This window comes from Sphingomonas trueperi, from assembly GCF_011927635.1.
GTDB lineage: Bacteria > Pseudomonadota > Alphaproteobacteria > Sphingomonadales > Sphingomonadaceae > Sphingomonas > Sphingomonas trueperi.
In genome coordinates this window covers 54,351-108,522 of record NZ_JAATJB010000006.1, presented here as the reverse complement: position 1 = coordinate 108,522, position 54,172 = coordinate 54,351, and the positions used below count along the sequence as shown (strand labels likewise).

Here is a 54,172-nt window from a genome sequence, read left to right as displayed (position 1 = left end):
CTATTTCGCCAAGCCGGGGATCAGCGTGATCAGCCCTGAATTGGTCGGTCGCGCCGGTGCAGGACTGGGCTTGGCAATGGCCGCCACCCCGATCGCTGGTGTCCTCGCCTTCGTCGACTTCGGCGATGCCAAGGCCGCCGATTGCGGGCCAGTCCTGTCCGGAGCCACCGCCGCCAGCCAGCGCGACGCGAAGGGCCGCCCGCGCGACGATGTCGGCCGCGGCACCACCGCCAAGTCGGAAAGCGGCAAGGCGAACGTCGGCGAAGAGAAGCGGCAGCGCAAGAAGTTCCTCGGCATCTTCTGATCCGCTTGCACGAGATGGCTGGGCGGGCGCAGGATCGGTGCGCGATGCTGCGCTTGCTGATCCTCTCCGCTGCGCTCGCCATGGCGGGCGACGTTCGACCGCCGCAGCGGGTGAGGATCGCGCCTCCTGCATCGGAGGCACTGGAAGACTTGCCCATTCACGTCGGCGGTAGAGTCGAGGCGACCGCCACCGGCTATCGCCATCAATGGCCGGGCGTCTATTTCGAAGCGGCCTTTCGCGGACGGCGCGTGGTGCTGCGGTTTGACGATGCGATCAACGAATGGCGCGCGAGCATCGACGGCGGGCCGCCGGTGACGATCGATCGCCCGGGCAAGACCGATGCGACGATCGACGGTCTCTCACCCGGCGCGCACCACATCCGGCTCGACAAGGTCACCGAAAGCGCCGCGCCCGCGCGCTTCGGCGGCTTCTTGGTTGGCCCGGGTAGCAGCCTGCCCGCTCCCCAGCCGCGCCGGCGGCAGATCGAGTTCATCGGCGATTCGTCGATGGCGGGCTATGCCGCGCGGGCCGATCGGATCGACTGCACCGAGGCGCAGGTCCGCGCCACCACTGATACGCCCGATGCCTTTGCCGCGCTTGCCGCGCAGCATTTCGGCGCCGACTATCAGGTGAATGCTATCTCCGGCCGCGGGCTGATCCGCAACTTCGGCGGCACCGCACCGCAGGGGACGATGGAGCAGCTATGGCCGCGCCGCCTGCCGGCCGAGCCCGCCCTTTACCGTGATCCGCACTGGCAGCCGCAGATCGTGATGCTCAAGCTGCAGGCCGATTTCGCCGGCTTCCGCCCCGATGCGCGCTGGCCGACGCTCGACGCGCTCGTCGCCGACTATGCCAAGCACTACGGCCAGTTTCTCGCGCGGCTGCAAGGCCGCTATCCACGCGCAGTCTTCCTCCTCTGGTGGTTCGACACCAGCGGTGCACCGCCCGAGCAGCTCGCGATGCTGCGTGCGGCGGAGACGCAGATCGGCACCGCGGCCCGCACGGCCGGAGCCCGAGACATACTGTTCCTGCCCTTCCCCACCGCGGAGTTTCGCGCCACCGCCTGCCATGGCCATTACGGGCTGGCGGAACAGCGCCGGATCGCCGACTGGCTGGTCCGCACGATCGACGCCCATCCCGCTTTCTGGGACGGGCGCTGACCCCAATCAGTGCCCTCGGCAGTCCATCGCCTCGAGAATGTCGTCGATCCGCGCCGGGTCGCCCGCCGCGATCACCTCGCCGTTGCTGCCGGCGTGGAGCGGATCGCCCTGCCAGTCGCACATCCGCCCGCCCGCGCCTTCGATCACCGGCACCAGCGCGGCGAAGTCGTGGAGCTTGAGGCCGGCCTCGACGACGATGTCGAGCCAGCCGCTCGCGACGCAGCCATAATTGTAGCAGTCGCCGCCAAGCACCGTGCTCATCACCTTGGCGTCGAGATGCTCAAAGGCGTGCAACTGGCCGTCGTCGAACAGCGCGGGCGAGGTGGTGGCGAGAATCGCCTGGTTCAGCTCGCGGCAGATGCGGGTGGTGGCGGGCTTGCCGTTGAACAGCGTCTGGCGGCCGGTGACGCCCAGCCAGCGCTCGCCGATGATCGGCTGGTCGATCACCCCCAGCACCGGCCAGCCATTGTCGACCAATGCGATCAGCGTGCCGAACACCGGGCGCCCGGCGATGAAGGCGCGGGTGCCGTCGATCGGGTCGAGCACCCATTGCCGGCCGCTGGTGCCTTCGCGGACGCCGAATTCCTCGCCGATGATGCCGTCCATCGGGCGCTCGGCGATCAGCAGCTTGCGCATCGCCTCCTCGCCGGCGCGATCGGCGAGGGTGACCGGCGACTGGTCCTCCTTCGCCTCCACGCCGTGCTCGGCGCGGAAATAGGGGCGGATCGCGGCGCCGGCGGCGTCGGCGAGGCGGGCGGCAAGCGCGATGTCGGTTTGGGAAACGGCCATGCCCCAGCCCTACCGGGCCGAATTTGACTCGCCAAGGTCACAAACGCCTGCCACTTCCCGGAATATGCGTGGTATCGCCGTCCTTCCCCTGCTCGGCCTCTGCTTTGTCGCCCTGCCTGCGCTGGCGCAGGTCCGCGCGGTGCCGGCCCAGCCCGCCTCCGAACAGGCGGCGCTGCGCGGCGTCGAGGTGTTCCTAGTCAACGAGGGCGAGGCGCCGATCGCCGATGCCGGCCCGCGCCAGCTCGAGATCACCGCCGCCGACGGCACCCGGCTGATGCTGGAGCGCACCCCCGGGCCGACGCCCACCATCGCCCCGCACGGCTTCGCCAAGGCGCGCTACGTGCCGGTGGGGGTCGCCGGGTTCGCGGTGCCGCCGGCTGCACAGCACAAGCCGGCCGAGATGCCCGAGCAGGAAACCGTGGTGCAGAGCTCGACCGGCAGCTCGAGCGCGCTGCTCGCCCGGTTCGAGCCGCACGAGCCGATCTACGGCGCCTTCGGCACCGACGATGCGGGGGGCAAGGTGCAGGTCAGCTTCGCGGTGCGGCCCTTCGCCGAGGATGCGCCGCTCCAGCTCGGCAATTTCCGCTTCGCCTATACCCAGACAATGTTCTGGGCGGTGAACGAACCCTCAGGTCCCTTCCGCTCGACCAACTACAGCCCCGAGCTCTATGCCGATGTGCCGGTCGACGAGACGGCGCGGGTCGCGCTCGGCTGGCGGCACGATTCGAACGGGCGCGGTGTCACCGATTCGGTCGACATCAATCGCATCTTCGTGCGGGGCGAAAAGACCTTCGATCTGGGCGGCGACTGGCGGATCGACATCGCCCCGCAGGCCTGGGTCTATGTCGGCAGTAGCGGCACCTTCCACGACATGAAGGACTATTACGGCTATACCGCGCTCGCCACCTCGATCCAGCAGAAGGACGGCATCAAGCTCGCGCTCACAGCGCGCGGCAATGTGAAGACCGGCCACGGTGCAGCCGAAGCCTTTGTCTCCTATCCGCTGCGGCGGCTGGGCGGCGGCCTGGGCATCTACCTCTTCGGACAGGCATTCACCGGCTATGGCGAAGCGCTAGACCGCTACAACGTCAACGACACGCACGCGCGGATCGGCATCGCCTTCACCCGCTAGCCGCCGCGTTCGGGGTGGCGTAGACACGGCCAATTATCCTGGGAGACCGATATGCGCCTGAAGCTCGCCCTTGCCGCCCTTGCCCTGCCCTTCGCCGTGATGCCGGCGAATGCGTCGCTCACCACCGGCGCCAAGGCCCCCGTGTTCATCGCCAAGGGCGCGGTGGCCGGCAAGCCGATCACCGTCGACTTGAAGGCCGCGCTCAAGAGGGGCCCGGTCGTGCTCTACTTCTTCCCGGCCGCCTTCACCTCGGGCTGCAACGCCGAGGCGCATGCCTTTGCCGAGGCGCTGCCCGATTTCACCAAGGCAGGCGCGACCGTGATCGGCATGACCGCCGGCAATGTCGACCAGCTCGAACAGTTCAGCAGCCAATATTGCGCGGGCAAGTTCGCCGTCGCCGCCGCGACGCCCGAGGTGGCTACGGGCTATGACGTGGCGGCCAAGAAGCCCGACGGCACCGTCGCCAAGTTCACCAGCCGGACCAGCTATGTGATCGCGCCCGACGGCAAGGTGCTGTTCGTCCACTCGGATCCGAACCCCGCCGACCATATCCGACTCACCCTCGCCGCGGTGGAAAAATACCGCGCGACTCACCGGAACTGACGCGCCAGGGTCCCAGCGCCGCGCTTTTCGTCGTACCGATCCAGAGGGCATTAAACCTTCGGATCGGTACCAGTTCACCGTGAAAACTCGCCAAACCTCTGGTTTACGGCCATAATGCGCCGACTGGTGCCCTGCCTCGAAGGTGCGCGCGTTCAGGATGAACGTACCGGCAACTCAATATTAGCACTCTCTGCTTATTCGTTGTGCGCAACATAGCGGCCGTCATGCCGTGATTTGCACGGGGGTTAGGAGCGTATGCGCATCGCGCGTGCCATTCGTCCAGAGATGGAAGGAGACGAGGGCCGAGCGCTTTTCGAGCGGATCGGCGCGTTCCTGCTCGACCAGCGGCTGGCACCGACGCCGACCAACTACGCCTTCGTCCACCGGCTGTTTACCGAACCCGAAGACGCACTCGCCCGCGCCGTGGAGTTGATCACCGAACGCGGCGTGCGGATCACCCCGCGCGACATCCAGACGCTCAGCGCAGACCACAGCCCCGAAGATCCGTCCGACGGCCATGCCGATCTCAAGGCACGCACCGAAGGCTTGGTCGCGCGCACCCAGATGCAGGTCGAGGGCTTTGCCGACATGGTGACGGCGATGCGCGCCGAAACTGCCGATTTCGGCCGCGACCTGGCGGCGAGCGCCGAGGCGATGACGACCGGCGGCGACGTGCCGCAGGCAAATGACGACGTCGTCCGGATCACCGCGGCGATGCTCGACCGCATCCGCGTCGCCGAGGAAAAGCTGGAAAGCACCACGCGCGAGGCGAACGACCTGCGCGAAAAGCTGGAAGAAGCGCGCGACAATGCGCGCCGCGATCCGCTGACCCAGTTGCCCAATCGTCGCGCCTTCGAGGAAGCCTTCGCCGCGCAGGAGGCCGCCGGGGGCAGCATGTGCATCGCGGTGTGCGACATCGATCACTTCAAGTCGGTCAACGATCGCTTCGGCCATGCGGTGGGTGACCGCGTGCTGCGGGTGATCGCCGACGCGCTGAGCCTGTGCTGCCGCGGGCACCTCGTGACGCGCTATGGCGGCGAGGAGTTCGCCATCCTCTTCACCAACGTGCCGCTCGACCAGGCGCGCGCGGTGCTCGAGCATGCCCGCGGCACCGTCCAGGCCAAGCGCTACAAGCTTCGCGACAACGACGCGCCGCTGGGCGAGATCACCTTCTCGGCCGGGCTGACGCCGGTGGAGCCGGGCGAGATGCACCAGACCGCATTCCACCGCGCCGACCGGCTGCTGTACCTGGCGAAGCACGAAGGCCGCAATCAGGTGAAAATCGGCAGCGCCAGCTATAGCGAATTTCGCCGCTGAATGGCGAAATTTACCAACGTTCGTCGCGCAATTCGCCCTACTTGTGTTCGGAATTGCAGCTCATCATAGGAATTACAGCTACTTAGCAGAGTTGGCACGCTCCCTGCAAAACTGCTGGCATCGGCCGTCGGATGGCCCGTCCGCCGAACCACAGGGAGTAAGTACCATGACCGCTCGTCTCGCTTCGCTGCACCAGACCATCGCCGTCAGCGCCGCCGTCCTGCTCACCGCCGCGCTCGTCCTGTTCTCCACCCCCGTGATCCCGGTCGCATGATCGCGCTCGCACAGACGGAGAAGATCAGCATGTTCCGCAGCTTTCTCATCGGCGTCGCATCGTTCGGCATCACCAGCGTGATGATCCTCGGCAGCGGCCTGCAGGGCTCCAGCTTCCTCGGCTGACCCTGCCGGCCGCCCCGGCGGCCCCTTTTATCTGGAACTTGGGGCCCATGCGCCCGGTTCTTTCGGCACCCCCCCAAGATCCAAGGAGCCGTGCCGATGTCCGAAGACCATGTAATCGACCGAGTCCGCGAGGATGCGCTCCCCGGCGAGGAGCGCACGCTTGATCCCAAGCCCGAGTGGCAGCCGCGCTATCGCGGATCGGATCGGCTGAAGGACAAGGTGGCCATCGTCACCGGCGCCGACAGCGGGATCGGCCGGGCGGTCGCCGCGCTCTACGCCCGCGAAGGCGCCGATGTCGCCATCGTCTATCTCAACGAACACCGGGATGCCGAGGACACCGCAGAAGCGGTCCGCGCCGAAGGCCGCCGCGCGATCACCATTGCGGGTGACGTGGGCGACAAGGCGTTCTGCGAGGACGCCGTGCAGAAGGTGATCGCCGAGTTCGGCCGCCTCGACATTCTCGTCAACAATGCCGGGGAGCAGCATCCCGACAAGGACATCGTCGACATCACCGAGCAGCAGCTCCGGCGGACTTTCCAGACCAACATCTTCGGGATGTTCTTCCTGGTCCAGGCCGCCTCGCCGCACCTCAAACGGGGCGCCGCGATCGTCAACTGCACCTCGGTGACGATGTATCAGGGCGAGCCCGAGCTGCTCGACTATAGCGCCACCAAGGGCGCGATCACTGCCTTCACCCGCAGCCTGTCGATGAACCTGATCGAGAAGGGCATCCGCGTGAACGCCGTCGCCCCGGGCCCGATCTGGACCCCGCTCAACCCGAGCGGCGGCGCGTCGCCCGAGAAGCTCGAACATTTCGGCGAGAGCGTGCCGATGGGCCGGCCGGGCCAGCCCAACGAAGTCGCCCCGGCCTTCCTGTTCCTCGCCTGCGAGGATTCGAGCTACATGTCCGGCCAGGTACTCCACCCGAACGGCGGCACGGCCGTCAACGGCTGAACGGCGCCGCGCCGGTCTCAGACCGGCGCGGTTTCGCCGACCAGCCCGGTGGGCGCCTCCTCTCCGCGCGAATAGACGCCGGTGAGCAGCCCGGCGGCAAGCACATGCCCCGCCATCGCCTTTACCAGCGCGCTGCGGCCGGGATTTTCGCCGATCTCGCAGCCACCGCCGAGCGCGAACAGCTGGAAGGCATAATGGTGCGGACCATGGCCGGTCGGCGGATCGGGCGGGAGCCAGCCCTCGCCGAGGAAGCTGTTGCGGCCGACATCCTTGCCCTCCGCATCGCCAGCCCCATCGGCGCGGATCGCGCCTTCCTTCAGGTCGCCCTCGACCGGCAGGCCCCAGATCACCGCATGGACCAGCGGCTGCGGCGCCGGCGCATCGGGATCCTCGACGATCAGCGCCAGGCACTCGGTGCCCTCGGGCACGCCGGTCCAGAACAGGGGCGGCGACACCCCCTCGCCGTCCGCGGTGAAGCGCTCGGGCAGGCGGCCGCCGTTCGCAAAGGCCGGGCTGGCAAGGTGGAGCACCTCGAAGCTGCCGAGTTCGGGCTGGACGATCGCCAGCTTGTTGGCGCCGGCGCGCAGCCCCTTCAGCGCGCTTCCCAGCCAGTGCGGTATATGTTCGAGCATCGCGGACTCTCTCCCGTTTGGCAGCCAAACGCGCCGGGCCCCGCGATTATCCCGCGTTACAGGTCCAGCTTCTCGTAATCGGCCGGCGGCGTGATTCCCTCCATCCGCTCGGCGAGCAGCTGGCGGAAGCTCGGGCGGCTCTTCATCCCGATATACCAGCGCTTGGCGAGCTCATGACTCTTCCAGTCGATTCCGCCCAGATAATCGGCGACCGAAATCTGCGCCGCCGCGGTAATGTCGGCAAGGCTCATCGTCGCACCGGCCAGCCAGGTGCGGTGATCGAGCAGGTAATCGATATAGTCGAGATGCCCGACCGCCGCCTTCATCGCGTCGCGCAGCACCTTGGCGTCGGGCGGCTGGCGATAGACGATCCGCTTGATCATCCGCTCGTGGAGCAGCGGCGCGGTGATGTCGCTGTAGAAATTGTTATCGAACCACACCACCAGCCGGCGGATCTCGGCGCGATCGACCGCCGAGCCGTTGAGCAGCGCGTTCTTGGTCACCGTCTCCTCGAAGAATTCGCAGATCACGGTCGAGTCGATCAGGGTCACGTGGCGCTCGGCATCGATCATCACCGGGGTCTGGCCGGTGGGATTGAGGTCGAGGAATTCGTCGCGCCGCTGCCACGGTGATTCGCGCACCGGCTCATAGGCGATGCCCTTCTCGCCCAGCAGGAGCCGGACCTTGCGCGAGAAGGGACAGAGCGGGAATTGAAGGAGCTGCCACATGGGGAAAGCCATAAGCAGCGGAAATGGGCCGGGGAAGACTCGTTGTAGCGCGGGCCGCATTTCTATATTTTGAGAAGCATTCTAGAACGGAGCCGCACCATGGCGCTCAGCATCAAGGACGAAGAGACCGACCGGCTGGTGCGCCGCTACGCGCGCGCCAAGGGGGTGAGCTATACGACGGCGATCCGCATGGCCGTGCGCGAGGCAATGGATCGCGACCGGACCAGCAAGGACAGCTTCACCGATCGGCTGAAGCGGGCCCAGGCAGTTGCAGCCGGTCAGCCGCGCAATGATCACAGCGCCGACGACATACTGGGATATGACGAGCACGGCCTGCCGCGGTGATCGCGATCGACACCTCGGCACTCGTCGCCCTGCTCTTCGGCGAGCCCGAAGCGGATCGCATCACGGCGCTGCTGGACGAGACCGACACCGTGCTGATCGGCGCACCGACGGCACTGGAGTTTCGCATGGTGGTGCTCGGGCAATCGACCCGCGCGGCCGCAGACGCCGGCTCGGCGTTGATCGCCAAGCCGCCCTTCGTGATCGTGCCGTTCGGCGAGGATCACCTGCAGGTCGCCGCCGACGCGTTCGACCGTTTCGGCAAGGGACGTCATCCCGCCCGCCTGAACTATGGCGACTGCATGGCCTATGCGGTCGCCGCCCTTGCGGACTGCCCGCTGCTCTTCAAGGACGACGACTTCCGCCACACCGACGTGGCCGCCGCACTGGAATAAAGCCATCCCGTCAAACCCGTCATTCCGGCGAAAGCCGGAATCCATTGGGGCCTCCGTCGCGGCGCATGCAGAGAGCGAGTGGCGAATGGATCCCGGCTTTCGCCGGGATGACGAAGGTGGGAAACGGTCCCCACCTTCATCCCGTCACTCCGCCGCCACCGCCTCGACGGTGTCGCCCAGCGGATGCGGCAGCCGGGTGAGCATTTCCTTCGGCACCACCTGCCAGAACTTGCCGATTTCGCGGTCCCAGTCCTCCAGCAGGCCTTTCGACCATTTGCTGTCGGTCTCCTCCGCATGGGCCTCGACCAGCGACCGGAGCTTGGCTTCCCAGTGGCTGGAGGCCAGCCGGTTCCAGGTGATGTTCTCCGGATTGGCGTGGCGCTCGAAGCTGCCGTCGACATCATAAACGAACGCCATGCCGCCGGTCATGCCCGCGCCGAAGTTCATGCCGACGCGGCCGAGCACCACCGCGGTGCCGCCGGTCATATATTCGCAGCCGTTCGCGCCGCAGCCCTCGACCACCACATCGGCGCCCGAGTTGCGCACCGCAAAACGCTCGCCCGCCTGGCCTGCCGCGAACAGCCGGCCCGAGGTGGCACCGTATAGTACGGTGTTGCCGATGATCGTGTTGTTCCACGACTCGATCGGCGAGCTGACCATCGGCCGCACCACGATGATGCCGCCCGACAGGCCCTTGCCGACATAGTCGTTGGCGTCGCCGAACACCTCGAGCGTGATGCCCTTGCAGAGAAACGCGCCGAGAGACTGGCCCGCGGAGCCGCGCAGCCGGACATGGACGTGCCCATCCTGCAGCGTCGACATGCCGAACTTGTTCGTGACCTCGGACGAGAGCCGCGTGCCCACCGCGCGGTGGGTGTTGCGCACCGAATAGGTGAGCTGCATCTTCTCGCCGCGCGCGAACACGGGTGCGGCATCCTTGATCATCTGCGCGTCGAGGCTGTCCGGCACGTCATTGCGGAAGGTGCTGAGGCTGAAGCGCCGCTCGGCATCGTCCGCGTCCACCTTGGCGAGGATCGGGTTGAGGTCGAGATCGTCGAGATGCTCGGCGCCGCGGCTGACCTGGCGGAGCAGCTCGGTGCGGCCGATCACGTCGTCCAGGCTCTTGCAGCCGAGCTTGGCGAGGATCTCGCGGACTTCCTCGGCGATGAAGGTCATCAGGTTGATGACCTTCTCGGGCGTGCCGACGAACTTGGCGCGCAGCTTCTCGTCCTGGGTGCAGACGCCCACCGGGCAGGTGTTCGAATGGCACTGGCGGACCATGATGCAGCCCATCGCGACCAGGCTCAGCGTGCCGATACCGAATTCCTCGGCGCCGAGGATCGCGGCGATGACGATGTCGCGCCCGGTCTTGAGCCCGCCATCGGTGCGCAGCTTGATGCGGCCGCGCAGCCCGTTCAGCGTCAGCGTCTGGTTCACCTCCGACAGGCCCATTTCCCAGGGTGTGCCCGCGTACTTGATGGAGGTGAACGGCGACGCGCCGGTGCCGCCATTGTGGCCGGCGACCAGAATCACGTCGGCATGGGCTTTCGCCACGCCCGCCGCGACCGTGCCGATGCCGGCCGAGCTGACCAGCTTCACGCACACCCGCGCGCGCGGATTGATCTGCTTCAGATCGTAGATCAGCTGCGCCAGGTCCTCGATCGAATAGATGTCGTGGTGCGGCGGCGGCGAGATCAGCGTCACGCCCGGCGTCGCATGGCGCAGCCTGGCGATGAACTCGGTAACCTTGAAGCCGGGCAGCTGGCCGCCCTCGCCGGGCTTGGCGCCCTGGGCCACCTTGATCTCGATCTCGTCGCAGGCGTTGAGATATTCCGCGGTCACGCCGAACCGGCCCGAGGCGACCTGCTTGATCGAGGAGTTGGCGTTGTCGCCATTCTCGTAGGGCGTGTAGCGCGCCGAATCCTCGCCGCCTTCGCCCGACACGGCGCGCGCGCCGATCCGGTTCATCGCGATGGCGAGCGTCTCGTGCGCCTCGGGGCTCAGCGCGCCCAAGGACATTCCCGGCGTGACGAAGCGCTTGCGGATCTCGGTGATCGCCTCGACCTGGTCGATCGGCACGCCGCTCTCGGGGAAGTTGAACTCGAGCAGGTCGCGCAAGTACACCGGCGGCAGGTCCCGCACCCCGCGCGAGAAGGCGAGATAGCTGGAATAGCTGTCGTTCGACACCGCGGTCTGCAGCTGGTGCATCAGCTGCGCCGAATAGGCATGCGCCTCGCCGCCCGCGCGCTGGCGGTAGAATCCGCCGACCGGCAGCGTCGCCACGCCCGCATCATAGGCCGCCTCGTGGCGCATCATCGCCGAGAGGTGGAGCGAGGCATAGCCTTCGCCCGAGATCTTGGCCGGCATGCCGGGGAACAGGTCGTTCACCAGCGCGCGGCTGAGGCCCACCGCTTCGAAATTATAGCCGCCGCGATAGGAGCTGATCACCGCGATACCCATCTTCGACAGGATCTTGAGCAGTCCCTCGTCGATCGCCTTGCGGTGGCGCTTCAGGCACTCGGCGAGGCTCAGCTCGCCGAACAGGCCGCGCGCGTGCCGATCGGCGATCGCGGCCTCGGCCAGATAGGCGTTCACCGTGGTCGCGCCGACGCCGATCAGCACCGCATAATAATGCGTGTCGAGGCACTCGGCGGTGCGGACGTTGACGCTGGCATAGGAGCGCAGCCCCCGGCGGACGAGGTGGGTGTGCACCGCCGCCGCCGCCAGCACGCCGGCGATCGCCGCCTTGTCGGGCCCGCTATGTTCGTCGGTGAGAAACAGTTCGGTGCAGCCGGCGCGGACGGCCTGCTCGGCCTCGTGGCGGATGCGCTTGATCGCGAGCTTGAGCGATTCGGGATCGCCATCGGCCGCGAAGGTGCAGTCGATTTCCGCCGCGCTCGACCCGAAATGCGCGCGCAACCGGTGCCAGTCGGCATTGGTGAGCACCGGGCTCTCCAGCACCAGCACCGGGCTGCCCGCGCCTTCGGTATCGAGGATGTTGGCGAGGTTGCCGAACCGCGTCTTGAGCGACATCACATAGCGCTCGCGCAACGGATCGATGGGCGGGTTGGTCACCTGGCTGAAATTCTGGCGGAAGAACTGGCTGATCAGCCGCGACTTGAACGAGATCACCGCGAGCGGCGTATCGTCGCCCATCGAGCCGATCGCTTCCTTGGCGGTCTCGACCATCGGCGCGAGGATCAGTTCCATGTCCTCGAGCGTCTGGCCGGCGGCGACCTGGCGGCGCGACAGCTCGGCGCGCTCATAATAGGTCTCGGCCGGCGCCGCGGGCAGGTCGTCGATCGACAGGAAGCCCTGCACCATCGAAGCGTAATCGGCCTCGCCGGCGATCTGGTCCTTGATCGCGCGGTCGTGGAGCAGCTTGCCCTCGTCGAGGTCCACCGCGATCATCTCGCCCGGCCCGAGCCGGCCCTTGGCGACGACGTTCGCCTCGGGCACCGGCACCATGCCGGTTTCCGACCCGACGATCAGCAGCCCGTCCGAGGTCTGGGTATAGCGCAAGGGGCGGAGCGCGTTGCGGTCCATGCCCGCCACCGCCCAGCGGCCGTCGGTCATCGCAAGTGCTGCGGGGCCGTCCCACGGCTCCATCACCGAGGCGAGATACTGGTACATCGCGGCGTGCGCCGGCGGCGTATCCTCGTCCTGCTGCCAGGCTTCGGGCACCAGCATCAGCTTGGCGGTGGGCGCGTCGCGGCCCGAGCGGCAGATCGCCTCGAACACCGCGTCGAGCGCGGCCGTGTCCGACGCGCCGGCCGGGATCACCGGCTTGATGTCCTCGCTCTGCTCGCCGAACGCGATGCTCGCCATCTTGATCTCGTGGCTGCGCATCCAGTTCTGGTTGCCGCGGATCGTGTTGATCTCGCCGTTATGCGCCAGGCAGCGGAACGGCTGCGCCAGCCACCATTGCGGGAAGGTGTTGGTGGAATAGCGCTGGTGGAAGATCGCGACGCGGCTCTCGAAGCGCGAATCCTTGAGGTCCGGGTAGAAGTCGGACAGCGATTCGGCGAGGAACAGGCCCTTGTAGATGATCGAGCGGCACGACAGCGAGCAGATGTAGAAGCCGCCCACCTGCGCCGCGATCACCCGCTTCTCGATGCGACGGCGGATCAGATAGAGCTGGCGCTCGAACTCGGCGGCGTCCATCGCGTCGGGCATCGGCCCGGCGATCATGATCTGCTCGATCTCGGGGCGCGTCGCCTGCGCCTTCATGCCGATCACCGAGACGTCGACCGGCACCTGGCGCCAGCCATAGATGGTGTAGCCCGCCTCGATGATCTCGCTCTCGACGATGGTGCGGCAGGTCTCCTGCGCGCCGAGGTCGGTGCGCGGCAGGAAGATCATGCCGACGGCGAGGCGGTTCGGCAGCACGCGGTGGCCGCTGCCGACGATCTGCTCGTCGAAGAAGCGCAAGGGGAGATCGACATGGATGCCGGCGCCGTCGCCGGTCTTGCCGTCGGCATCCACCGCCCCGCGGTGCCACACCGCCTTCAGCGCATCGATCGCCGACTGGACGACCCGGCGCGACACCTGACCGTCGGTCGCCGCAACCATGCCCACGCCGCAGGCATCGCCTTCATATTCGGGGCGGTACATGCCCTCACGGGCGAGGCGTTGGCGCTCGGCGGCCAGCTTGATGTCGTCCATTGTCTTCCTCGATCTTCCTTCGCGCGGGCCCCGTGGGCGCGCGGTGCTTACTTCTTGGCGGGCGGGGCGGACTTCGCGCCCAGCAGCTTCAGGATCTTCTCGCGCTCTTGCGGCGTCAGATCCTCGGCCTTGCGCGGCGACGGGAGGTCCTTGGTGCCGGCTTGCGCCGCCTGCACCAGTGCCGGCATCTGCTTCATGATCTCCGGCATCGCCTCGGCCATGGTCTGCGCCATGTCCGGCCCCATCATCAGTTCCATCGAGCTGCGCGCATAATGGCTGCCCGCCGGCGTCGCGAAGAAGCGCTGGAGCGCCTGCAGCTCGGGCAGCGTATATTCGCGCGCATAGGCCCGGGCGAGCGCGACCCGCACCTTGGGCTCGAGCGTGGACATCAGCTTGCCCATCTCGCCCATCATCGACCGCATCATCCGCTGCTGGCGTTCCTGCCAATAGGGATCATAGATCTCCATCACCTCGCGCAGCGTCGTCTGGCCGAGCGCGGCAACCTCCGCCTCGCTCATCCCGCCCATCTGCGCGAAGTCGCGCATCGGAATCTCCGCGGCGGAGCCCACCATCGATTCCATCATGCGGTTGAAATTCCCGCCCAGCATCCGCTGGTACATCCCCTGCGGGATCAGCTTGTCCGCCAGCTCGCGCGCGACCGCGAGGCGCGCGGGATCGGGCGCGGCGGCGGCCGGTGCGGACGCCGCCGGGGGCTGGGTCTGCGCCAGCGCAGGGCTGGCGGCGGCGAGCAGCAGTGCGGTGGCGAGCGCCTTCATGCGACGCTCGCTTCGCGCTTGGCCGAAATCGGTGCCTTGGCCCGTGCCTTCATCCACGTGTGCATATGCGCTGCCACGTCGCGACCGTCGCGGATCGCCCACACCACCAGACTGGCGCCGCGGACGATGTCGCCGGCGGCGAACACGCCGTCCATGCTGGTCATCATCGTCTTGCCGTCGGTGCGCAGCGTGCCCCAGCGGGTGACGCCCAGTTCCTCGGCGCCGAACAGCTTGGGCAGGTCCTCGGGCTCGAAGCCCAGCGCCTTGATGACGAGGTCGGCCGGCATCTGCAGCGCCCCGCCCGGATCGACCTCCGGTGCGCGGCGGCCCGAGGCGTCGGGCGCGCCGAGGCGCATCTTGGAGGCACGCACGCCGGTCACCTGCTCGGTGCCGTCGAACGCTTCCGGCGCGGAGAGCCAGACGAACTCGACGCCTTCCTCCTCGGCATTGGCGACTTCGCGCTGCGAGCCCGGCATGTTCGCCCGGTCGCGACGGTACAGGCACTTCACCGACGCCGCGCCCTGGCGGATCGCGGTGCGGACGCAGTCCATCGCGGTATCGCCGCCGCCGACGACCACGACATGCTTGCCGAGCGCGTTGAGGCTGCCATCGTCATAGGCTGGCACCGCGTCGCCGAAATTCTTGCGGTTCGACGCGGTGAGGTAATCGAGCGCGTCGACCACGCCCTTGGCGCCGACGCCCGGCGCCTTGATCGCGCGCGCCTTGTAAACGCCGGTGGCGACCAGGATCGAATCGTGGCGCTGGCGGAGTTCGCCCAGCGTCGCGTCGCGGCCGACCTCGAAATTGCGGTGGAAGACGATGCCCGCCTGCTCGAGCCGGTCGACGCGGCGCATCACCACGTCCTTCTCCAGCTTGAAGCCGGGGATGCCATAAGTGAGCAGCCCGCCCGAACGATCGTAGCGGTCGTAGACATGGACCTCATAGCCGTAGCCGCGCAGATATTCGGCGGCGGCGAGGCCCGCAGGTCCCGCGCCGATGATGCCGACCGACTGGCCGCGATCACGCCCGACCTGCACCGGCTCCACCCAGCCTTCGGCCCAGGCGGTGTCGGTGATGAACTTCTCGACCGAGCCGATCGTCACCGCGCCGTGGCCCGAGAATTCGATCACGCAATTGCCTTCGCACAGCCGGTCCTGCGGGCAGATGCGGCCGCAGATCTCGGGCATGGTCGAGGTGCTGTTGGATAGCTGGTACGCCTCCTGCAGCCGCCCCTCGGCCGTCAGGCGCAGCCAGTCCGGGATATGGTTGTGCAGCGGGCAGTGCACCGAACAATAGGGCACGCCGCACTGGCTGCAGCGGCCGGCCTGCGATTCCGCATCGGGCACCGCATAGCGCTCCGCGATCTCGCGAAAGTCTTCCGCACGCAGCTGGGCGGGGCGCTTGGCCGGATACGCCTGCGGGCGTCCGACGAATTTGAGCATGGGATCGTCAGCCATGCCGCCCCCCCTACAGGAGAGCGGCAGCGCAATAAAGACAGTAATACTTACCTATATGGGTTCAGAACCCGACTTTTCACCTTCCGAACACGAAAACCCACGTCGCAAAGGTCCGAAACGGCCTTATCGCATGGAAAGCCAAATCAGTGCGGCCGTTCCCGCAACAATGCGATAGAGCGCGAAGGGCGTGAAGCCATGCTTGCTCACGATGCCGACGAACCACTTGATCACCGCCAGCGCCACCACGAACGCGACGACGAAACCGACGCCGATCTCGCCCCAGCCGACGCCGCTGGTCGCCAGCATCTCCCGGTTCTTGAGCAGCTCAAGCGCGGTTGCGCCCAGCATCGTCGGGATGGCGAGGAAGAAGCTGAACTCCGCTGCCGTGCGCCGCTCGACGCCGAGCGACAGCGCGCCCATGATCGTCGCGCCCGAGCGACTGATGCCCGGCACCATCGCCAGGCACTGGACGAAGCCGATGCCGATCACGCGCACCATCGGGATCTCGGCGATGCCGTGGATCGTCGCCGACTTGACCAGCCGCTCGATGACGAGAATCGCGACGCCGCCGACGATCAGCGCCCAGGCCACCACCTTGGGCGCGCCGAGCAGCGCCTCGATATGCTTGTGGAGCGCGAGGCCGATCACCGCGGCGGGGATGAAGGCGATCAGCAGGTTGCGTACGAAGCGCAACGACACCGGGTTGAGCTTGAGCAGCCCGTCCAGCACCGCCCAGAAGGTGCGCCAGTAGAGCACCACCACCGCCAGGATCGCGCCCAGCTGGATGACGACGTTGAACATCGCCCAGCGCGCCGAATCATAGCCCATCAGCTCGCTGGCGAGGATCAGGTGTCCGGTCGAGGAGACCGGCAGGAACTCGGTAACGCCTTCGACGATGCCGAGCAGGATCGCCACCAGCAGCGTGGTCATGGAAAGGCTCCTTGCAGGGTCGCGCCGGGCGACCCCTGCAAGGCGCCGCCCGGCAGGGGGAATGGATCAGGCGGTCGCGCGGAAGCGGCTGAAGCGGCCCGCCTGGCGGAAGCGCACCAGCCAGCTCGGCGCCACCGTCGCCATCGGCGTGGGCGTAACGCCCAGCGCGGCGAGGCCCTCGGCACCCGCCGGCACGACATTGTCGGCCTGCAGCATCGCGAACTGGTCGCGGGTGATCGGCGTGCCGGGCAGCGCGGCGATCAGACCGCTAAGCGAATCGGGCAGTTCGACGAAATGCGGCTTGCGGCCGATCGCGCCGGCGATCCAGTGGAGCAGCGCCGACATGCTCAGCACGTCCGGGCCGCCCAGCGTATAGGTCTTGCCGCCATGCGTCGCCGGATCGGCGAGCGCCGCCGTCACCGCCTGCGCGACGTCGGCGACGAACACCGGCTGGAACCGGGTCTCGCCGCGCACGATCGGCACGATGTTCAGCGGCGCACCGGCGATCATGCCCGCAAAGCGGTTCACGAACGCATCCTCGCGGCCGAACACGATCGAGGGACGCAGAATGGTTGCACCCGGGAAGGCGGCGAGCACGGCCTGCTCGCCGGCCGCCTTGCTGCGGCCATAGGCGGAGGGCGAGCCGGCATCGGCACCGAGCGCCGAGATGTGCACCAGCGCGCCGGCACCCGCGGCCTTGGCCGCCTCGGCGACGTTGCGCGCACCCTGGACGTGGACCTTGTCGAAATCGCCCGCGAGGATGCCGACGAAGTTCACCACCGCGTCGCTGCCCTGCAGCGCACGGGCGAGCGTCTCGGGCTTGGTGATGTCGCCGACGACAAGCTGGGTCTGGCCCAGATTCCCCTGGGTCTTGATAAACCAGGCGTCGCGGGGCTTGCGCTCGACGACGCGGACGCGCGCGCCGGCGGCGAGCAGCTCCTGCGCCACGTAGCGGCCGAGGAAGCCCCCACCGCCGATCAGGGTTACCAGCCTGTCCTTCATCTTCCGCCTCTTGCCTCGCAAACGTGCGGCCCCAATGCCGTGCGGACGGCTAAACGGCAAGCGCGACGCGAAGTCCATTATTTTTCGCAAAAAGTGTTTGACACCCCCCGCAAACCTCCACTAGAGGCGCCGGCCTACCCCGTGCCCAGATGGCGGAATTGGTAGACGCACCAGCTTCAGGTGCTGGCGATCGCAAGGTCGTGGAGGTTCGAGTCCTCTTCTGGGCACCATTTCCCCCCTGATGGGCGGAAACCTTGGATTTCCGAAGTTTTTGGCAGCCGGTGGCACATAATCCTGTCACAGACGAAGGTGCGCCGAATTTGGCCCGGAAGTCCTACCTGCTGCGCCGCGAAGAGCGCTGGTACTACAATCGCGCCTTCCCGAAGGAGCTGTGGCCGCTCGTTGGCCGCAAGCCGTTCCGCATCGCGTTAGGAACGTCGTCACTGGAAGAAGCGCAGCGGCTGCGGGGACTCGCCGAACAGCGCTACTGGGCGGCAGTGGACGAAGCGCGAGCGAAGGTCGCGAAGCATCAACCCAGACGATTGACTGAAATCGAAGCGATTTCGCTCGTCGTTCGCTGGTTTCGTCAGGCGGTTGAGAGCGGCCCCGAGATGGTGCTGGCCGTCAGCAAATCTCCGGACGATTTGGATCATCACCTAGCGATGATCGATGAAGCCGAGGTCGAGGCCCGTCAGGCGGTCGCTGAACGCGATGTATCGACCGTGCGCGCCGAGGTGGAGTCGCTACTCAGGCGCGAGGGATATGCGGTCGATAGAAAGTCGCCCGCGTATACGCCGATGCTGCTGGCCATGCTTCGCGCACGCCGAGAGGCGCTGCTTGGGCAGCGCGCGCGGCTGCTTGGGCGTTATGACTGGCACCCGGCCGATCCCCTATTCAGCGGCGCTCTGGCGCAAGGCGAAACGGAGCAGGCGCTCCAACATACCATTGGCGACCTCATTCGCGAGTATCAGGCCTCCAAGGAGCAGAAGCGCAGGTGGAGCCAATCCACGATCACCGCACATAAGCCCGTCTACAGGCTTCTGCGGGAGACCTTCGGCGAGACCCGTGAGTTGCGGACCATCGGCCGTGAGGACGGGCGGCACCTGTTCAACATGATCGTCGGCATGCCGATGAACCTCGGGAAGACGAAGGAGCTAAAGGGCCTTACCGTCCCCCAAGCGGTCGCGAAGGCTCGGGCGCTCGGCCTGCCCACCATCGGTCCGAAAACCATTAATGGCAGTTACGTCACCTTCGTGAAGGCGATGTTCAAATGGGCCGTCACCGAGGGCTGGATGGACCGCAATCCGCTCGACGGCGACTTCAGGGTTGCGGACGATGTAGCGGAGCATGAGAAGCGAGACGCCTTCCAGCCCGACCAACTGCGCGTCCTGTTCTCGGCAAGCCCATGGGACGGAAGCTACGACCGCATGGGGCCGAAGGCTGGCAAATTCTGGATTCCACTGCTCTGCCTCTTCCACGGCCTCCGGCTCGGCGAAGCGGCGGGGATGCACGTAGAAGACGTGACGGAGCGCGAGGGTCACCCCGTATTCCACCTGCGAGCGTTCGACGGGCGCAGCTCGAAGACCAAGGGGTCACGTGGCATCCTGCCGATCCACCCCGAGCTGATCCGCATGGGCTTCCTCGCCTATGTCGAGCAGCGGCGGCGCACCAAAGCCATCGGCCTGTTCCCGGACGTCGCCACCAGCAAGAACGGCAAGGTGGGTGCGAAGACCGGAGAATGGTTCGCGCGTCTCGTGCGCGAGCGCGGGCTGGTCGGGACCAAGCTGACCATGCACTCCTTCCGGCACAGCTTCGAGGATCGCCTGCGGGAAGACGAGGTGCCCGAGCGGACCGCGTTGGCGCTTTCGCGGCGCACCGAGCGCGGGTCGCGCGGCGTGTATGGTGACGGCCTTTCCGTCGCGAGCCGAGCTCGGTGGATGGCCAAGCTTGCCCATCCCGGACTTGACCTTGGACACCTACACCTTGGCGAGGCCGACCGAGAAGCGGCAGAGTAGGACACGACCGAGCTGCCGCATACGTGCGGCGATTATCCCTCACTATCGGGTGAGGAAACGCCGTCGGGGCCAGCGACGGGCATTGTCACCCACTCTTGGAGAGGGAAGCCGAAACGGCTTCGCTCGCCGTTCCCGTCAACATCGCACCCGCCCTGCCGCTCCCGTGGAGTGCGCAGCGCGCTGGCATGCCTGGAGCAGACCAATGTCCACCACGAAGCCCGCACCGCTCAAGCCCGTATCGCTCACCGAACTGTTCGCCACCGACATGCCCAAGCGCGGGCAGCTGCTTTCGCCTTGGCTGCGCGAACAGGAAAGCTGCCTCGTCTGGGCAGCGGCAGGTGTGGGAAAGACGATGTACACCCTGTCGCTAGCGCTCGCCATCGCAGGCGGCGGGAGCCTGATGGGTTGGACCTCGCCGCGCCCACGCCGGGTCCTGCTGATCGACGGCGAGATGCCGCTGGACGACCTGCAAGAGCGCCTGCGCATGCTGGCGGGCACCATCGAGGGCATCGACCTAGGCGCGGCCGGGACGAACCTCACCGTTCTCGCCCGCCATGGCCAGTCGCCCGACGCCATCTTCCCCGACTTCGGAAAGGAAGAAGAGCAGGACGCGAACCTTGCCCTCGTCCGCTCCTACAACCCCGACGTTGTCATTCTGGACAACCTCAGCACGCTCGCGACGGTCGCCAACGAGAATGATACAGCCGAGGTCCAAAAGGTCGTGAAGTTCCTGGCGCGGCTGAAACAGGCGCGCATCGGCTGCATCGTCGTCCACCATGCCAACAAGGGCGGCCAGCAGTTCCGGGGCAACACCATGCTGGCCACCACGTTCGAGGTCATCATCGGGTTGAAGCGGGACAAGTCGGGGGACGTGCTCGACACCTCGGGGACCACGCGGTTCCACCTCGAATGGACCAAGTTCCGGGGGCGTCGGGACGCCAGCGTCGGGGACCGGGCGGTTCACCTCGCTGATCGCGAGGGGCGGCTGGCGTGGGTCTCCGAACGACCGGAGGACGAGGTGTTGGAGGCACTTGCCTCACTGATACGCACCAGTCGCTATCAAACGCAGGCAGAAGTGGGACAGGCGCTGCCATCGCACCTGTGGCCGAATGAGAACCCTCCATCGGCTGGCTGGATCAGCAAGCAGTTCAAACGGCTGAAGGCCCGCCCCGACATCATCCGAAGCGGAGAGATCACGGCGCATTTCGAAGCGGCCGGGGAGGAACCGCAGGACGACGAGCTGTGAGGACTGATTGCGGGGGGCTGCTAGGCCCCGCCATAGGCGGTTCACCAGAACTATAAGGGTCGTGAACCGTGAAGTGGCAGATTTCCGTGCTTCAGGCTCCTCTTGGCGGGGTTTGAATCACGTCCCCCGTGAAGCCGGTCAGTTTCTCGGCGAAAATTCGAAGGCCGATACACAGCGGAGGAACCGGCGCCCTCCCCCTGTGGGGAGGGTGTCGGCCCATTCGACGGGAACCGACGCTACTTGCACTCTATCGCAACTTCTGACGCTTATAGGCCAAGCGCGGCGGGCTGGCCCTCACCGGCGCGAGTCGTTAGGCTCCGGCGAAACAGAGCGAATGCTATGCCGGTACCAGACTATCAGACTTTGATGCTGCCGCTCCTTCGGCGACTCGGTGAACAACAAGGCCCGGTAGCGATCAGGGAGTTCCTTGAATCCGTCGCTGACGAGTTTGCACTGACGCCCGACGAACGTGCAGAACGCATCCCCAGTGGGCAGGAGAACCTGCTAGCGAATAGGCTCGCTTGGGCGCGCACCTACCTCGGCAAGGCGGGCCTGCTCGCCTCACCAAAGCGCGGGCTCGTGTCAATTACGGAGCGCGGCCGCCATCTATTAGCGGACGAGTCAGTGGTGATCACCAACGCGACGCTTGCGCGCTATCCAGAGTTCCAGAATTGGCTAACGCGCTCTCGCGAAACTGCGGTTGCCACGCCGCCTTCAGCACCGTCAGAAACATCGGTGGCCAGTGTCTCACGCGCCCCGGTGGAGCTAGATGCTGGCACTCCTCGCGAACGAATCGACGAAGCCGTTCAGGAGATTGAGGCGGACCTCCGAACGGAGCTTCTAGACCGCGTGCGGCAGATGACTCCCGCTGAGTTCGAAGGTCTTATCCTCCGGCTGTTATTGGCGATGGGCTACGGGCAAGGCCTCGATGAGATGGCGCTGGCCCTCGGAGGTTCTGGGGACGGCGGTGTAGACGGTGTCATTCATCAAGACCCACTCGGGCTAGACCGCGTCTACGTGCAAGCGAAGCGATACAAGGAAGGCAATAATGTCGGATCAGTCGATATTCGCGGCTTCGTTGGTGCGCTGAACATCAATCGCGCTACCAAAGGCGTCTTCGTCGCCGCCTCGCAGTTTACCCTGGAGGCGAAGCGGGCAGCGGACGGGGCAACGATGCAGGTTGTACTTATCGACGGTGACCAGCTCACGCGCCTGATGGTACGCCACAAGGTGGGCGTGCTGGTGCGCAGCACGGTGGAAATCAAATCCATCGACGAAGGCTTTTTCTCGACCTAGCGGGCGCTCTTCGTGGTAGCGCCGGGAGCCGTTGCGTCCGCTCAAATTCAGCCTTACAAACTGGCGTAACGTTCGTAGCGCTGGTTTGAAAGGGCATCCCCGCATGAAGGTCGTTACCTACTATCGCGTCTCCACGGCTGCACAGGGCCGGTCTGGCCTCGGCCTGGAGGCGCAGCGAGACGCGGTGGAGGCCTTCTGCCGCGCTCGTGGCTGCGAGGTGCTGGCGGAGTTCACCGAGATCGAGAGCGGCAAGCGCAACGACCGACCGCAATTGGCCGCAGCACTGCACCGCGCCAAGGTGACCGGCGCGACCCTCGTTATCGCGAAGCTGGACCGCCTGTCCCGTAACGCCGCCTTCCTGCTCACGCTGCGCGACAGCGGGGTGGAGTTCATTGCAGCGGACATGCCCGACGCCTGCCGACTGACGGTGGGCATTCTCGCGATGGTCGCAGAGCAGGAGCGGGAGGCCATCTCCGCCCGTACCAAGGCGGCACTGGCTTCGGCTAAGGCGCGTGGCAGCCGGCTGGGCAATCCCAACGGCGCTGCCGCAATCCGCCGGGCTGCCAAGGGCAACGCAGGATCGATAGCGGTCCAGAAGGCGGACGCGGATCAGCGGGCGCGAGACCTCGCTGCCACCGTTGCCCAGATGCGTGCCGAGGGACTCCACAGCCTTCCCGCACTGGCCCAAGGGCTGAACGACAGGCACATCAGAACGGCCCGGGGCGGGCGCTGGCATCCATCCTCTGTCCGCAACCTCCTCGCCCGGCTTGAGGCAACGGTCGGCTAGTGGCGCCGGGCCGGGATGCCCTGCTTTTTTCGCGCCTGTTATTCAGCCGCCTCGGCTTGGTGCCACGCATCTTCGGATTGGCTGTGGTTTGCGTAGGTGTCCCAACCGATCTCGTAGTTTTCTGCTTGGTCGCCCCAAGTAGTCCAGCCCGGTCTTGAGCCGCGCGCAAACATCTCCAGCCTGGGGCCTGGAGAGCATTTCTCTACGATATCGTAGAACTCGTCTGGCTTCCGGCTATGCTCCCGCTTCCGAGTAGCGAGGAGATTGACTTGTGTCCGACCGGGCTGGAGCGTTCGAGCGTTCTTCCCGCGTGTCCCGAACAACACGATTTCTGTCACGTTGCGGAAGTAGAAGCCGACACCTCGACCGTCTGACCCGCCATCCTTCCGCACCTTATGCCAGATCAAGTTTGACTTGTACTGGAACCCCCACGCCTTCATGACTTCGAGGCCTTCCGGAAGAAGTGCATTAGGCACCCAGAGGTACAGGTTCGCCGTGTCGGCCACGACCTCAGACACCGGCAAGTCCATGATCTCTTGGAGGTCCATGGTGCCGTACCGGCTCAGCCTGCGATGCTCAGGCGCCATTTTTCCGGTCCGGTTCTGAAAGCGCCAGGGCGGGTCGGCGAGGACGGTCGCAAACCGATTGCCCTGAAGCGCCTCCAGGAACTCAGCTGAGGCATCAATCGGCATCGGGGTCACTCCAGTCGGTTACACATTCCGGCTTAATGCCGAACGCTAACACGGGGCATGGGCCGTTGCGACCCGCGTTGAGGCGGTACAGCAATTTGCCCATCCACGTCGTGGATGCCCCGTACTTGGTATAGGTCGGTCGAGGCTCAGCTGGCTTCGTCGCGGTTGGCTTCAACATCTCGATCTCGCCTGTCTTCTTCAGAGCAGGTCCGACGGAACGGAAGACACGATTCAAGTCAGCGCTGCGCGTAACAAGGACACCGACGTCGATCACGCCGCACTGGCTGAAGGCGCTGAAGGCATACAGATCGCGGTCGAAGGTCTGGTCCTTGCTGTTCCATTCGAGGTCGAACGCGACCCTGTCCTTCACATAATCGATTTTGTGGCCATCGAGGAACTTCGCTCGGGTGATGAGACGCTCTTTAGGCTCCATTACAGGCTTGCCCCTTTTCGCCCGCCCCGTTGCCTCGCGCCATAGTAGCCTCACAAGCAGGTCGGCCTGAACGATAGTCTCATGCCAGCCCTTCGAGCGGAGGTGCGATGAGAACAGCTTCGGAATTTCGGATTCGTTGCCACCCGCCGTCCGGATCATCGTCGTGGTGATCTCGAACGAGCGCAGCGCCGAAAGGATGTCCTCAAACTCGACTGGACGGCTCTGACTAAGGATCAGTGCCGCGTTGCGGTAGCTGTACACCTCATACTTGGCGAGGATGTCGGGAGGGATGCACGCCTTGACAGCTTCCACCGAGTCCGCGACCTCGCTCGGAGCAAGATCGACATCCGCATACGCATCCTCACCGTCGCCATCAGCCTCCGAGTCGCCCCCGAAATCGTCAATGTCGTCGGCCACAGCGCCCCCCCAAATACCTTCGCTGCGGTGAATCAAAACCAGAACAAATTGTCAACGAGAATCCCCCCTCTTCGGCGACCTCCCTTGCGCCTCGTTTAAGTTCGCGAAGGGGACTGAAGGTCGTTCCACTTGCCCTCACCACCGAGGTCTGGCACATACAGTCACATACCGACCGCAGAGAAACGGCGGAAATCCGAGGTTCCTGAAGCGGCTGACACAATCCTCTTCTGGGCACCACTTCCCCCGATAGGGGCGAAGGCAAAGAATCTGGATCTACCAACGATGTAGCGCCGCAGTCTTTCGACTGACGGCGCTTCCTCGCGTCCGCTGTACAAGCGCAAGGCCCCCGCACGCTTGGCTGCCGGGGCCGAAGCAACGCTCAGCGGCTCGGCGAGGCGCTGGTCGCCGGGGGCGGCGGGGCTACCGCGCCTTGGGGCGGCGGCGGGGGCACCGCCCCCGGAGCTGGCGGTACTGCGCCCGGCGGCGGAGCGCCGGCACCCGGAGGCGGCGGTGCGCCCGGGCCACCCGGCGGGGGCGGGCCGTGCGGGCCACCCGGCGGGGGCGGCGGGGCGCCTACGGCCCGGACATTGCCCTGCCCGTCGACGAGGTACGACGCGTGCAGCTGGCCATCGAGATAGCGTCCCTGCACCGTCAGCGCCGCGCCGGACTGGACGTCGGCCGCACCCCGGCCCGCATCGACCAGCGTCCGTCCCGAACCATCCTGCAGCACGAAGCGATCGCCATAGGTCTCGGCGACGCGCCCCTTCACGGTCACGATGCCGCTGGTCTGCGCGAGCCTTGCGACCGCGGTCGGCACGGTCGGCGCCATCTCCACGGTCGGGCGGGTGAGCTGCACCGCGCCCGCGCCGCCCGCGGCACCCAGCGCCAGCAGCGCGGCGGCCGCCACGGCCAGCCGATTGCGCGGCAGCGTGTTCTTCCAATCGGTCATTCCATCAACTCCTCTTGGGTGTTCGATGGCGCCGGTCTAGCGAGTCGCACCCGACCCCCGCTGAACCTTGCGGTTCAGTTTCGGTTTAGGCCCGGAAGCTAGGCGACACGCATGCGGATCCTGCTGGTGGAAGACGACCCCGATCTCGGCCCCGCCATCGCGCGGGCGTTGCGGGCGGAGCATTGCGCGGTCGATCTCGCCGCCGACGGCGTCGACGCGCAGCATCTCGGCGAGACCGAAACCTATGACGCGGCGGTGCTCGATCTCGGCCTGCCGGGCAAAACCGGCGCCGAGATCCTGGCCGCCTGGCGGGCGAACGGGCGTGCGCTGCCCGTGCTGGTGCTCACCGCGCGCGAGGCCTGGGCGGACAAGGTGGCGGCGTTCAAGGCCGGTGCCGACGACTATCTGACCAAGCCGTTCCGCCTCGAGGAGCTGATGATGCGGCTGCGCGCGCTAGTCCGCCGCGCCGCGGGCCATGCCCAGACGCGAATAGAGTGCGGCCCGCTCGCCTTCGAGAGCCAGACCGGCCAGTTCGAGCTGGACGGGCTGCCGCTCAAGCTCACTGCGTTCGAATGGCGGGTGCTGTCGCAGCTGATCCTGCGCCGCGAGGTGGTGATCGAGCGTCTCGACCTGCTCGAGCGCGTCTATGAAGGCGATGCCGATGTCGATTCGAACAGCCTCGAGGTGATCATCGGTCGGCTGCGCCGCAAGATTGGCGCCGAGCGGATCGAGACGGTGCGCGGCCGCGGCTATCGGCTGACCTGCGGCGCGCAGCCCGCATGACGCGCTGGTCGCTGCGCACCCGGATGCTAGTGCTGTCGGCGCTGGTCACCTTGGTGGCGCTGGGGCTCGCCGGCTGGACCATGGCGGGCGTACTCGACCGGGTGGTGACCGGCGGGGTCGACCAGCGGCTCGACGCGCAGCTGGCGGTGCTGGCCAGCGCGGTGCGGGGCGACGGCAGCGTCGATCGTGACCGGCTGGCAGCGCGACAGGGCGCCCTTGCCGCCGGGCCGGGCTGGCGCTGGCGGATCGAAGGTCCACGCGAGACCGTGGGGAGCGCCGATTTCCCCACGCTGCGCTCCCCCTTCCCCGGCCCCGTCGACATCGCGCCCGGGCCACGGCCCCCCGCGCCGCTCGACGGCGAGGATGCCAAGGGCCGCATCCATGCCCGCCGCCTCGTCGTGGAGAGCAGCGCGGGCCCGGTGACACTGACCGCCGCCGCCCCCGGCCGTGTGATCGGCCGGCCGATCCGCGATGCGCTGGTGCCGCTCGCCAGCGTGATCGTGGCGCTGGCGCTGATCTTCGCCATCGCCGCCTGGGTGCAGTTGCGCTTCGCCTTGCGACCGCTGGCGGCGCTGGTCGCCCAGATCGGCGCGATCCGCCGCGGCGAGCGCACGGCCGTGGACGAGGCGCAGCCGGCCGAGCTGCAGCCGCTCGCCGCCGAACTCAACGCCCTTGCCGCCGCCAATGCCGCCACGCTCGCGGCGGCGCGACAATCGGCGGCCAACCTCGCCCATGCGCTGAAGACCCCCGTTGCGACGCTGGCGCTCACCGTCGCGCCCGACACCCCCGAAGCCACGCAGGTTCGCCGGATCGAAGGCGTGATCCGCCACACCCTCGCCCGCGCCCGCGCCGCCGCGGTGAACCGGCGGGCGAGCACCGCCATCGCGCCGGTCGCACGCGATGTGGCAGGCGTGCTGGGCACGCTCTACCCCGGCACGGCGATGCGGCTGGAGATCGCGGCGGACGCGCGGATCGCGACCGACGCGCACGACCTGGCGGAGATCCTCGGCAATCTGCTCGACAACGCCGCGCGGCATGCCCGCCGCACGGTCGTCGTATCGAGCGCTGCCGAGGCGCCGGACCGCATCGCCCTCACGATCGACGATGACGGCCCCGGCATCCCTCTCGAACGCCGCGAACAGGTGCTGCAGCGGGGCGTGCGGCTCGACGAAGGCCCCGCCGGCGACGGGTTCGGCCTCGCGATCGTCCGCGATCTGGTGGCGCTATACGGTGGCACGATGACGCTCGAAGAAAGCCCGCTCGGCGGCCTGCGGGTGCGGCTTACCTGCCCCGACGGTGCGACAGCCTAGCGATCACCCCTCGGCGGCGCGGCGGTCGAGCTGCGCTTGACGATTTCATGCTCCAGGACGCGATCGCGGCGGGTCCGCGTCTTGGCGGAGGCGCCGCGCGCTTCGTCCGCCACCAGCGCCAGCGCCTCGGCGGCGAGGCGGCGGACCGGCTGGTGGATGGTGGTGAGCGGCGGCCATAGCGTTACCGCCGCGGTCGTATCGTCGAAGCCGACCACGGTGAGCTGGCGCGGCACGTCGAGCTGGCGGCGGTGCGCGACCGAGACGATCGCCGCCGCCATGTCGTCGTTGCTGGCGAACACCGCGGTGGGCGGCGCAGGCCCGTCGAGCAGTTCCTCGCCCGCCGCGAGGCCCGAGGCATAGCTGAAGTCGCCCTGCACCAGCTGCACGCCCGCATCGGGGAAATCGCGCATCGCATCCTCCACCCCGGCACGGCGCTCGGCGCTCGCCGCCTGGTCGGGATTGCCCATGACGAAGCCGAGCCGGCGGTGGCCGAGATCGAGCAGATGGCGGGTCATCTCATAGGCGGCGCGGCGGTCGTCGATCCGCACGCAGGTGGCGCCGGGCACGCGATAGGCGCCGATCGCCGCGACCGGCACGCCGGCGCCCTTCAGCGCCCGCAGCACCACCGGCGCCTCGCCGAGCGGCGGCGCGAGCAGGATGCCCGAGAGGCCCGAGGCCGCAAAGCGGGCCAGTTCCGCTTCCGCCGGCGGACGGCCGCCATCACCCTTGAGCAGCACCAGCCGCGCGCCCCAGGTCGAGGCTTCTTCGAACACGCCGGTCAGCAGTTCGCTCATGAAGGCGGCGCTGGGGTTGGAATAGACCACGCCGATGCGCAGCTCCGCCGAGGTGACCAGGCTGCGCGCGGCGACATTGGGGACGTAACTGAGCTCGGCGATCGCCTGTTCCACCGCCTCGCGCGTCGCGGCGCTCACCCCGCTGCGGCCGTTGATCACCCGCGACACGGTCATGGCGGAGACGCCCGCCTTCGCCGCCACGTCGATGATCGTCGCCCCCTGCACCGGCTTGCCCGCCTTCGCCACGTTTCTCTCCCTGCCCCGATTTCGGCAGGACGTACGCGATGCGGGCGGATCGGAAAAGCCGCGATGCAGCGCCGGCTTGTGCCAGGGGAACGCGCGGCTATGCAGGCTCCATCAAGGAGAGGGTTCCGCGATGCGCCACGTCCTGCTGCTCGACCTGAACGACGATCCCGAGGCGATCGCCGCCTATCGCCACTGGCACCGCCCGGGCGGGCCGCCGGCCGCGGTCACCCAGTCGATCCGCGACGCCGGCATCGAGGCGATGGAGATCTGGCAGGCCGGCGACCGGCTGGTGATGGTGATGGAAACCGGCCCCAGCTTCGATCCCGAGGCCAAGCGCGCCCGCGACGACGCCGATCCCGACGTGCAGGCCTGGGAAACGCTGATGGACGGCTTCCAGCGCCGGCTCGCCTTTGCCGAACCGGGCATGAAATGGGTGCCCACCGAACAGATCTTCGCGCTCGCCGACCAGCCCTGACCGGCGAGCACGCCGTCAGAAGGCGACGATCGCCTTCAGCACATGATCGGCTCCTTCGATCAGCGCAGGCAAGCACTGGGGCAGGTCGTCCGCATCGACGCTGTGAGTGTGCAGCTTGCCGGTGGGCACGTCGCCCGAGCGGATCGCGGCGATCACGCGCTGGAAATCCTTCGCGAGCGCGTTGCGGCTGGCGATCAGCACCGCCTCGCGCTTGTGGAATTCGGGGTCGGCGAAGCTGAGGTCGCCGGGCGCGACGCCGACCAGCAGCAGCGCGCCGCCATGGCCGACGAAGTCGAGGCTGCGGCGCATCGCGGGGAGCGAGCCGGTGGCGTCGATCACCACGTCGAAGCCGTCGCCGTCGGTGCGCGCGGACAGGCGTTCCGCCAGACCTTCGTCGGCGACTTCGCCGTCGAGACCCAGCTGGTCGCGCGCGAACGCAAGACGCTGGGCGCGCTGGTCGACCAGGGTGACGTCGAACCCGTCAAGCCGCGCGAACAGCGCGCTGGCGATGCCGATCGGGCCGGCGCCGACCACGAGCATCCGCCCCTCGCCGTCCTTGGGCACGCGCGACACGGCATGCGCGCCGATCGCGAGGAACTCGATCATCGCCGCCTGATCGACGCTCAGCCCCTCGGCATCGAACACCGCGCTCTCCGGCACCACCAGCAGATCCGCCATGCCGCCGTCGCTGTGGACGCCGAGCACGCGAATGTTGACGCAGGCATTGGGCTTGCCCTTTCGGCAGGCGACGCAGTGGCCACAGGCGAGGTATGGGTTGATCGCGACCGTCTGCCCGAGCGCGCGCGTGGTGCCCTCGCCCAGCGCGACCACTTCGCCGCCCAACTCGTGCCCCATCACCCGCGGGTACTGGAGGAACGGGTGGCGGCCGGCGAAGATGTGATAGTCGGTGCCGCACAGCCCGACGCGGTGGATGCGGATCAGCACCTCGCCCGGGCCGGGCGTGGGCGCCTCGCGCTGCACTTGGGTCAGTTCGAACGGCGCGTTGCAGAGGATGGTACGCATGGCATGGGTCTCCTGCCCCAGCCCCTGCCATGAGCGTTCGCATATATGCAAGCCGGTTTTCCTAAGCACCAAGCTCCAGCGCATAGGCGCGGACCGCATTGCCGCCGAACACCGCCGCTTCCGCTGCCGGGCAATGACGCGCGACGTAGCGGGCGATGAGATCATGCGTATCGGCATAACGGCCGGCGAGCTCGCAGACCGGCCAGTCCGACCCCCAGAGGATGCGATCGGGGCCGAAGCAGGCGAAGACATGGTCGAGATAACGCTCGAAGTCGTCCGGCTGCCAGTCGCGCGCGGCCTCGGTGATCAGGCCGGAGACCTTGCAGCACAGGTTCGGGCAGCGCGCGGCGGCGGCGGTCTGTTCGGCCCAGGGCTGCCAGGCGCCCGCGGCGATGTTGGGCTTGGCGGCATGGTCGAGGATCAGCCGGCCCTCGCCAACCCGGTCGAGAAAGGCAGGCACGGTGCCGAGTTGCGCGGCGTTGACCAGCACGTCATAGCTTAGCCCGACTGCCAGCACCGCGCGGATGCCGGCCACGAACGCATCGCCCAACAGGAAATCGGCATCGGGCTCGTCCTGTACAACGTGGCGATAGCCGAGGATCGGCCCGGCCTGGCGCGCGGCGATCCGGTCGGCGATGTCGGGCGCGCGCAGATCGATCCAGCCGACCACGCCCGCGATCCGCGGCTGGCGTGCGGCGCAGTCGAGGAGGAAGGCGGTTTCCGCGTCGCTCTGCCGGGCCTGCACGGCAATCGCATGGTCGATGCAGGCCGCCTGCATCGCGCGGGCCAGATCGTCGGGGTCGAAGTCGCGCGCGATGGCGCTGCCGGGTTCGATCCAGCCAAACGCTTCGGGGGTGTAGTGCCAGAGATGGTGATGGGCATCGATCCGCATGCCGCTGCATAGCCCAGCGCAGTGCTTTTCGGAAAGCGCGCGGATCGGCACGCCAAGGCGTTGTTTTGAAAGGCTTGCAACTCCTGCCCCGCAATCCGGTTGGTCCAGCGAGCGGCGTCGCCCGCACCTTCTGCCCCGGAGACCGTCCATGGCGAACAGACAATCCCCCCGCACCGCCGTCATTACCGGCGCCTCCAGCGGTATCGGCCGCGCCACCGCCGAACTCTTCGCCGAACGCGGCTGGCGGCTGGTGCTCGCCGCACGCGAGGCCGCGGCGCTGGAAGCGCTTGCCGGCGCGTTACGCGCGCGCGGCGCGGCGGTGGCGGTAGTCCCCACGGACGTCGGCGACTACACCGCAGTGCTGGCGCTGGCCGAACAGGCGCGAGCATTCGGCGGTACGATCGACCTGTGGTTCGCGAATGTCGGCGTCGGCGCGGTCGGCCGGTTCGAGGAGGTGCCGATCGAGGCGCACGAACAGGTGCTGCGATCCAACCTGCTCGGCCATCTCTACGAGGCGCACGCGGTGCTGCCGATCTTCCAGCGCCAGGGCCGGGGCGTGTTCGTCAACATGATCTCGATGGTCGGTTTCGCCGCCGCGCCGCTGGCCGCCGCCTATTCGGCGAGCAAGTTCGGGTTGAAGGGTCTGTCCGAGGCGCTGCGCGCCGAACAGGCGGCGCACCCGCACATCCATATCTGCGACGTCTATCCGGCGCTGGTCGACACGCCTGCGCTGGCCCATCCGGCCAACTATACCGGCAAGGCGATCCGTCCGCCGCTGCCGCTGGTCGATCCGCGGCGAGTGGCGGCAGCGGTGGTACGGCTCGCCGATCACCCCCGCGCCACCACCATCGTCGGCGCGCAAACCTGGGCGGCGCGGATCGGCCATGCGCTGGCACCCACACTGAGCCTCAAGATCGTCGATCGATGGTTCGAAGGCTATTTCGCCCAGGCCCGGTCAGCGGCCGTCACCTCGGGCAATCTGTTCCAGCCGCCGGGCGATGCCCCTCGCATCGACGGCGGCTTCCGCCAGCCGGTGACGCGGCGCCTGCCGCTGCTGCTCGCGAGCGGCACGCTGCTGGCGCTGGGCGGCGCGGCGCTGCTCCGGCGTCGGGCATCGCGAGCGGAACCAAGCTAGACTATGTTCGTCGCCTCGCCGTTGAGAGAGGAATGCCCATGACGACCAATCCGATGCGCGACCGTACCGAGACCGAACGCCATGCCCATGCCGTCGACGCCCAGAGCGCCCCGCCGCGCGACGGGCGGGTGGATGCGCTGGCCGGCGAGGACCCGGACGGCATCCCGATGACGGGGGAGGAAGATCCGTTTGTCGAGACGGAGCAGCTTCCCCCGGAAGCGGGGGATGACGCGGAGGCCGAGGCGCATCCGTCGTAGCGCCCCTTAGCCCCTCCCCCTTTAGGCGCATCAGGTCGGCACTGCCCCCGGCAGCGCCCGAACAGCGCGGGGCGCTGTTCACCTGATGCGGGGATGGGGTGGGGCAGTGTCTCGCCGAGACCAACGGAGGTTCTGGAATCCCTCCACCCCCAAACCCCTCCTCCAAGGAGGAGGGGCTTATGATCGGCTACAGCACCACATCCACCGCGTGGATTGCCACGCCGACCAGCCCGCCGACCACCGTGCCGTTGATCCGGATATATTGCAGGTCGCGCCCCACCGCATTCTCCAGCCGCGAGGTGACCGTCTGCGCATCCCAGCCGCGGATCGTGTCGGAGACCAGCCGGACGATGCCGTCGCCATAGTCCGACGCCGCGCCCACCGCCGCGCGCCGCACGAAGCGGTTGATCGTCCGCGCGAGCTTCGCGTCGGTCTGCAGCGTGCCGCCGAACTGGCGCAGCGCCTCGCCCATCCGGCCGCCCAACGCCCGCTCGGGATCGCGCGCCAGCCGCAGCATCGCGCCGCGGCTCTGCTCCCACAGCCCTTCCACCCAGCGCTGGAAGCCTTCATTCTCCAGCATCTCGAGCTTGAAGCTCTCCACCTTCGCCTGCAGCTCGGGATCGTGCTGGAGGCGATCGGCGAGGCTCTCCAGCCCCTCCTCTACCTTGGCGCGGACGGGATGCGCGGGGTCCTCCGCCATCTCGTCGATGAGCTTCTTCAGGCCCTCGATGATCTTGGTCGCCAGCGTCTCGTCGAGCCCGGTCCAGCGCATTACCGATCCGGCGCGGGCGTGGACCATCTCGCGGATCAGATGCTCGTTCGCCTCCAGGATGCGCGCCGCGCCGCGCGTCATCGAATCGAGCAGCGGCAAATGGCGGCCATTGGCGATCGCCGCCGCCAGCGCCTGGCCGAACAAAGGCGCGACGTCGATCGCGCGCAAACGGCCGGCGATCGCCCCCTTCACCATGCCGCCGAGCCGCTCCTGGTCGAGCGATTCGAGGATGTTCGCCGCCAGCCGCGACGCACCCGCGCCGATCCGGCCGGTGCCGTGCGACGGCGCCGCGAGCCAGCGCCCGGCCGCGCCCGCCACATCCAGCCGCTGCATCCGCCGCGCCACCACGCGCGGGATCAGGAAATTGGCGCGAAGGAACTGGCCGAGCGTCTCGGCAATCCGATCCTTGTTGCGCGGGATGATCGCGGTGTGCGGGATCGGCAGGTGGAGCGGGTGGCGGAACAGCGCGGTGACCGCGAACCAGTCAGCCAAGCCACCGACCATCGCCGCCTCGGCAAAGGCGCGGACGAAGGGCAGTGCGGGGTGCAGCCCCTGGAAATGGCGGGCGGCGAGGAACAGCGCCGCCATCGCCAGCAGCAGCCCGGTGGCGACCATCCGCATCCGGCGCAGGCCGGCGGGCGGAGGGTCGCTGCGGAGTCGGGGGGTAAGGCTCATGACCGGTGCAACGCTGCGATGACCGTGCGCGCTCCGCTCAGCCTTCGCGATGCACCGCAAACGGGCCGTTCGCCTGGTTGACCGGCATCAGCTCCAGCGTATTGACCGCGAAGTGCGGCGGCAGCGTCGCCACCCACAGCATCGTCTCGGCAATGTCCTCGGCGGTCATCGGATTGACGCCGGCATAGACCTTGTCCGAAGCATCCTGGCTGCCGGTGCGGACCAGCGTGAACTCGGTCTCGACCATGCCCGGCTCGATCGAGGTGACGCGCACGCCGGTGCCGATCAGGTCGGCGCGCAGGTTGAGCGTGAACTGGCGGACGAACGCCTTGGTCGCGCCGTAGACGTTGCCGCCCGGATAGGGATAGGTTGCCGCCACCGACGAGAGGTTGATGATCCCGCCCTTGCGCGCGACCAGCCCCGGCAGCAGCTTGTGGGTGATCGAGACCAGCGCGGTGACGTTGGTGTCGATCATCGTCCGCCAGTTATCGAGCGACGCCTGCTGCGCGGGCTCCAGGCCGAGCGCGAGACCGGCATTGTTGATCAGCAGGTCGATTGCGGAAAAGGGCGCGGGCAGGCTGTCCAGCGCCGCATCGCGCGCGGCGTCGTCGCGGATGTCGAAGGCAAGGGTATGGACGCGCTCGCCGGCCAGCTTCTCCAGCCGATCGGCGCGGCGACCGGTGGCCACGACATGCCAGCCGGCATCGGCAAAGGCGCGGACCGAAGCTTCGCCGATCCCGGCGGTCGCGCCGGTGATGAGTACGGTGGGCATGGCAACTCCTGGAATGACGTTTCGCCTGTCTATACGCGCGCCGGGGCGGTTTGGATCAGCTTTTTGCGAGGAGCGCAGCAACCGCGGCGGAGCCACCGGCCGCGCGGAACCGCGCCCATGCTCGTGCCGTTTCGATCCCCGAGCGATGGAGTATTGGAAATGGCCGCACAGCAGCTGGAAATCGACGACACCACCCTCTTCGACAATCTTGACGATCGCCAGGTGGAGTTCGACGGCCGGGTCGACGGCGAGAACTATCAGTTCGCGGTGCAGTACAGCGTGATCGAGGCGCTGCGCGGCAGCCAGCCCGACGGCGACGCCGAGGACAGCTTTCGCCGCTACCGCGACCCGATCGCACAGGCCGCCCTCACCGCGCTTGCCAACGGCCCGGACCGGCCGATCATCGTGATCAGCGAAAACGACCTCGACCAGGAGGCACAGGCATGACCGAAGCACGCTGGGGCGACGACGCCAAGAATCCGCCGATCGACTGGACGATGAGCGCGGCGCTGGAGAATGTCGTGCGCAGCGGCGGCGACATCGCCGAGGTCACCAATCTGGGCGAGGCGGTGCGCGCGTGGCGCGAGCTGGATCCGGACCACCGGGCGCATGCGGTGCTGCTCCTCGACCATCCGGTGCATATCGATGGCGCGGCACTGAATCGCTTCGAAGGCGAAGGCATCGCGGCGCTCGCGGAGCGCATTGCCGACTGAGCCTCCCGCCAAGTGGGGCAGTTGAAGATTGCAACTGCCCCACTTGGCGGTGCGGAAGCTCCCGCGGCCGGACGAGCGATCAGACGTCGAGATTGGCGACGCTGAGCGCATTCTCCTGGATGAAGTCGCGGCGCGGCTCGACCACGTCGCCCATCAGCTGGGTGAAGATCGCGTCGGCGACGTCGGCCTGGTCGATCGCCACCTGCAGCATCGAGCGGTTCTGCGGATCGAGCGTGGTCTCCCACAGCTGCTCCGCATTCATCTCGCCGAGGCCCTTGTAGCGCTGGATGGCCAGCCCCTTGCGCCCGAAGGCGAGGATCGCGTCGAGCAGCTGCGACGGGCGCGACACCAGGCTCTCGCCCTTGCCGACGGCGACGGGAGCCTCCTCCTCCGGCACGGGCGCATCCACCTCGGTCGCGAGGCCCTTGTTCGACACGAGCTTCGACGGCGTGAGATACGCCGCCGCCTGCTCGCTCGCCAGCGTGTGCAGCTTGCGCGCCTCGGCGGAGACGAGGAAGCTCGCCTCGACGATATGGTGGTCGGTCACACCGCGCCACAGCCGCTCGAAATGATAGCCGCCATCCTCGGTGATGCGCGCGCTCCACCGAGCTTCGGTGTCGGCCGCGTCGAGCCGGTGGACGACGGTCTTCAGCTCCTCGGCGTGCCGCTCGCGGCTCACCGACGGATCGAGCGCGCCGCCCAGCGCCAGCGATTCGATGATCATCGGATCATAGCGGCGCGGCACGTAGCGCATGAGGGTACGCATGCGACGGGCATGCTCGACCAAAGTCCGCAGGTCCTCGCCCGAACGCTGGCTGCCATTGGTGTCGAGCACCGTGCCGCCCACGCCGGCATCGACCAGATACTGGTCGAGTGCCGCATCGTCCTTGAGGTACACCTCCGAGCGGCCCTTGGTCGCCTTATAGAGCGGCGGCTGGGCGATATAGAGGTGCCCGTTGGTGATGATCTCGGGCATCTGGCGGTAGAAGAAGGTCAGCAGCAGCGTGCGGATGTGCGCGCCGTCCACGTCGGCGTCGGTCATGATGACGATCTTGTGGTAGCGCAGCTTCTCGATGTTGAAATCGTCGCGGATGCCGGTGCCCAGCGCGGTGATGATCGTGCCGATTTCGCGGCTGGCGAGCATCCGGTCGAAGCGCGCACGCTCGACGTTGAGGATCTTGCCGCGCAGGGGAAGGATCGCCTGGAAGTGGCGGTCGCGGCCCTGCTTGGCCGATCCGCCGGCCGAGTCACCCTCGACGAAGAAGAGTTCGGACTTGGCGGGATCGCGCTCCTGGCAGTCGGCGAGCTTGCCGGGCAGGCTGGCGATGTCCATCACGCCCTTGCGGCGGGTGAGCTCGCGGGCGCGCTTGGCGGCCTCGCGCGCGGCGGCGGCGTCGATCACCTTCTGGATGATCTGCTTCGCGACCGCGGGATTCTCCTCCAGCCACTCGGCCAGCTTGTCGGCCATCAGGCTTTCGAGCGGCTGGCGGACTTCGGAGGAGACCAGCTTGTCCTTGGTCTGGCTGCTGAACTTGGGGTCCGGCAGCTTGACCGAGACGATCGCGGTGAGCCCCTCGCGCATGTCGTCGCCGGTGAGGCTGACCTTTTCCTTCTTCAGCATCCCCGACTTGTCGGCATAGCTGTTGAGCGTGCGGGTCAGCGCAGCGCGGAACGCCGCGAGGTGGGTGCCGCCGTCGCGCTGCGGGATGTTGTTGGTGAAGCAGAGGACGTTTTCATAATAGCTGTCGTTCCACTCCAGCGCGACGTCGATCGTCACGTCGTCGCGGGTGCCGCTGATCGCCACCGGATCGGGCATCAGCGCGACCTTGTTGCGATCGAGATACTTCACGAATGCGGCGATGCCGCCCTCGTAGAACAGCTCGATTTCCTTCACTTCCTCGTGCCGCGCGTCGCGCAGGAACAGCCGCACGCCCGAATTGAGGAAGGCGAGCTCGCGGTAGCGATGCTCGAGCTTCTCGAAATCATATTCGGTAATCTTGAACGTCTCCGGGCTGGCGAGGAAGGTCACGCGCGTGCCCTTCTTGCCGTTGGCCGGGCCGATCACCTTGAGCGGCGCCTCGGCATCGCCGTGGCGGAAGCGCATGTAATGCTCCTCGCCGTCGCGCCAGATGTTGAGGTCCAGCCACTCGCTGAGCGCGTTCACGACCGACACGCCCACGCCGTGCAGGCCGCCCGAAACCTTGTAGGCATTGCTGTCCGACGTGTTCTCGAACTTGCCGCCCGCGTGGAGCTGGGTCATGATCACTTCGGCGGCGGATACGCCCTCTTCGGAGTGGATGCCCGTGGGGATGCCGCGGCCGTTATCCTCGACCGAAACCGATCCGTCGGCATTCAGCGTGATCTGGATCAGGTCGCAATGGCCCGCCAGCGCCTCGTCGATCGCGTTGTCGGAAACCTCGAACACCATGTGGTGGAGGCCCGAACCGTCGTCGGTATCGCCGATATACATGCCGGGGCGCTTGCGGACCGCGTCGAGGCCCTTGAGAACCTTGATGGAATCTGCGCCGTACTCGTTGGCGTTGGGATCGTTCGTCTTCGGAGTGTCTGCCATGCCGAGGATATAGGGATTCGAGGCACGGAACGGAAGCAAAATGGAGGGTTAGCGCTTGCGATCCGCCGCGTCGTGATCGTCGTAATTGCGGCGGGTCGCGTCTTCGGTTTCGTCGCGCTGGCGCTTCGACGTGCGGTTGCGGACGATCGCCCAGATGAGCGCGGCCGCAAGGACGATCGGGCCGACGATCACCATCAGGCCCTGCATGCTGGACAAGTCCATGGCATCTCTCTCCATTTTGCCCGGGTCAACGAAGCCCGTGCCCCTTTCGATCCGCCCACGTGCCCCCATATCGCGACACATGGCGCTCGGCAGCTGGCTTACCCCCGATCCTTGCGGGATCTATCTTCCGGCGGCGGATGCGTGGATCGATCCGTCCAAGCCCGTGGAGCGCGCGATCATCACCCACGGACATGCCGATCACGCCCGCGGCGGGCATGGCGAGGTGTGGGCGACGCCGGGCACGCTGGCGATCATGGCGGCGCGCTATGGGCCGCAGAACGGGCGGCCGGTGAACTACGGCGAGAGCATCAAGCTCGGTCCGATCGAGGTGGGCTTCGTCCCCGCTGGCCATGTGCTGGGATCGGCGCAGGTGGTGCTCGATCACGCCGGTGAACGGATCGTCGTATCGGGTGACTACAAGCGTCGACCGGATCCGACGTGCACGCCCTTCCAACCGGTGAAGTGCGACGTGTTCATCACCGAGGCGACCTTCGGGCTGCCGGTATTCCGCCACCCCGAGACGACGGACGAGATCGACAAGCTGCTGACGGCGCTGCGCACCGAGCCCGAGCGCTGCGTGCTCGTCGGCGCCTACGCGCTCGGCAAGGCGCAGCGGGTGATCGCCGAATTGCGCGCAATGGGGTTCGACGATCCGATCTATCTCCACGGGGCGCTCCAGGCGCTGTGCGATCTCTATGTCGAGCATGGCGTGGCGCTGGGCGAGCTGCGCCCGGCCACCGGGGTCGCGAAGAAGGAACTGGAGGGGCGGATCATCCTCTGCCCGCCGGGCGCGCTCAACGATCGCTGGTCGCGGCGGCTTCCCGATCCGATCACCGCGATGGCGAGCGGCTGGATGCGCGTCCGCCAGCGCGCGCGGCAGCGCAATGTCGAGCTGCCGCTGATCCTTTCCGACCATGCCGATTGGGACGAGCTGACCCGCACCATCGAGGAACTGGCGCCGCGCGAAGTGTGGGTGACCCATGGCCGCGAAGATGCGCTGGTACATTGGTGCCGGCTCCGGCAGATACGCGCCCGTGCGCTCGATCTCGCCGGGTTCGAGGACGAAGACGATTGAGGGAGATTTCGTGATGGCGAAGGGCAAGACCTGGGCCTGGGTGGGCGGCCTGCTGGGCGGTGCGGTGGTCGCGGGGGCGGCCGCCTATTACGCGTTCGAGAAGGCGAGCGAGCAGCCGCCCTTCACGCTGGTGGAAAAGGACGGCGCCTTCGAGATCCGCGATTATCCCGAGCTGGTGGTGGCGGAAACCCGCGCGATCGGCACCCGTGAGGCGGCGCTGACTGCGGGCTTCTCGCGCCTCGCCGACTATATCTTCGCCAAGCGCCGCGGCGACAATGGCGGCAGCGGCGGCGAGAAGATTTCGATGACCGCGCCGGTGCTCAGCGCCAAGCAGGATGCCAGCTGGCGGACGCAGTTCGTCATGCCGTCCAAGTTCACGCTGGCGACGCTGCCCAAGCCCTCGGACAATGTCGACCTGGCCACCCGCCCGGCGCGACGCGTGGCCGTGCTGCGCTTCGCGGGCGCGCCCGACGATACGGCGCTGGAGAAGCGCGAGGCGGAGCTGCGCAGCTGGCTCGCGGCCAAGGGGATCAATGGCGGCGCGGTGGAATATGCCTTCTACAACTCGCCGTTCATCCCGGGGCCGCTGCGCCGCAACGAAGTGCTGATCGCGCTGTAACCTGGGGGCGGCGGGAAGCCGCCTGCTGCCTCTCCTCCGTCATCCCGGCGAAAGCCGGGATCCAGTCGCCTCTCGCTCACAGCAGGAGCCGATCCGGAGGCCCCAATGGATCCCGGCTTTCGCCGGGATGACGGCGGGTGGGTCGCGATAGCCTTCCACTTCTGCCGTGATCTTGCCGCGGCGCTTTCCTACTGGAGCCCCATGACGATTCGCCCGCTCCTCGCCGCCGCTGCGGCCTTCGCTTCGTTCCTCGCCCCCGCCTCCGCGCAGGCGCAGGCGCGCGACCCGTTCGGCGAGTGCCTCCGCGCGCGCACCAGCCGCGCCGATCGCGACGTGCTGATCCGCTGGGTGTTTGCCGCCGTCGCGCAGAGCGCCGCGGTGCGCGACATGGTCAAGGTCGACGAAGGTCGCCGCGTCCAGGCCAGCCAGCAGGCCGGTCAGCTGATCACCCGCCTCGTCACCCGCGACTGCCGCGCGGAGGCGATGGACCGGATGAAGCGCGATCCCGGCGCGCTGCAGAACAGCTTCACCGCGCTCGGGCGCGTCGCGCTGATGGACCTGGCGCAGGACCCGAACGTGGTCGGCACGCTCGCCGGGGTGCTGCAATATACCGACATGGGCAGCATCACGATGATGCTGGTGGAAGGCGGCCTGCGCCCCGGCGGCTGAGCCCGCTCAGCGCGCGAAGCGAACCCGGGCGACGACCGGATAATGGTCGCTCGGGTACACCTCGCCGCGATGCGTATCGACCGTCGCGATCCGCTCGACCGCGAAGCCGCGCGTCAGGATCCAGTCGATTCGGCGATCGCCCTTGCCGGTGAAGCCATGGAAGGTGAAATCGGGCCCCTGACGCGGCGCCCCGCCCAGCCAGGCGTCGGCGAGCGCCTTGGTCAGCACGCCATGCGCGGGCCTGTCGGCGGTGGTGTTGAAGTCGCCGGTGACGATCACCGGCAGATCCTTCGGACCCGCCGCGATCCGATCGGACAGCAGCTGCGCACCGCGGGTCCGGGCAGCCTCGTCCTCGTCGCGATAGGGGAAATGCGTGTCGTAGAAGCGGAAGCGGTGGCCGTCGCGGGTTTCGAACGTCGCCCAGTTCACCATGCGCGGCAGCGGATGGCCCCAGGTAATGCTGCCCGGCACCTCCGGCGTGTCGGAAAGCCAGAACTGGCCCTGCTCTACGATCTTCAGCCGGTCGCGCCGGTAGAAGATCCCCATATGCTCGTCCTTGTGGCCACCGAACCGGTCGGTGCCGAACCAGCTGTACTGCGGCAGTGCCTTCACGACATCGTCGCCCTGGCGCTGGAACAGCTCCTGCGTGCCGATCAGGTCCGGGGCCGCCGCGCGGATCGTCGCGACGGTGAGGTCGCGGCGCTTCTCCCACAGGTTGGCGCCGTCGCCGTCGCTGGGCATGCGGATGTTGAGGCTCATCACCGTCAGTTCGGGCGCACCCTGCGCCAGCGCCGGCACGCACGCCAGCATCGCGGCAAGCGCCGCCACCACACCCCAAACCCGCATCATCAACCCGCTCCTTCGAGTGCCTTCTGGCGTCGGCGTTGCACCGAGCTGCCAATGCCCATCGCCTCGCGATATTTCGCGACCGTGCGGCGGGCGATATCGAAGCCCTTCGCATTGAGCATTTCCACGAGCGTGTCGTCCGAAAGAATTTTCTTCGGGTCCTCGGCGGCGATCAGCGCCTTGATCGCGCTCTTCACCGCCTCGGCCGACACCGCCTCGCCGCCATCCGCCGACTGGATCGCGCTAGTGAAGAAATATTTCAGTTCGAAGAGACCACGCGCGCAGCTGAGATATTTGTTGCTGGTCACCCGGCTGACGGTCGATTCATGCATCTCGATCGCGTCGGCCACCTGGCGCAGCGTCAGCGGGCGGAGGTGCGCGACACCCTTGAGGAAGAAGCCCTCCTGCTGCTTCACAATCTCGCTCGCCACCTTGATGATCGTACGCTGGCGCTGGTCGAGCGCCTTGACCAGCCAGTTGGCGCTGGCGAGCATGTCCGTCAGCCAGGCCTTGCTCGCCTTGTCCTGCTTGCCGCCCGAAACCTCGGCATAATAGGCGCGGTTGACCAGCAGCCGGGGCAGCGTCGCCGCGTTGATCTCCACCGCCCAGCCAGTGCCGCGCCGCGCGACGAAGATATCGGGCGTCACCGCCGGCACGGGATCGCCGCCATAGCGGCAGCCGGGCTTGGGATCGTAATTGCGCAGTTCGCGGATCATGTCGGCGAGATCCTCGTCGTCGACATTGCAGATCCGCCGCAGCCGCGCGAGGTCGCCGCGCGCGACCAGTTCGAGATTGTCGATCAGGCGCGCCATGCACGGATCGTAGCGATCGGCCTCCTTGGCCTGGAGCGCGAGACATTCGGCGAGGTCGCGCGCGCCCACGCCGGTGGGATCGAAGGTCTGGATCACGCCCAGCACCTCCTCGACGCGGGCGAGCGGCACGCCCAGCCGTTCGGCGATCTCGCGCAGCGGCACGGTGAGATAGCCGCACTCGTCGATCTGGTCGATCAGATGCTGGGCGATGAACAGGTCGGGACCCGAGACGCTCGAGCCCGTCTGCGCCAGCAGATGATCAGCGAGGCTGAGGTCGCTGGTGCCAAGGCTGTCCAGATCAGGCCCGTCCTCCGATCCGCCGCCGCTCACGCCGTTCATGCCCAGGCCGCCATCCAGCCCGCCGATCATGTCGCTGGCCGAATCATGGTGGAAGGCTTCGGTCGCAAGATCGACGTCGAGCGCAGCTTCCCCGCTCGCTTCGCCGCCGCCGAGGATAAGTTCGCTCGTATCGGCAGGGCCGTCGCGCGGCTCGAAATCTTCGCTGCTGTCCATAGGCTCGGGCGGGCCACCGTCGTCCCCGCCCTGCGCGTCGAGCAGCGGGTTGCGCTCGACCTCCTCGGCGATGAAGGTCTCGATCTCGAGATTCGACAGCGCCAGCAGCTTGATCGCCTGCTGGAGCTGCGGCGTCATCACCAGCGATTGCGACTGGCGCAGATCGAGGCGTGGCGCGAGACTCATCGCATCAGAGCGAGAAGCTCTCGCCGAGATAGAGGCGGCGGACATTCTCGTCGCGCACCAGATCGTCGGGCGAACCGGCGAACAGCACGCGGCCGTCATAGATGATATAGCCGCGATCGACGATTTCGAGCGTCTCACGAACGTTGTGGTCGGTGATCAGCACGCCGATGCCGCGCTGCTTGAGCTGCTTCACCAAGTCGCGAATGTCGCTGATCGAGATCGGGTCGATGCCGGCGAACGGCTCGTCGAGCAGGATGATCGTCGGGTTGGCCGCCAATGCACGGGCGATTTCGGCGCGGCGCCGCTCGCCGCCCGACAGCGCCATCGCCGGCGAGGTGCGCAAGCGGGTGAGGCCGAACTCGTCGAGCAGTTCCTCGAGCCTTGCCTCGCGCACCGTGCGGTCGGGCTCCGCGAGTTCGAGCACCGCGGCGATGTTCTTCTCGACGCTCAGGCCGCGGAAGATCGAGGTTTCCTGCGGCAGATAACCGAGGCCGAGGATCGCGCGGCGGTACATCGGCAGGCGGGTGATGTCCTCGCCGTCGAGCATGATGCGGCCGCTGTCCGGCTTCACCAGCCCCATCACCGAATAGAAGCAGGTCGTCTTGCCCGCGCCGTTCGGCCCGAGCAGACCCACCACTTCCCCGCGCCCCACCGACACCGAAACGTCGGTCAGCACCGCGCGCTTGTCATACGACTTGGCGATCGAGACGACCGCGAGGCCGCGATCGGGCAGCGGCACGGGATCGGGGGCGGAGCTTTCGGGGGCGGCGATGGCGACGTCGGTCATGACGGCTCCTGCAAGGTAAACGCTGTGAGGGTCGCCGCCAAGCGCGCGGCCGCTTGGCAAGGTTCCTGCATGATAACGCGCGCGAAGGGAAGACAGTGCACGGCGTACCGTGGCATTGCCCGGCTTACTGCTTCGGCGCGTCGCGATTGGGCACGGAGAAGCGGCCGGTCACGCGGCCGCCAGAATTCTGGGTGCTCGGGCCCGCCGTCGATCCGCCGAAGGTAGCGCGGCTGGTGTCGAGGTTGATCGTCAGCCGCGGGCCCGCCGCATTGGCGACGTTGGACCCCGCCTGCTGCAGCGTGACGTTGCCGATCATCGTGATGATCCGCCGATCGACGTCATACACCGCATAGCTGGAACGCGCGGTCTGGTTCGGCCGCTGCACCGTCACCCCGCCCGACGCATCGAGCCGCGAGGCCTGGGGCGAGCCATTGAGCGCGCTGCCGCTATAGGCCACGGTCACCCGCGCCGCCCGCAGCGTCATGTCCGACTGCTTGATGACGACGTTGCCGCTCAGGATCGCCCGGCTGGCCTTGTCGTCGAGCTGGATGTTCTTCGCATCGAAGTCGATCGGCGCATTCGAATCGTGCCGGGCCTGCGCAGCGGCGGGTACGGTGGCGAGCAGCAGCGGCAGCCCGAGGGCGAGCGGAGCGAAAGCGCGAGTCATCAGGGCCTCCTTGCCGGCTTCGGCGTCATCCGCAAGTGCGCATTGCCTTCGAGGGTGATCAACCTCTTGTCGAGATCGGCGCGCAGATGATCGGCGCGGAAGGTGCCGGTGGGCGTGTTGCCGGTCACCGCCCCGCCGCTTTCCAGCTGGCGCGTCTTCAGGTCGATCGTCGCGTCGTTGGTGTTGAGGATATAGCCGTCGCTCGTCTGGAAGCGAATCGGCCCGTCGATCAGCATCTGATCGGTGTTGAGCATGTAGCGGCCCTTGTTGGCGACCAGCGTCGCCGGACCGTCGCTGAGGTTCAGCCGGGCGCTCAGCTGGTTCAGCTGCACCACCGGCTCGGCCGAGTTGCGCTGCACCGCCGAGCCTGCATGCAGCTCGAACTGGCGGCCCTTCGAATCCTCGCCGCGGTAGTCGGCGGCGGACGTCAGCAGCCGCTCGGGCGACATCGCCACCTTCTTCTTGTCGAGCACGAAGCTAACGTCGCCGCCCATGAACAAGGGCGCGCTGACGAGGAACGCCGCGAGTGCGCCGATGAGGATCGGCAGCAGCACCAGCGCGATCCGAACGGAACGATCGTGACTGCTCCCGGGATGGGCCCAGGCGCGCTTCTGCGTGGTCAATCGGGCGGCGATCTCAGACATAGGCTCCCTTGTGGGGAGCCGAAACGGCCGAGACAACCACTCGATCCCTGCAATCACGCATGGGCGAAGATGTCCACCTCGGGCCAGCCGGCGATGTCGAGCTCGGCGCGCCAGGGGAGGAAGTCGAAACAGGCCTGTGCCATTTCCGCGCGGCCTTCGCGCTCGAGTCGCTTGTCGAGCTCGACCTTCATCGCGTGGAGGAAGCGCACGTCGGACGCCGCATAGTCGCGCTGTGCGTCGGACAGGTCCGGGCCGCCCCAATCGGACGATTGCTGCTGCTTCGAGATATCGGCACCGACCAGCTCGCGCGCCAGATCCTTGAGGCCGTGGCGATCGGTATAGGTGCGCACCAGCCGCGAGGCGATCTTGGTGCAGTATACCGGCCCGGCGGTGACGCCGAGATAGAAGCGGATCGCCGCCAGATCGAATCGGGCGAAGTGATAGAGCTTGAGCCGCTCCGGATCGGCCAGCACCGCGCGCAGGTTCGGCGCGGCATAGTTGGACTGCGGGCCGAAGCGCACCAGATGCTCGTCGCCCGAGCCGTCCGACAGCTGGACCAGGCACAGTCGGTCGCGCGGGGTGATCAGGCCCATCGTCTCGGTGTCGACGGCGATCGCGGCGCCGGGTGCGAATACGCCTTCCGGCAGATCTTCTTCGTGGAAATGGACGGTCATCGCGTCCGCGTAGCGGGGTTGGCGCCGCACCTCAATGCTTTGCCGTGCCTGCACGGCTTTGCAATTTGCGATTCGAATGGATAAAGCGCCCGCCTCCGGCCGGCTGGCTGGATCCAACTGGTCTCGAAAACAGCACGCCTCGCACCCTGGAAGCGCCCCTAGCGTGGCACGGCGGACACTTTCCTGCCGCAAAGCAGCCATGCGCGCGATTTTCGTTCGCGCACCCGATTTTTTTGGGGTATGACCTGCCGTGTGGCACTACGTTAGTGCCGTAAGACCTGCGTTTTTCGTCCGGCGCTCGGTTTTGATTGGTAGTTTGAGGGCGAACCGGGAAGACGAACAGGGCATGAGTTTCGATAGAGGACGTCGCGGCGAGCGCGGTGGGCGCGGCAGGGACAAGCGCGATGGTTTCGGCGACGATAACTTCGGCGGCGGCGGCTTCGGCGGCGGCTTCGAAGATCGCGGCGGCTTTGGTGGCGGTGGTCGCGGCGGCTTCGGCGGCGGCGGTGGCGGCTTCGGTGGCGGCGGCGGCGGCGGCTTCCGCGGTGGCGGCTTCGGCGGCGGCGGCGGCGGTGGTGGTTTCCGCGGCGGCGGCGGTGGCGGCATGCCCCCGCAGGTGATCGGCGAAGGCACCGGCGTGGTGAAGTTCTTCAACGCGCAAAAGGGCTTCGGCTTCATCGTCCGCGATGACGGCGGCGAAGACGTGTTCGTGCACATCTCGGCCGTCGAGCAGGCGGGCCTGACCGCGCTGGCGGAAGGCCAGCCGCTCGGTTTCACGCTCGTCGATCGCGGTGGCCGCATCTCGGCGACCACGCTGAAGATCGACGGCGAGCCGATGGAAGTCGTCGAACGCGCCCCGCGCGAGCAGGGTGCAGGCGGCTTCGGCGGCGATCGCGGTGCGCCGCGTGGCGGCCCGCAGCGCCAGCTGACCGGCGAGAAGGCTACCGGCACGGTCAAGTTCTTCAACGCGATGAAGGGCTTCGGCTTCATCCAGCGCGATGACGGGCAGCCCGATGCGTTCGTGCACATCTCGGCCGTCGAGCGCGCCGGCATGCCGACGCTCAACGAAGGCGACCGGCTCGAGTTCGAGCTGGAGGTCGATCGTCGCGGCAAGTACGCGGCGGTGAACCTTTCGCCGCAGCAGTAAGCCTTTCCGGCTACTGACGGATCGAAGAGGCCGGGCGGCAACGCTCGGCCTTTTTGTTTGGCGAGACGGCAGCGGGAGATTCGCGCGTGCAGATTGCGGTACTGACCTTCGACGGGTTCAACGAGCTGGACAGCTTGGTCGCGGCGGCGATCCTCAACCGGATGCGTGCCCAAGGCTGGGCTGCGCACATCACCTGCCCGACCGAAGAAGTGACCTCGCTCAACGGCGTGACGATCCGCCGCCAGCGCCCGCTCTCCTTCGCGGTGGAGGCCGATGCCGTGATCATCGGCAGCGGCAGCAAGACCCGCGACATCGCTGTGGACGCCGACTTGCTCGCCCAGCTCCGGCTCGACCCGGCGCGGCAGCTGATCGGCGCGCAATGTTCGGGCACGCTGCTGCTCGCCAAGCTCGGCCTGATCGGCACCCTGCCCGCCTGCACCGATCTCACCACCAAGCCCTGGGTGATCGAGGCCGGTGTCGAGGTGCTCGACGCGCCCTTCGTCGCGCATGGCAATGTCGCTACCGCGGGCGGCTGCCTGGCCTCGCAATATCTCGCCGCCTGGATGCTCGCGCGCGGCGGCTCCCTCGCCGCGGCGCGCGAGGCGATCCACTATGTCGCGCCGGTCGGCGAGAAGGCGGCGACGGTCGCCCGGGTTCTCGACGTCGTCACGCCGTTTCTTGCCGAAGTGCGCGGCGCGGAGTCGCACCTCGTCGGCGCTTAGGCGATCCCGTCGCCGGGCACCGCCGACTCGTCGAACAAGGCCGGTGCCGTCGCCTCGATCGTGCAGACCAGCCCTTCCGGCGCGAAATCGAGCCGCACCTGCGCCTTGAGGTCGCCGGCCAACGCGCGCTCGAGCATGCGCGTGCCGAAACCGCGCCGGGTAGGTGGAGTCACCGCAGGACCGCCCCGCTCGCGCCATTCCAGAAGGAGTCGCTGCGCCCCCTTCTCCACTCGCCAGGTAAAATCAACTGCGCCGGACTCGGTCGACAGCGCGCCATATTTGATCGCGTTGGTGGAAAGCTCGTGCAGCGCCATCGCCACCGTCACCGCGATGCGCGAATCGAGCCAGATCGTCGGTCCGCCGATGCGCACCCGGTCGGCGACGCCGCACGAATCGAACGCGCCCGCGACTACCTCGGCCAGCTCGGCCTTTTCCCAATGCACCCGCGTCAGCGTGTCGTGCGCGCGGGCAAGGGCCCCCAGCCGTCCCTCGAACGCCAGCTGGGCCGCGGCGGGATCGGGGCTGCGGCCGATCGTCTGCCGCGCAAGCGACTGCACGACCGACAGCATGTTCTTCACGCGGTGGTTGAGCTCGTCGATCAGTAGGCGCTGGCGCCGCGCGGCCTCGACCAATGCGCGTTGCGCATCGCGCAGTTCGGTGGAATCGAAATAATAGCAGATCACACCCCGCCCACCCCCCGGCAACCGGGCGGAATGGAGTTCCCACTCATAGCCTTCGACATGGTCGACATCCGCGCGGGGCTCGACGAAGGCGTTCGAGCGGTAGGGTTCGCCGGTCTCCAGCGTATGGCGAAAATGGCCGACGATCTCCTCCGCCACCGTCACCGGCCACAGGATGCGCATCGCTTCCTCGAACGAACGGCCGATCACCGGCCGTACGTTCCGAAACGCGCCCTCCTGGCTCCGCTCGTTCATGGCGACGATCGTCAGCGCATCGTCGACGAGATAGATGCCGAACGGACATTTGTTGATCAGCTCGACGAAGATCTCGCTTTGGCGTGCGGTATGCTCGGCAACCTCGCGAACCCAGGCTTCGGGCGCATCGCCCGCGACACGGCGCAGCAAGGCATCGCGCCCGCTGAAGCGCTCCGACAATGCCGCGGATTCGAAGCCCGATCTGGTCCGCATTACATCTCCTCGGGGAACGGCCCCGCCGAACCGCAGACGCGGACGTGCAGGCGGTTCCCCAAGGGTCTTATCGTTGCGGGCGTGCGCTTGTCCAATCGCGCCCGCGCGCCGGTCAGCGAATGAAGTACCCGACCACGCGCCAGCCGCTGCCTTCCCGCACGAGCATGACCGTCTCGACCGACTCGCGTCGGTCCGCGAAGGCGGTTTGGAACTTCAGGATTTCATAGTCGCCATCGGGCGCCCCGGGCGGCGTCTTGCTCTTGAGCACCGATTCGAACGTGCGCGAAACCACCGCGCCCAGCGGCTTTCGGACCGGCGTCACCATCTCGGCCCAGCGCGCGTCGGAAACCTGGGCGCGGAACATGCCGGCAGCGGCCTGCCAGCTTTCATGCCATTTGCCCTGGTCGACCAGCGCCACCCAGGCCAGGGCGGCATCGAGGCTGGCGGGCGCGTTCTCGGCGGCCGGCGCAGCAACGGTCGCCTGCGGCGCCGGAGCTGGCGGGGCGTGCAGCACGACGGCGGCGACGGCGGCAATGAGCAGCGACATGATGAGCATTCCTCCACTGAGCCAGGCGAGCCGGGGCAATGGTTGCGGCCGGGCAGCTGGCAGATCGGGAGAAGCCATGGATGCCGGTGCCGGCGACACCCCGAACGGCGCGTCCCCCAGCTTTTGGGAGTCCGCCGCCTAGCTTGCGGCCAGCCTTCGCGCGGCTTCGCGGCTGCTGGCCACGCCCAGCTTGCGCCGCGCATCGCGCAGCCGCTCGTTGACGGTGTGCACCGAAAGCTCGAGTTCGCGCGCGATCGACTTGGCGTCGTGCCCGGCGAGCAACAGCCGAAGCGTCGTCTTCTCGCGCTCGGTCAGCGCGTTGTCGTCGCGCGGATGCGGCGATGCGTCCCCCATGCCCATGCCCGCTCGTACGAAGCGGTACAGGGGCCCGCCAGCCTCCCCCGGGCGGCCCCCAAGAAATTTGTCCCCTCAGGTCACCATGCGGCGGAGACCCGCAATGGTGTCTGCCTCGGCGACGGGCTTGTCGGTGCGGATACGGGCGATTCGCGGGAAGCGCATCGCCAGCCCCGATTTGTGTCGCTTCGATTCGTGGATCGAATCGAACGCGACTTCGAGCACCAGCGACTTGTCGGTCTCGCGAACCGGGCCGAAGCGGTTCACCGTATGCGTGCGCACATGCCGATCGAGCCATTTGAGCTCCTCGTCGGTGAAGCCGAAATAGGCTTTGCCCACGGGGAGCAGCTCGCCGGTTTCGGTCCAGGCGCCGAAGGTGAAGTCCGAATAGAAGCTGCTGCGCTTGCCCGAGCCACGCTGCGCGTACATCAGCACGCAATCCGCGGTGAGCGGATCGCGCTTCCATTTGTACCACAGCCCCACCCGGCGGCCAGCGACATAGGGCGAATCGCGGCGCTTGAGCATCACCCCTTCGATCGCCGCATCGCGCGCACCGGCGCGGATTTCCTCGAGCGCGGCGAACTCGACGGCATCAATGACGGCGGAGATGTCGAAGCGTTCGGCATCGAGGCCGAGCACGAACCCCTCCAGCCGGGCGCGGCGTGCGTGCCAAGGCTGCTCGCGGACGTCCTCGGTCCCGTCGAACAGGATGTCGTACAGCCGCACGAACGCCGGGAACGCCGCCAGCGTCTTGGCGGAGACGACCTTGCGCCCCAGCCGCTGCTGGAGCGCGTTGAAGCTGCCCGCCTCGCCGCCCTGCACCTCGCCGCGCACCAACAGCTCGCCGTCGAGCACGCCCGGCGTCGCGAACGCCGCCGCCACTTCGGGGAAGCTGCGGGTGATGTCGTCGCCCGCGCGGCTATAGAGCCGGGTCTCACCGCCGGCATGGACGAGCTGCACGCGAATGCCGTCCCATTTCCATTCCGCGGCATAGTCGGCGAGGCTGACCTGCGTCTCTTCCAGCGGGTGGGCGAGCATGAACGGGCGGAATACCGGCACATCCTCGACGCGCGGCTGCTCGGCGCGACCCTCCGCCCAGTCGAAGAGCACGGCATAGGGCGGGTGCAGCCCGTGCCACACCTCCTCCACCGCGTCGACGTCGAGCCCGAAGGCCTGGGCGAGCGCGGTCTTGGCCAGCCGCGCCGAGATCCCGACGCGCAGCGCGCCGGTCGCCAGCTTGAGCAGCGCATAGCGCTCGTCGGCCTCGAGCCGGTCGAGCATCGCCGCGAGCACCGCAGGCGCGTCGGAGCGGGAGAGCGCGCCGAGCGTCGACACTATCTGCGAAAGGGTGAGCGGCGCGCTCTCGGGCGGCGGCACGGCGGGCTCGGGCCAGAGCAGCGCGATCGTCTCCGCCGAATCGCCGACGAAGTCGCGGCTCATGCCGTACAGCACCGGATCGACCCGCGACTCAATCATCGCGCGGAGCAGCGCCGGCTTCACCGCCGGGAGATCGAGCGCGCCGGTCAGTGCCGCCATCGCCCAGCCGCGATCGGGATCGGGCGTCACGCGCAGATAGTCGCCGATCAGGCGGAGCTTGGCATTACGCGAGCGGGTGTAGATCAGCCGGTCGAGCAGGTCGGCAAAAGCGCGCATGCGCGGCTAGATGGGTGCGCGCGGCGGATGGCGCTAGCCCTTGGTCGCCACCGCTCGATCGTTCGGCGACGCCAGCACCCAGTCGACTGCCGCGGCGGCATGGAGCGCGGTCGTGTCGAACACCGGCACCGGGCTGTCCTCCGCGCCGATCAGCAGCATGATCTCGGTGCAACCGAGGATCACCGCCTCGGCTCCCGCCGCCGCCAGCCGCTCGATGATCGCGCGATAGGCGGCGCGCGATTCGGGGACGATCCTGCCGGCAACCAGTTCCTCGTAGATCACCCGGTGCACGGTGGCGCGATCCGCCGCGTCGGGGACGAGCACGCGTAACCCGTGCCGCGCTGCCAGCCGATCCTTGTAGAAGGGCTGTTCCATGGTGAAGGCGGTGCCGAGCAGCCCGACCGTACCGAAGCTGGCCGCCTTGACGCGCGCGGCAGTGGGATCGGCGATGTGCAGCAGCGGGATCTCGACCGCGGCCTCCACCTGCGCCGCCAGCCGGTGCATCGTGTTGGTGCAGATCAGCAGTCCCTCGGCACCGCTCGCCTCCAGCCGCCGCGCCGCTTCCACCAGCCGGTCGCCCAGCGCATCCCAGTCGCCGCGATGCTGCAGCGCCTCGATCTCGGAAAAGTCGAACGACCAGAGCAGGCAGCGTGCCGAAGCGGTCCGCCCCAGCCGATCGCGCACGCCCTGGTTGAGGATGCGGTAATATTCCGCCGAGCTTTCCCAGCTCATCCCGCCGATCAGTCCGATCATCCGCATGCCCGCATGCGTGCCACGACCGGCCGCCGACATCCACCGCCGAATCGCGGCCGAGCGGGGTACGAAAAGCGCCCGCCATACTCTAGGGCCGGGGCATGAAGCGTTTCCTCCTCTGCCTGCTCGCGCTGGTCCTGCTGCTCGTCGGCATGCTTGGCTTCGGCCTCTGGACGGCGATGCGCGATCCCGTCGTGCGCCGGCTGACCATCCACGTGCGCGACTGGCCCAAGGGCGCCGCGCCGATGCGGGTAGTGCTGATCAGCGACCTGCACGTGGCCGGCCCCGAGACGCCGCCGTCGCGGCTGGCGCGCATCGTCGGCCAAGTCAACGCGCTGCGGCCGGACCTGGTGCTGATCGCCGGCGACATCGAGCAGTATCGCCGCGTGACGACGCGGGTCTATGACGCGGAGGAGGCGACCGCCCCGCTCGCCGCACTGCGCGCACGCTATGGCGTGATCGCGGTGCTCGGCAACCATGATTATGGGCGATTCGACAAGACCGACCTCCCGCCCTGGCTGAAGAAACAGGGCATCACCGTGCTGCGCAACGACGCGGTGCGCCGGGGGGCGCTGACGATCGCCGGGGCGGACGATCTCTACCATGGCAAATACCGGGAGAACCGCCTCGATCGCGCCGCGCGGGCGCTGCCCGGCCCCACCGTGGTGCTGAGCCACACGCCCGACATCGCGCCTACGCTCCCTGCCCGCTATCCGTTGGTGCTGGCGGGCCATACCCATTGCGGCCAGATCGTGCCGCCGCTGATCGGGCCGATCACCGCCTCGTCCAACTATGGCCTGCGCTATGTCTGCGGGCTGATTCGCGAACCCGGCCGCGACGTGCTGGTCACCGCAGGAATCGGCACCAGCGGCCTGCCGCTGCGGATCGGCGCGGTGCCCGATTTCTGGCTGCTGACCTTCGAGGGCAAGGCGCGCTGAGGATTCGCAAAGCTGCCTTATTTCGCCCCTAGCTTCCCGCTCGGGCGCGCGTTGCGCCCGTCCAGGGAGGGCTTTTTCCGATGAAGTTTCTTGTCGCAGGCGCGATCGCCGCTGCCATGCTGAGCCCCGCCGCCATGGCGCAGCAGACCCCCACGCCCGCCGCCGTCCCGGCAGCCGCAACCAAGTTCGGGCTCGATACGCCGATCGAGACGCTGCTCGCGGACGAAAGGGCCAAGGCGGTGCTCGACACCGACATTCCTGGCCTGTCGTCCCACCCGGCGCTCGACCAGTTCAAGGCGATGAGCCTGAAGGCGGTGCAGCCCTTCTCGAACGGCGCGCTGACCGACGAGATGCTCAAGAAGGTCGAAACCGACCTCGCCGCGATCAAGTAAGCGGCAAAAGGCCGGCGCACGCCCGCAGCGCGCGCCGGCCTATCTCCGGCTCAGCCCTTGCGGCTGGCCTCGAACAGGAACCAGGCGCGCTCTTCGGCCTGGTCGGTCCATTCGTCGACGATGCCGCTGGTGGCATTGTCCTTGGCCTCTTCGGCCGCTTCCTTCACCGCGCGGAAGCTCTCCACCAGCTTGAGATTGTCGTCGCGCAGTTCGGCGAGCATGTCACCCGGCGCGACGAACTCGGCATCATTATCCGAGATGGTCTGGCGGCGCGCGATGTCGCCGATCGAGCGCAGCGTGGTGTTGCCGGTCTTGCGGACGCGCTCGGCGATCGCATCGGTCACGCCCAGGATCTGCGCGGCCTGGTCGTCGAGCAGCAGGTGATAGTCGCGGAAATGCGGGCCCGAGACGTGCCAGTGGAAGTTCTTGGTCTTGAGATACAGCGTGAAGCAGTCTGCCAGCGCGCTGTTCAGGGCATCGGCAACGCTCTTGGTGTCGTTGCGGTTGAGGTCGGTCGGCGTCGCGAGTGCGGGATTTTCTGCCATGATTGTCCTCCTGGAGTGCGGTCGATTCGTTGCCCTAACGATCGGGATATAGGGTCCGGTTCCGTGAGGGAAACAGCCATACCCTGGGATTAACCCGATCAGGCTGATCGATAGAGCCGATGCGGCGTGCGGGCGCTTCGGCGCCAACACACTTGACTTTCCCGGGCGATTCGCGCATCCGCTCCCCCCTGTCAGCGGTGTGCCCATGGCGCGCCGCTCTTTTCTTTTCGCACGAATCAAGGGTTCCGGGTCATGGCAAAGCCGACCACCGTAAAGATCAAGCTCGTCAGCACGGCGGATACGGGCTTCTTCTATGTCACCAAGAAGAATCCGCGCACCCAGACCGAGAAGCTCAGCTTCCGCAAGTACGACCCGGTCGTGCGCAAGCATGTCGATTTCAAGGAAGCGAAGATCAAGTAA

The 54,172-nt window shown here is 67.6% G+C and carries 58 protein-coding genes and 1 tRNA gene (1 of these 59 running past the window's edge); 29 read left to right on the top strand and 30 right to left on the bottom strand.

What is annotated here, in order from left to right; translation table 11 throughout:
• Positions 1-304: the 3' end of an AsmA family protein gene (locus GGR89_RS11725; protein ID WP_125975817.1), read on the top strand. It extends 1,832 nt beyond the left edge of the window; 304 of the gene's 2,136 nt are visible here — the last part of the coding sequence; the start codon falls outside the window, past its left edge; the stop codon is at positions 302-304.
• 44 nt (positions 305-348) lie between these two features.
• Positions 349-1,464: an SGNH/GDSL hydrolase family protein gene (locus GGR89_RS11720; protein WP_125975814.1), complete on the top strand. Its 1,116-nt coding sequence runs from the start codon at positions 349-351 to the stop codon at positions 1,462-1,464.
• A 6-nt stretch (positions 1,465-1,470) separates the two neighbouring features.
• Here GGR89_RS11720 and hisN read toward each other — a convergent pair whose 3' ends face one another.
• Entirely contained in the window at positions 1,471-2,253 is a 783-nt protein-coding gene (gene hisN, locus GGR89_RS11715; RefSeq protein ID WP_125975812.1) for a histidinol-phosphatase, read from the bottom strand.
• Positions 2,254-2,317: 64 nt separating this feature from the next.
• Between hisN and GGR89_RS11710 the strand changes: the two genes are divergently transcribed.
• The 5 genes from GGR89_RS11710 (at position 2,318) to GGR89_RS11695 (ending at position 6,658) form a co-directional block, all read left to right on the top strand.
• A complete protein-coding gene (locus GGR89_RS11710) occupies positions 2,318-3,385 on the top strand; it encodes a phospholipase A (RefSeq protein WP_241217959.1) in 1,068 nt (355 codons plus the stop codon).
• 51 nt (positions 3,386-3,436) lie between these two features.
• A complete protein-coding gene (locus tag GGR89_RS11705) occupies positions 3,437-3,988 on the top strand; it encodes a peroxiredoxin (RefSeq protein WP_125975810.1) in 552 nt (183 codons plus the stop codon).
• A gap of 255 nt (positions 3,989-4,243) precedes the next feature.
• Complete coding sequence (locus tag GGR89_RS11700; protein WP_125975808.1) at positions 4,244-5,305, top strand: GGDEF domain-containing protein; 1,062 nt, start codon at positions 4,244-4,246, stop codon at positions 5,303-5,305.
• Positions 5,306-5,575: 270 nt separating this feature from the next.
• Positions 5,576-5,704 carry a hypothetical protein gene (locus tag GGR89_RS22680; RefSeq protein ID WP_277600106.1) on the top strand — a complete coding sequence of 43 codons (129 nt, stop codon included), beginning with the start codon at positions 5,576-5,578 and terminating at the stop codon, positions 5,702-5,704.
• Between the two features lie 96 nt (positions 5,705-5,800).
• Complete coding sequence (locus GGR89_RS11695; protein WP_125975806.1) at positions 5,801-6,658, top strand: glucose 1-dehydrogenase; 858 nt, start codon at positions 5,801-5,803, stop codon at positions 6,656-6,658.
• Between the two features lie 17 nt (positions 6,659-6,675).
• Here GGR89_RS11695 and GGR89_RS11690 read toward each other — a convergent pair whose 3' ends face one another.
• Both GGR89_RS11690 and GGR89_RS11685 read right to left on the bottom strand, forming a co-directional pair.
• Positions 6,676-7,290 (bottom strand): YbhB/YbcL family Raf kinase inhibitor-like protein, encoded by a 615-nt coding sequence (locus GGR89_RS11690; protein WP_125975804.1) that lies wholly within the window; start codon positions 7,288-7,290, stop codon positions 6,676-6,678.
• A 56-nt stretch (positions 7,291-7,346) separates the two neighbouring features.
• Entirely contained in the window at positions 7,347-8,018 is a 672-nt protein-coding gene (locus tag GGR89_RS11685; RefSeq protein ID WP_084583791.1) for a glutathione S-transferase family protein, read from the bottom strand.
• Between the two features lie 99 nt (positions 8,019-8,117).
• Here GGR89_RS11685 and GGR89_RS11680 point away from each other — a divergent pair, with 99 nt between their 5' ends.
• Together GGR89_RS11680 and GGR89_RS11675 are read left to right on the top strand one after the other, a co-directional pair.
• Positions 8,118-8,363 (top strand): type II toxin-antitoxin system VapB family antitoxin, encoded by a 246-nt coding sequence (locus tag GGR89_RS11680; protein ID WP_125975802.1) that lies wholly within the window; start codon positions 8,118-8,120, stop codon positions 8,361-8,363.
• Complete coding sequence (locus GGR89_RS11675; protein WP_125975800.1) at positions 8,360-8,755, top strand: type II toxin-antitoxin system VapC family toxin; 396 nt, start codon at positions 8,360-8,362, stop codon at positions 8,753-8,755. Before GGR89_RS11680 ends, GGR89_RS11675 begins: the two co-directional genes overlap by 4 nt.
• A gap of 144 nt (positions 8,756-8,899) precedes the next feature.
• Here the strand turns inward: GGR89_RS11675 and gltB are convergent, their stop codons facing one another.
• The 5 genes from gltB to GGR89_RS11650 all read right to left on the bottom strand — a co-directional run bounded on the left by gltB (position 8,900) and on the right by GGR89_RS11650 (position 17,585).
• Positions 8,900-13,420, bottom strand: coding sequence for a glutamate synthase large subunit (gene gltB / locus GGR89_RS11670; protein ID WP_125975798.1), 4,521 nt, complete (start codon positions 13,418-13,420; stop codon positions 8,900-8,902).
• Positions 13,421-13,467: 47 nt separating this feature from the next.
• A complete protein-coding gene (locus GGR89_RS11665; RefSeq protein ID WP_125975796.1) occupies positions 13,468-14,196 on the bottom strand; it encodes a DUF2059 domain-containing protein in 729 nt (242 codons plus the stop codon).
• Entirely contained in the window at positions 14,193-15,653 is a 1,461-nt protein-coding gene (locus GGR89_RS11660) for an NAD(P)-dependent oxidoreductase (RefSeq protein ID WP_125975794.1), read from the bottom strand. Before GGR89_RS11660 ends, GGR89_RS11665 begins: the two co-directional genes overlap by 4 nt.
• 123 nt (positions 15,654-15,776) lie before the next feature.
• Complete coding sequence (locus GGR89_RS11655) at positions 15,777-16,583, bottom strand: undecaprenyl-diphosphate phosphatase (RefSeq protein WP_125975792.1); 807 nt, start codon at positions 16,581-16,583, stop codon at positions 15,777-15,779.
• A gap of 66 nt (positions 16,584-16,649) precedes the next feature.
• Positions 16,650-17,585 carry a complex I NDUFA9 subunit family protein gene (locus tag GGR89_RS11650; RefSeq protein ID WP_125975790.1) on the bottom strand — a complete coding sequence of 312 codons (936 nt, stop codon included), beginning with the start codon at positions 17,583-17,585 and terminating at the stop codon, positions 16,650-16,652.
• A 143-nt stretch (positions 17,586-17,728) separates the two neighbouring features.
• On the opposite strand from GGR89_RS11650, the gene GGR89_RS11645 reads away from it, so the two are divergent.
• The 5 genes from GGR89_RS11645 (at position 17,729) to GGR89_RS11625 (ending at position 22,929) form a co-directional block, all read left to right on the top strand.
• Positions 17,729-17,815 (top strand) — tRNA-Leu (locus tag GGR89_RS11645).
• Positions 17,816-17,905: 90 nt separating this feature from the next.
• Positions 17,906-19,600 carry a site-specific integrase gene (locus tag GGR89_RS11640; protein WP_125975788.1) on the top strand — a complete coding sequence of 565 codons (1,695 nt, stop codon included), beginning with the start codon at positions 17,906-17,908 and terminating at the stop codon, positions 19,598-19,600.
• 202 nt (positions 19,601-19,802) lie between these two features.
• The gene (locus tag GGR89_RS11635) at positions 19,803-20,846 is read left to right on the top strand and encodes an AAA family ATPase (protein ID WP_164542659.1); all 1,044 of its coding nucleotides are present in this window, start codon (positions 19,803-19,805) and stop codon (positions 20,844-20,846) included.
• 339 nt (positions 20,847-21,185) lie between these two features.
• The gene (locus GGR89_RS11630; RefSeq protein ID WP_125975784.1) at positions 21,186-22,142 is read left to right on the top strand and encodes a restriction endonuclease; all 957 of its coding nucleotides are present in this window, start codon (positions 21,186-21,188) and stop codon (positions 22,140-22,142) included.
• A gap of 103 nt (positions 22,143-22,245) precedes the next feature.
• Positions 22,246-22,929: a recombinase family protein gene (locus tag GGR89_RS11625; protein ID WP_125975782.1), complete on the top strand. Its 684-nt coding sequence runs from the start codon at positions 22,246-22,248 to the stop codon at positions 22,927-22,929.
• A 38-nt stretch (positions 22,930-22,967) separates the two neighbouring features.
• Here GGR89_RS11625 and GGR89_RS11620 read toward each other — a convergent pair whose 3' ends face one another.
• The 3 genes from GGR89_RS11620 to GGR89_RS22045 all read right to left on the bottom strand — a co-directional run bounded on the left by GGR89_RS11620 (position 22,968) and on the right by GGR89_RS22045 (position 25,420).
• Positions 22,968-23,621, bottom strand: a complete 654-nt coding sequence (locus GGR89_RS11620) for an MT-A70 family methyltransferase (RefSeq protein ID WP_125975780.1) — start codon at positions 23,619-23,621, stop codon at positions 22,968-22,970.
• On the bottom strand, positions 23,611-24,471 hold the full coding sequence (locus tag GGR89_RS11615; protein WP_206434292.1) for a BglII/BstYI family type II restriction endonuclease: 861 nt from the start codon (positions 24,469-24,471) through the stop codon (positions 23,611-23,613). The genes GGR89_RS11620 and GGR89_RS11615 overlap by 11 nt, the downstream gene beginning before the upstream one ends.
• A 379-nt stretch (positions 24,472-24,850) precedes the next feature.
• A complete protein-coding gene (locus GGR89_RS22045) occupies positions 24,851-25,420 on the bottom strand; it encodes a hypothetical protein (protein ID WP_206434291.1) in 570 nt (189 codons plus the stop codon).
• A 111-nt stretch (positions 25,421-25,531) separates the two neighbouring features.
• Between GGR89_RS22045 and GGR89_RS11605 the strand changes: the two genes are divergently transcribed.
• Positions 25,532-26,203 carry a response regulator gene (locus tag GGR89_RS11605; protein WP_125975778.1) on the top strand — a complete coding sequence of 224 codons (672 nt, stop codon included), beginning with the start codon at positions 25,532-25,534 and terminating at the stop codon, positions 26,201-26,203.
• Positions 26,200-27,513, top strand: coding sequence for a sensor histidine kinase (locus tag GGR89_RS11600; RefSeq protein WP_167712908.1), 1,314 nt, complete (start codon positions 26,200-26,202; stop codon positions 27,511-27,513). The genes GGR89_RS11605 and GGR89_RS11600 overlap by 4 nt, the downstream gene beginning before the upstream one ends.
• Here GGR89_RS11600 and GGR89_RS11595 read toward each other — a convergent pair.
• Positions 27,510-28,553, bottom strand: coding sequence for a LacI family DNA-binding transcriptional regulator (locus GGR89_RS11595; RefSeq protein ID WP_125976860.1), 1,044 nt, complete (start codon positions 28,551-28,553; stop codon positions 27,510-27,512). The two genes, GGR89_RS11600 and GGR89_RS11595, sit on opposite strands and share 4 nt — an antisense overlap.
• Positions 28,554-28,683: 130 nt before the next feature.
• Here GGR89_RS11595 and GGR89_RS11590 point away from each other — a divergent pair, with 130 nt between their 5' ends.
• Positions 28,684-29,028: an L-rhamnose mutarotase gene (locus GGR89_RS11590; protein ID WP_125976861.1), complete on the top strand. Its 345-nt coding sequence runs from the start codon at positions 28,684-28,686 to the stop codon at positions 29,026-29,028.
• 15 nt (positions 29,029-29,043) lie between these two features.
• On the opposite strand, the gene GGR89_RS11585 is transcribed toward GGR89_RS11590, so the two are convergent.
• Together GGR89_RS11585 and GGR89_RS11580 are read right to left on the bottom strand one after the other, a co-directional pair.
• Entirely contained in the window at positions 29,044-30,051 is a 1,008-nt protein-coding gene (locus GGR89_RS11585; RefSeq protein ID WP_125976862.1) for a zinc-binding alcohol dehydrogenase family protein, read from the bottom strand.
• A 61-nt stretch (positions 30,052-30,112) separates the two neighbouring features.
• Positions 30,113-30,943, bottom strand: a complete 831-nt coding sequence (locus tag GGR89_RS11580; RefSeq protein ID WP_125976863.1) for an amidohydrolase family protein — start codon at positions 30,941-30,943, stop codon at positions 30,113-30,115.
• A gap of 148 nt (positions 30,944-31,091) precedes the next feature.
• On the opposite strand from GGR89_RS11580, the gene GGR89_RS11575 reads away from it, so the two are divergent.
• Positions 31,092-32,078 carry an SDR family oxidoreductase gene (locus tag GGR89_RS11575; RefSeq protein ID WP_125976864.1) on the top strand — a complete coding sequence of 329 codons (987 nt, stop codon included), beginning with the start codon at positions 31,092-31,094 and terminating at the stop codon, positions 32,076-32,078.
• A gap of 38 nt (positions 32,079-32,116) precedes the next feature.
• Positions 32,117-32,335: a hypothetical protein gene (locus GGR89_RS11570; RefSeq protein WP_125976865.1), complete on the top strand. Its 219-nt coding sequence runs from the start codon at positions 32,117-32,119 to the stop codon at positions 32,333-32,335.
• Positions 32,336-32,522: 187 nt separating this feature from the next.
• Here GGR89_RS11570 and GGR89_RS11565 read toward each other — a convergent pair whose 3' ends face one another.
• The gene (locus GGR89_RS11565) at positions 32,523-33,782 is read right to left on the bottom strand and encodes a DUF445 domain-containing protein (RefSeq protein WP_241213610.1); all 1,260 of its coding nucleotides are present in this window, start codon (positions 33,780-33,782) and stop codon (positions 32,523-32,525) included.
• A gap of 37 nt (positions 33,783-33,819) precedes the next feature.
• Positions 33,820-34,554, bottom strand: coding sequence for an SDR family NAD(P)-dependent oxidoreductase (locus GGR89_RS11560; protein WP_125976866.1), 735 nt, complete (start codon positions 34,552-34,554; stop codon positions 33,820-33,822).
• 159 nt (positions 34,555-34,713) lie between these two features.
• Between GGR89_RS11560 and GGR89_RS11555 the strand changes: the two genes are divergently transcribed.
• Both GGR89_RS11555 and GGR89_RS11550 read left to right on the top strand, forming a co-directional pair.
• Positions 34,714-35,001 (top strand): DUF1488 family protein, encoded by a 288-nt coding sequence (locus GGR89_RS11555; RefSeq protein ID WP_125976867.1) that lies wholly within the window; start codon positions 34,714-34,716, stop codon positions 34,999-35,001.
• Positions 34,998-35,267 carry a hypothetical protein gene (locus tag GGR89_RS11550; RefSeq protein WP_125976868.1) on the top strand — a complete coding sequence of 90 codons (270 nt, stop codon included), beginning with the start codon at positions 34,998-35,000 and terminating at the stop codon, positions 35,265-35,267. The genes GGR89_RS11555 and GGR89_RS11550 overlap by 4 nt, the downstream gene beginning before the upstream one ends.
• Positions 35,268-35,346: 79 nt before the next feature.
• Here GGR89_RS11550 and gyrB read toward each other — a convergent pair whose 3' ends face one another.
• Positions 35,347-37,839, bottom strand: coding sequence for a DNA topoisomerase (ATP-hydrolyzing) subunit B (gyrB, locus tag GGR89_RS11545; RefSeq protein WP_125976869.1), 2,493 nt, complete (start codon positions 37,837-37,839; stop codon positions 35,347-35,349).
• Positions 37,840-37,887: 48 nt separating this feature from the next.
• A complete protein-coding gene (locus tag GGR89_RS11540; RefSeq protein WP_164521892.1) occupies positions 37,888-38,061 on the bottom strand; it encodes a hypothetical protein in 174 nt (57 codons plus the stop codon).
• Between the two features lie 79 nt (positions 38,062-38,140).
• On the opposite strand from GGR89_RS11540, the gene GGR89_RS11535 reads away from it, so the two are divergent.
• The 3 genes from GGR89_RS11535 to GGR89_RS11525 all read left to right on the top strand — a co-directional run bounded on the left by GGR89_RS11535 (position 38,141) and on the right by GGR89_RS11525 (position 40,424).
• Positions 38,141-39,136: a ligase-associated DNA damage response exonuclease gene (locus GGR89_RS11535; RefSeq protein ID WP_125976870.1), complete on the top strand. Its 996-nt coding sequence runs from the start codon at positions 38,141-38,143 to the stop codon at positions 39,134-39,136.
• 13 nt (positions 39,137-39,149) lie between these two features.
• On the top strand, positions 39,150-39,755 hold the full coding sequence (locus GGR89_RS11530) for an SOUL family heme-binding protein (protein ID WP_125976871.1): 606 nt from the start codon (positions 39,150-39,152) through the stop codon (positions 39,753-39,755).
• 201 nt (positions 39,756-39,956) lie between these two features.
• Complete coding sequence (locus tag GGR89_RS11525) at positions 39,957-40,424, top strand: hypothetical protein (RefSeq protein WP_125976872.1); 468 nt, start codon at positions 39,957-39,959, stop codon at positions 40,422-40,424.
• Positions 40,425-40,430: 6 nt separating this feature from the next.
• Here the strand turns inward: GGR89_RS11525 and GGR89_RS11520 are convergent, their stop codons facing one another.
• The 6 genes from GGR89_RS11520 to GGR89_RS11495 all read right to left on the bottom strand — a co-directional run bounded on the left by GGR89_RS11520 (position 40,431) and on the right by GGR89_RS11495 (position 45,553).
• On the bottom strand, positions 40,431-41,273 hold the full coding sequence (locus GGR89_RS11520; RefSeq protein ID WP_206434316.1) for an endonuclease/exonuclease/phosphatase family protein: 843 nt from the start codon (positions 41,271-41,273) through the stop codon (positions 40,431-40,433).
• Complete coding sequence (gene rpoN, locus GGR89_RS11515) at positions 41,273-42,781, bottom strand: RNA polymerase factor sigma-54 (RefSeq protein WP_125976873.1); 1,509 nt, start codon at positions 42,779-42,781, stop codon at positions 41,273-41,275. Before rpoN ends, GGR89_RS11520 begins: the two co-directional genes overlap by 1 nt.
• Before the next feature lie 4 nt (positions 42,782-42,785).
• The gene (gene lptB / locus GGR89_RS11510; RefSeq protein ID WP_125976874.1) at positions 42,786-43,568 is read right to left on the bottom strand and encodes an LPS export ABC transporter ATP-binding protein; all 783 of its coding nucleotides are present in this window, start codon (positions 43,566-43,568) and stop codon (positions 42,786-42,788) included.
• 124 nt (positions 43,569-43,692) lie between these two features.
• Positions 43,693-44,235: an LptA/OstA family protein gene (locus tag GGR89_RS11505; RefSeq protein WP_125976875.1), complete on the bottom strand. Its 543-nt coding sequence runs from the start codon at positions 44,233-44,235 to the stop codon at positions 43,693-43,695.
• The gene (gene lptC / locus GGR89_RS11500) at positions 44,235-44,879 is read right to left on the bottom strand and encodes an LPS export ABC transporter periplasmic protein LptC (protein WP_125976876.1); all 645 of its coding nucleotides are present in this window, start codon (positions 44,877-44,879) and stop codon (positions 44,235-44,237) included. The genes GGR89_RS11505 and lptC overlap by 1 nt, the downstream gene beginning before the upstream one ends.
• 53 nt (positions 44,880-44,932) lie before the next feature.
• Positions 44,933-45,553 (bottom strand): ribonuclease D, encoded by a 621-nt coding sequence (locus GGR89_RS11495; protein ID WP_125976877.1) that lies wholly within the window; start codon positions 45,551-45,553, stop codon positions 44,933-44,935.
• Positions 45,554-45,899: 346 nt separating this feature from the next.
• Here GGR89_RS11495 and GGR89_RS22675 point away from each other — a divergent pair, with 346 nt between their 5' ends.
• Positions 45,900-46,700, top strand: a complete 801-nt coding sequence (locus tag GGR89_RS22675) for a cold-shock protein (RefSeq protein WP_125976878.1) — start codon at positions 45,900-45,902, stop codon at positions 46,698-46,700.
• 86 nt (positions 46,701-46,786) lie between these two features.
• Positions 46,787-47,422: a DJ-1/PfpI family protein gene (locus tag GGR89_RS11485; protein WP_125976879.1), complete on the top strand. Its 636-nt coding sequence runs from the start codon at positions 46,787-46,789 to the stop codon at positions 47,420-47,422.
• On the opposite strand, the gene GGR89_RS11480 is transcribed toward GGR89_RS11485, so the two are convergent.
• The 5 genes from GGR89_RS11480 to GGR89_RS11465 form a co-directional block, all read right to left on the bottom strand.
• Complete coding sequence (locus GGR89_RS11480; protein WP_125976880.1) at positions 47,419-48,570, bottom strand: sensor histidine kinase; 1,152 nt, start codon at positions 48,568-48,570, stop codon at positions 47,419-47,421. The genes GGR89_RS11485 and GGR89_RS11480 overlap by 4 nt on opposite strands.
• A gap of 112 nt (positions 48,571-48,682) precedes the next feature.
• Complete coding sequence (locus tag GGR89_RS22040) at positions 48,683-49,117, bottom strand: DUF4019 domain-containing protein (RefSeq protein ID WP_206431262.1); 435 nt, start codon at positions 49,115-49,117, stop codon at positions 48,683-48,685.
• Between the two features lie 138 nt (positions 49,118-49,255).
• The gene (locus GGR89_RS22035; protein WP_206431263.1) at positions 49,256-49,477 is read right to left on the bottom strand and encodes a helix-turn-helix domain-containing protein; all 222 of its coding nucleotides are present in this window, start codon (positions 49,475-49,477) and stop codon (positions 49,256-49,258) included.
• A gap of 69 nt (positions 49,478-49,546) precedes the next feature.
• Positions 49,547-51,124 (bottom strand): cisplatin damage response ATP-dependent DNA ligase, encoded by a 1,578-nt coding sequence (locus GGR89_RS11470; protein WP_125976881.1) that lies wholly within the window; start codon positions 51,122-51,124, stop codon positions 49,547-49,549.
• Between the two features lie 33 nt (positions 51,125-51,157).
• Complete coding sequence (locus GGR89_RS11465) at positions 51,158-51,883, bottom strand: aspartate/glutamate racemase family protein (RefSeq protein WP_125976882.1); 726 nt, start codon at positions 51,881-51,883, stop codon at positions 51,158-51,160.
• A 95-nt stretch (positions 51,884-51,978) separates the two neighbouring features.
• Here GGR89_RS11465 and GGR89_RS11460 point away from each other — a divergent pair, with 95 nt between their 5' ends.
• Both GGR89_RS11460 and GGR89_RS11455 read left to right on the top strand, forming a co-directional pair.
• Complete coding sequence (locus tag GGR89_RS11460) at positions 51,979-52,815, top strand: metallophosphoesterase (protein ID WP_125976883.1); 837 nt, start codon at positions 51,979-51,981, stop codon at positions 52,813-52,815.
• An 80-nt stretch (positions 52,816-52,895) separates the two neighbouring features.
• Positions 52,896-53,207, top strand: coding sequence for a hypothetical protein (locus tag GGR89_RS11455; protein ID WP_125976884.1), 312 nt, complete (start codon positions 52,896-52,898; stop codon positions 53,205-53,207).
• A 50-nt stretch (positions 53,208-53,257) separates the two neighbouring features.
• Here the strand turns inward: GGR89_RS11455 and GGR89_RS11450 are convergent, their stop codons facing one another.
• Complete coding sequence (locus tag GGR89_RS11450) at positions 53,258-53,752, bottom strand: Dps family protein (RefSeq protein WP_125976885.1); 495 nt, start codon at positions 53,750-53,752, stop codon at positions 53,258-53,260.
• A 252-nt stretch (positions 53,753-54,004) separates the two neighbouring features.
• Here GGR89_RS11450 and rpmG point away from each other — a divergent pair, with 252 nt between their 5' ends.
• The gene (gene rpmG, locus GGR89_RS11445) at positions 54,005-54,172 is read left to right on the top strand and encodes a 50S ribosomal protein L33 (RefSeq protein ID WP_010125625.1); all 168 of its coding nucleotides are present in this window, start codon (positions 54,005-54,007) and stop codon (positions 54,170-54,172) included.

Bases quoted from the DNA above. Each gene is read 5' to 3' on its own strand.
- GGR89_RS22035 (WP_206431263.1), bottom strand. From the start codon at position 49,477: ATGGGCATGGGGGACGCATCGCCGCATCCGCGCGACGACAACGCGCTG.
- GGR89_RS11470 (WP_125976881.1), bottom strand. From the start codon at position 51,124: ATGCGCGCTTTTGCCGACCTGCTCGACCGGCTGATCTACACCCGCTCG.
- GGR89_RS11535 (WP_125976870.1), top strand. From the start codon at position 38,141: ATGGCGCTCGGCAGCTGGCTTACCCCCGATCCTTGCGGGATCTATCTT.
- GGR89_RS11620 (WP_125975780.1), bottom strand. From the start codon at position 23,621: ATGCCGATTGATGCCTCAGCTGAGTTCCTGGAGGCGCTTCAGGGCAAT.
- GGR89_RS11570 (WP_125976865.1), top strand. From the start codon at position 32,117: ATGACGACCAATCCGATGCGCGACCGTACCGAGACCGAACGCCATGCC.
- GGR89_RS11520 (WP_206434316.1), bottom strand. From the start codon at position 41,273: ATGATGCGGGTTTGGGGTGTGGTGGCGGCGCTTGCCGCGATGCTGGCG.
- GGR89_RS11630 (WP_125975784.1), top strand. From the start codon at position 21,186: ATGCCGGTACCAGACTATCAGACTTTGATGCTGCCGCTCCTTCGGCGA.
- GGR89_RS22680 (WP_277600106.1), top strand. From the start codon at position 5,576: ATGATCGCGCTCGCACAGACGGAGAAGATCAGCATGTTCCGCAGCTTT.
- GGR89_RS11580 (WP_125976863.1), bottom strand. From the start codon at position 30,943: ATGCGGATCGATGCCCATCACCATCTCTGGCACTACACCCCCGAAGCG.
- GGR89_RS11530 (WP_125976871.1), top strand. From the start codon at position 39,150: ATGGCGAAGGGCAAGACCTGGGCCTGGGTGGGCGGCCTGCTGGGCGGT.
- GGR89_RS11540 (WP_164521892.1), bottom strand. From the start codon at position 38,061: ATGGACTTGTCCAGCATGCAGGGCCTGATGGTGATCGTCGGCCCGATC.
- GGR89_RS11710 (WP_241217959.1), top strand. From the start codon at position 2,318: ATGCGTGGTATCGCCGTCCTTCCCCTGCTCGGCCTCTGCTTTGTCGCC.
- GGR89_RS11665 (WP_125975796.1), bottom strand. From the start codon at position 14,196: ATGAAGGCGCTCGCCACCGCACTGCTGCTCGCCGCCGCCAGCCCTGCG.
- GGR89_RS11555 (WP_125976867.1), top strand. From the start codon at position 34,714: ATGGCCGCACAGCAGCTGGAAATCGACGACACCACCCTCTTCGACAAT.
- GGR89_RS11695 (WP_125975806.1), top strand. From the start codon at position 5,801: ATGTCCGAAGACCATGTAATCGACCGAGTCCGCGAGGATGCGCTCCCC.
- GGR89_RS11705 (WP_125975810.1), top strand. From the start codon at position 3,437: ATGCGCCTGAAGCTCGCCCTTGCCGCCCTTGCCCTGCCCTTCGCCGTG.
- GGR89_RS11565 (WP_241213610.1), bottom strand. From the start codon at position 33,782: ATGAGCCTTACCCCCCGACTCCGCAGCGACCCTCCGCCCGCCGGCCTG.
- lptB (WP_125976874.1), bottom strand. From the start codon at position 43,568: ATGACCGACGTCGCCATCGCCGCCCCCGAAAGCTCCGCCCCCGATCCC.
- GGR89_RS11700 (WP_125975808.1), top strand. From the start codon at position 4,244: ATGCGCATCGCGCGTGCCATTCGTCCAGAGATGGAAGGAGACGAGGGC.
- GGR89_RS11575 (WP_125976864.1), top strand. From the start codon at position 31,092: ATGGCGAACAGACAATCCCCCCGCACCGCCGTCATTACCGGCGCCTCC.
- GGR89_RS11450 (WP_125976885.1), bottom strand. From the start codon at position 53,752: ATGGCAGAAAATCCCGCACTCGCGACGCCGACCGACCTCAACCGCAAC.
- GGR89_RS11480 (WP_125976880.1), bottom strand. From the start codon at position 48,570: ATGCGGACCAGATCGGGCTTCGAATCCGCGGCATTGTCGGAGCGCTTC.
- GGR89_RS11605 (WP_125975778.1), top strand. From the start codon at position 25,532: ATGCGGATCCTGCTGGTGGAAGACGACCCCGATCTCGGCCCCGCCATC.
- rpmG (WP_010125625.1), top strand. From the start codon at position 54,005: ATGGCAAAGCCGACCACCGTAAAGATCAAGCTCGTCAGCACGGCGGAT.
- GGR89_RS11685 (WP_084583791.1), bottom strand. From the start codon at position 8,018: ATGTGGCAGCTCCTTCAATTCCCGCTCTGTCCCTTCTCGCGCAAGGTC.
- GGR89_RS11690 (WP_125975804.1), bottom strand. From the start codon at position 7,290: ATGCTCGAACATATACCGCACTGGCTGGGAAGCGCGCTGAAGGGGCTG.
- GGR89_RS11585 (WP_125976862.1), bottom strand. From the start codon at position 30,051: ATGCGTACCATCCTCTGCAACGCGCCGTTCGAACTGACCCAAGTGCAG.
- GGR89_RS11590 (WP_125976861.1), top strand. From the start codon at position 28,684: ATGCGCCACGTCCTGCTGCTCGACCTGAACGACGATCCCGAGGCGATC.
- GGR89_RS11455 (WP_125976884.1), top strand. From the start codon at position 52,896: ATGAAGTTTCTTGTCGCAGGCGCGATCGCCGCTGCCATGCTGAGCCCC.
- GGR89_RS11465 (WP_125976882.1), bottom strand. From the start codon at position 51,883: ATGCGGATGATCGGACTGATCGGCGGGATGAGCTGGGAAAGCTCGGCG.
- GGR89_RS11680 (WP_125975802.1), top strand. From the start codon at position 8,118: ATGGCGCTCAGCATCAAGGACGAAGAGACCGACCGGCTGGTGCGCCGC.
- GGR89_RS11495 (WP_125976877.1), bottom strand. From the start codon at position 45,553: ATGACCGTCCATTTCCACGAAGAAGATCTGCCGGAAGGCGTATTCGCA.
- rpoN (WP_125976873.1), bottom strand. From the start codon at position 42,781: ATGAGTCTCGCGCCACGCCTCGATCTGCGCCAGTCGCAATCGCTGGTG.
- GGR89_RS22040 (WP_206431262.1), bottom strand. From the start codon at position 49,117: ATGTCGCTGCTCATTGCCGCCGTCGCCGCCGTCGTGCTGCACGCCCCG.
- GGR89_RS11600 (WP_167712908.1), top strand. From the start codon at position 26,200: ATGACGCGCTGGTCGCTGCGCACCCGGATGCTAGTGCTGTCGGCGCTG.
- GGR89_RS22045 (WP_206434291.1), bottom strand. From the start codon at position 25,420: ATGACCGATTGGAAGAACACGCTGCCGCGCAATCGGCTGGCCGTGGCG.
- GGR89_RS22675 (WP_125976878.1), top strand. From the start codon at position 45,900: ATGAGTTTCGATAGAGGACGTCGCGGCGAGCGCGGTGGGCGCGGCAGG.
- gyrB (WP_125976869.1), bottom strand. From the start codon at position 37,839: ATGGCAGACACTCCGAAGACGAACGATCCCAACGCCAACGAGTACGGC.
- GGR89_RS11550 (WP_125976868.1), top strand. From the start codon at position 34,998: ATGACCGAAGCACGCTGGGGCGACGACGCCAAGAATCCGCCGATCGAC.
- GGR89_RS11660 (WP_125975794.1), bottom strand. From the start codon at position 15,653: ATGGCTGACGATCCCATGCTCAAATTCGTCGGACGCCCGCAGGCGTAT.
- GGR89_RS11625 (WP_125975782.1), top strand. From the start codon at position 22,246: ATGAAGGTCGTTACCTACTATCGCGTCTCCACGGCTGCACAGGGCCGG.
- GGR89_RS11560 (WP_125976866.1), bottom strand. From the start codon at position 34,554: ATGCCCACCGTACTCATCACCGGCGCGACCGCCGGGATCGGCGAAGCT.
- gltB (WP_125975798.1), bottom strand. From the start codon at position 13,420: ATGGACGACATCAAGCTGGCCGCCGAGCGCCAACGCCTCGCCCGTGAG.
- hisN (WP_125975812.1), bottom strand. From the start codon at position 2,253: ATGGCCGTTTCCCAAACCGACATCGCGCTTGCCGCCCGCCTCGCCGAC.
- GGR89_RS11655 (WP_125975792.1), bottom strand. From the start codon at position 16,583: ATGACCACGCTGCTGGTGGCGATCCTGCTCGGCATCGTCGAAGGCGTT.
- GGR89_RS11635 (WP_164542659.1), top strand. From the start codon at position 19,803: ATGTCCACCACGAAGCCCGCACCGCTCAAGCCCGTATCGCTCACCGAA.
- lptC (WP_125976876.1), bottom strand. From the start codon at position 44,879: ATGTCTGAGATCGCCGCCCGATTGACCACGCAGAAGCGCGCCTGGGCC.
- GGR89_RS11650 (WP_125975790.1), bottom strand. From the start codon at position 17,585: ATGAAGGACAGGCTGGTAACCCTGATCGGCGGTGGGGGCTTCCTCGGC.
- GGR89_RS11460 (WP_125976883.1), top strand. From the start codon at position 51,979: ATGAAGCGTTTCCTCCTCTGCCTGCTCGCGCTGGTCCTGCTGCTCGTC.
- GGR89_RS11720 (WP_125975814.1), top strand. From the start codon at position 349: ATGCTGCGCTTGCTGATCCTCTCCGCTGCGCTCGCCATGGCGGGCGAC.
- GGR89_RS11505 (WP_125976875.1), bottom strand. From the start codon at position 44,235: ATGACTCGCGCTTTCGCTCCGCTCGCCCTCGGGCTGCCGCTGCTGCTC.
- GGR89_RS11525 (WP_125976872.1), top strand. From the start codon at position 39,957: ATGACGATTCGCCCGCTCCTCGCCGCCGCTGCGGCCTTCGCTTCGTTC.